This window comes from Bradyrhizobium sp. BRP23, from assembly GCF_020194135.1.
Lineage (GTDB): Bacteria > Pseudomonadota > Alphaproteobacteria > Rhizobiales > Xanthobacteraceae > Bradyrhizobium > Bradyrhizobium yuanmingense.
On record NZ_JADYVW010000009.1, the window covers coordinates 1 to 57671 of the forward strand.

The 57671-nt window shown below is 61.7% G+C and carries 49 protein-coding genes, 1 tRNA gene and 2 pseudogenes (1 of these 52 running past the window's edge); 35 read left to right on the plus strand and 17 right to left on the minus strand.

The window, feature by feature from the left end:
• Positions 1-208 precede the first annotated feature (208 nt).
• Positions 209-1519 (minus strand): ABC transporter substrate-binding protein, encoded by a 1311-nt coding sequence (locus I6F24_RS23670; RefSeq protein ID WP_057026370.1) that lies wholly within the window; start codon positions 1517-1519, stop codon positions 209-211.
• 145 nt (positions 1520-1664) lie between these two features.
• Complete coding sequence (locus I6F24_RS23675; RefSeq protein WP_036006753.1) at positions 1665-2897, minus strand: SMP-30/gluconolactonase/LRE family protein; 1233 nt, start codon at positions 2895-2897, stop codon at positions 1665-1667.
• A 181-nt stretch (positions 2898-3078) separates the two neighbouring features.
• Here I6F24_RS23675 and I6F24_RS23680 point away from each other — a divergent pair, with 181 nt between their 5' ends.
• The 5 genes from I6F24_RS23680 to I6F24_RS23700 all read left to right on the plus strand — a co-directional run bounded on the left by I6F24_RS23680 (position 3079) and on the right by I6F24_RS23700 (position 7451).
• Positions 3079-3342, plus strand: a complete 264-nt coding sequence (locus tag I6F24_RS23680; RefSeq protein WP_225114519.1) for a hypothetical protein — start codon at positions 3079-3081, stop codon at positions 3340-3342.
• 390 nt (positions 3343-3732) lie between these two features.
• Positions 3733-5295, plus strand: coding sequence for a 2-isopropylmalate synthase (locus I6F24_RS23685; RefSeq protein ID WP_036037552.1), 1563 nt, complete (start codon positions 3733-3735; stop codon positions 5293-5295).
• A 118-nt stretch (positions 5296-5413) separates the two neighbouring features.
• Positions 5414-6418: a TRAP transporter substrate-binding protein gene (locus I6F24_RS23690; RefSeq protein ID WP_036025066.1), complete on the plus strand. Its 1005-nt coding sequence runs from the start codon at positions 5414-5416 to the stop codon at positions 6416-6418.
• Between the two features lie 198 nt (positions 6419-6616).
• Positions 6617-7210: a Spy/CpxP family protein refolding chaperone gene (locus tag I6F24_RS23695; RefSeq protein WP_085972165.1), complete on the plus strand. Its 594-nt coding sequence runs from the start codon at positions 6617-6619 to the stop codon at positions 7208-7210.
• Positions 7211-7375: 165 nt separating this feature from the next.
• Positions 7376-7451 (plus strand) — tRNA-Lys (locus tag I6F24_RS23700).
• Positions 7452-8039: 588 nt separating this feature from the next.
• On the opposite strand, the gene I6F24_RS23705 is transcribed toward I6F24_RS23700, so the two are convergent.
• Entirely contained in the window at positions 8040-8915 is an 876-nt protein-coding gene (locus tag I6F24_RS23705; RefSeq protein WP_036008192.1) for a GNAT family N-acetyltransferase, read from the minus strand.
• Between the two features lie 321 nt (positions 8916-9236).
• Here I6F24_RS23705 and I6F24_RS23710 point away from each other — a divergent pair, with 321 nt between their 5' ends.
• The 3 genes from I6F24_RS23710 (at position 9237) to I6F24_RS23720 (ending at position 12194) form a co-directional block, all read left to right on the plus strand.
• Positions 9237-10160, plus strand: coding sequence for a glyoxylate/hydroxypyruvate reductase A (locus tag I6F24_RS23710; RefSeq protein WP_225114742.1), 924 nt, complete (start codon positions 9237-9239; stop codon positions 10158-10160).
• Between the two features lie 13 nt (positions 10161-10173).
• Positions 10174-10530, plus strand: a complete 357-nt coding sequence (locus I6F24_RS23715) for a cupin domain-containing protein (RefSeq protein ID WP_109142887.1) — start codon at positions 10174-10176, stop codon at positions 10528-10530.
• A gap of 206 nt (positions 10531-10736) precedes the next feature.
• On the plus strand, positions 10737-12194 hold the full coding sequence (locus tag I6F24_RS23720) for an NAD-dependent succinate-semialdehyde dehydrogenase (protein ID WP_225150322.1): 1458 nt from the start codon (positions 10737-10739) through the stop codon (positions 12192-12194).
• Positions 12195-12322: 128 nt separating this feature from the next.
• On the opposite strand, the gene I6F24_RS23725 is transcribed toward I6F24_RS23720, so the two are convergent.
• On the minus strand, positions 12323-13012 hold the full coding sequence (locus tag I6F24_RS23725) for a haloacid dehalogenase type II (protein ID WP_036025117.1): 690 nt from the start codon (positions 13010-13012) through the stop codon (positions 12323-12325).
• A 343-nt stretch (positions 13013-13355) separates the two neighbouring features.
• Between I6F24_RS23725 and I6F24_RS23730 the strand changes: the two genes are divergently transcribed.
• The gene (locus I6F24_RS23730; protein ID WP_036025159.1) at positions 13356-14732 is read left to right on the plus strand and encodes an aspartate aminotransferase family protein; all 1377 of its coding nucleotides are present in this window, start codon (positions 13356-13358) and stop codon (positions 14730-14732) included.
• A 16-nt stretch (positions 14733-14748) separates the two neighbouring features.
• Here I6F24_RS23730 and I6F24_RS23735 read toward each other — a convergent pair whose 3' ends face one another.
• Both I6F24_RS23735 and I6F24_RS23740 read right to left on the minus strand, forming a co-directional pair.
• Positions 14749-15225 carry an Lrp/AsnC family transcriptional regulator gene (locus tag I6F24_RS23735; RefSeq protein ID WP_027544593.1) on the minus strand — a complete coding sequence of 159 codons (477 nt, stop codon included), beginning with the start codon at positions 15223-15225 and terminating at the stop codon, positions 14749-14751.
• A 113-nt stretch (positions 15226-15338) separates the two neighbouring features.
• Positions 15339-16664 (minus strand): FAD-binding oxidoreductase, encoded by a 1326-nt coding sequence (locus tag I6F24_RS23740; protein WP_036025119.1) that lies wholly within the window; start codon positions 16662-16664, stop codon positions 15339-15341.
• 658 nt (positions 16665-17322) lie between these two features.
• Between I6F24_RS23740 and I6F24_RS23745 the strand changes: the two genes are divergently transcribed.
• From I6F24_RS23745 to I6F24_RS23785, 9 genes are all read left to right on the plus strand, one after another.
• Positions 17323-18999 carry an ABC transporter ATP-binding protein gene (locus tag I6F24_RS23745; RefSeq protein WP_036025124.1) on the plus strand — a complete coding sequence of 559 codons (1677 nt, stop codon included), beginning with the start codon at positions 17323-17325 and terminating at the stop codon, positions 18997-18999.
• Positions 19000-19010: 11 nt separating this feature from the next.
• Positions 19011-20678, plus strand: a complete 1668-nt coding sequence (locus I6F24_RS23750; protein ID WP_036025125.1) for a peptide ABC transporter substrate-binding protein — start codon at positions 19011-19013, stop codon at positions 20676-20678.
• A gap of 59 nt (positions 20679-20737) precedes the next feature.
• Positions 20738-21688, plus strand: coding sequence for an ABC transporter permease (locus tag I6F24_RS23755; protein WP_036025127.1), 951 nt, complete (start codon positions 20738-20740; stop codon positions 21686-21688).
• Between the two features lie 37 nt (positions 21689-21725).
• A complete protein-coding gene (locus I6F24_RS23760) occupies positions 21726-22604 on the plus strand; it encodes an ABC transporter permease (protein WP_036025129.1) in 879 nt (292 codons plus the stop codon).
• A gap of 54 nt (positions 22605-22658) precedes the next feature.
• Complete coding sequence (locus tag I6F24_RS23765) at positions 22659-23966, plus strand: FAD-binding oxidoreductase (protein WP_225150324.1); 1308 nt, start codon at positions 22659-22661, stop codon at positions 23964-23966.
• Between the two features lie 177 nt (positions 23967-24143).
• Complete coding sequence (locus I6F24_RS23770) at positions 24144-25010, plus strand: GNAT family N-acetyltransferase (protein WP_036025133.1); 867 nt, start codon at positions 24144-24146, stop codon at positions 25008-25010.
• Between the two features lie 26 nt (positions 25011-25036).
• On the plus strand, positions 25037-26206 hold the full coding sequence (locus I6F24_RS23775; protein WP_036025135.1) for an alanine racemase: 1170 nt from the start codon (positions 25037-25039) through the stop codon (positions 26204-26206).
• Positions 26207-26228: 22 nt separating this feature from the next.
• Positions 26229-27692 (plus strand): aldehyde dehydrogenase family protein, encoded by a 1464-nt coding sequence (locus I6F24_RS23780; RefSeq protein WP_036025137.1) that lies wholly within the window; start codon positions 26229-26231, stop codon positions 27690-27692.
• Between the two features lie 183 nt (positions 27693-27875).
• On the plus strand, positions 27876-29198 hold the full coding sequence (locus I6F24_RS23785) for an FAD-binding oxidoreductase (RefSeq protein ID WP_036008157.1): 1323 nt from the start codon (positions 27876-27878) through the stop codon (positions 29196-29198).
• A gap of 166 nt (positions 29199-29364) precedes the next feature.
• Here the strand turns inward: I6F24_RS23785 and I6F24_RS23790 are convergent, their stop codons facing one another.
• Entirely contained in the window at positions 29365-30804 is a 1440-nt protein-coding gene (locus tag I6F24_RS23790; protein ID WP_036025138.1) for an FAD-binding oxidoreductase, read from the minus strand.
• Positions 30805-31237: 433 nt separating this feature from the next.
• Here I6F24_RS23790 and I6F24_RS23795 point away from each other — a divergent pair.
• Together I6F24_RS23795 and I6F24_RS23800 are read left to right on the plus strand one after the other, a co-directional pair.
• A pseudogene (locus I6F24_RS23795) lies at positions 31238-31447 on the plus strand (branched-chain amino acid ABC transporter permease); the annotation flags it as partial.
• On the plus strand, positions 31444-32505 hold the full coding sequence (locus I6F24_RS23800; protein ID WP_225150326.1) for a branched-chain amino acid ABC transporter permease: 1062 nt from the start codon (positions 31444-31446) through the stop codon (positions 32503-32505). The pseudogene I6F24_RS23795 and the gene I6F24_RS23800, both read left to right, overlap by 4 nt.
• A 654-nt stretch (positions 32506-33159) precedes the next feature.
• Here I6F24_RS23800 and I6F24_RS23805 read toward each other — a convergent pair.
• On the minus strand, positions 33160-33396 hold the full coding sequence (locus I6F24_RS23805) for a hypothetical protein (protein WP_036025141.1): 237 nt from the start codon (positions 33394-33396) through the stop codon (positions 33160-33162).
• 983 nt (positions 33397-34379) lie between these two features.
• Complete coding sequence (locus I6F24_RS23810; RefSeq protein WP_074448231.1) at positions 34380-34721, minus strand: H-NS family nucleoid-associated regulatory protein; 342 nt, start codon at positions 34719-34721, stop codon at positions 34380-34382.
• A gap of 472 nt (positions 34722-35193) precedes the next feature.
• Here I6F24_RS23810 and I6F24_RS23815 point away from each other — a divergent pair, with 472 nt between their 5' ends.
• From I6F24_RS23815 to I6F24_RS23870, 12 genes are all read left to right on the plus strand, one after another.
• A complete protein-coding gene (locus tag I6F24_RS23815; protein WP_036025162.1) occupies positions 35194-35907 on the plus strand; it encodes a hypothetical protein in 714 nt (237 codons plus the stop codon).
• 1722 nt (positions 35908-37629) lie between these two features.
• Positions 37630-37839 (plus strand): hypothetical protein, encoded by a 210-nt coding sequence (locus I6F24_RS23820; RefSeq protein ID WP_036008144.1) that lies wholly within the window; start codon positions 37630-37632, stop codon positions 37837-37839.
• A 104-nt stretch (positions 37840-37943) separates the two neighbouring features.
• Complete coding sequence (locus I6F24_RS23825; protein WP_050996277.1) at positions 37944-38450, plus strand: prepilin peptidase; 507 nt, start codon at positions 37944-37946, stop codon at positions 38448-38450.
• A 1-nt stretch (position 38451) separates the two neighbouring features.
• A complete protein-coding gene (cpaB, locus tag I6F24_RS23830) occupies positions 38452-39420 on the plus strand; it encodes a Flp pilus assembly protein CpaB (RefSeq protein WP_036031705.1) in 969 nt (322 codons plus the stop codon).
• Positions 39420-40622 carry an AAA family ATPase gene (locus I6F24_RS23835; RefSeq protein ID WP_036031703.1) on the plus strand — a complete coding sequence of 401 codons (1203 nt, stop codon included), beginning with the start codon at positions 39420-39422 and terminating at the stop codon, positions 40620-40622. Before cpaB ends, I6F24_RS23835 begins: the two co-directional genes overlap by 1 nt.
• The gene (locus I6F24_RS23840) at positions 40619-42001 is read left to right on the plus strand and encodes a CpaF family protein (RefSeq protein WP_036008135.1); all 1383 of its coding nucleotides are present in this window, start codon (positions 40619-40621) and stop codon (positions 41999-42001) included. Before I6F24_RS23835 ends, I6F24_RS23840 begins: the two co-directional genes overlap by 4 nt.
• Positions 41998-42930 (plus strand): type II secretion system F family protein, encoded by a 933-nt coding sequence (locus I6F24_RS23845; protein ID WP_225150328.1) that lies wholly within the window; start codon positions 41998-42000, stop codon positions 42928-42930. Before I6F24_RS23840 ends, I6F24_RS23845 begins: the two co-directional genes overlap by 4 nt.
• Positions 42927-43835 (plus strand): type II secretion system F family protein, encoded by a 909-nt coding sequence (locus tag I6F24_RS23850; RefSeq protein ID WP_036008129.1) that lies wholly within the window; start codon positions 42927-42929, stop codon positions 43833-43835. The genes I6F24_RS23845 and I6F24_RS23850 overlap by 4 nt, the downstream gene beginning before the upstream one ends.
• 2 nt (positions 43836-43837) lie before the next feature.
• Positions 43838-44485, plus strand: coding sequence for a methyltransferase (locus I6F24_RS23855; RefSeq protein WP_057026672.1), 648 nt, complete (start codon positions 43838-43840; stop codon positions 44483-44485).
• Positions 44486-44515: 30 nt separating this feature from the next.
• On the plus strand, positions 44516-45010 hold the full coding sequence (locus I6F24_RS23860; protein WP_225114733.1) for a hypothetical protein: 495 nt from the start codon (positions 44516-44518) through the stop codon (positions 45008-45010).
• 8 nt (positions 45011-45018) lie between these two features.
• A complete protein-coding gene (locus I6F24_RS23865) occupies positions 45019-46392 on the plus strand; it encodes a pilus assembly protein TadG-related protein (RefSeq protein WP_036031695.1) in 1374 nt (457 codons plus the stop codon).
• Positions 46392-46808, plus strand: coding sequence for a TadE family protein (locus I6F24_RS23870; RefSeq protein WP_225150331.1), 417 nt, complete (start codon positions 46392-46394; stop codon positions 46806-46808). The genes I6F24_RS23865 and I6F24_RS23870 overlap by 1 nt, the downstream gene beginning before the upstream one ends.
• Here the strand turns inward: I6F24_RS23870 and I6F24_RS23875 are convergent.
• Positions 46771-47160, minus strand: coding sequence for a hypothetical protein (locus tag I6F24_RS23875; protein WP_146207697.1), 390 nt, complete (start codon positions 47158-47160; stop codon positions 46771-46773). The two genes, I6F24_RS23870 and I6F24_RS23875, sit on opposite strands and share 38 nt — an antisense overlap.
• A 99-nt stretch (positions 47161-47259) precedes the next feature.
• On the opposite strand from I6F24_RS23875, the gene I6F24_RS23880 reads away from it, so the two are divergent.
• From I6F24_RS23880 to I6F24_RS23890, 3 genes are all read left to right on the plus strand, one after another.
• Positions 47260-48915, plus strand: a complete 1656-nt coding sequence (locus tag I6F24_RS23880) for a type II and III secretion system protein family protein (protein ID WP_225150334.1) — start codon at positions 47260-47262, stop codon at positions 48913-48915.
• 14 nt (positions 48916-48929) lie between these two features.
• On the plus strand, positions 48930-49334 hold the full coding sequence (locus I6F24_RS23885) for a hypothetical protein (RefSeq protein ID WP_036008116.1): 405 nt from the start codon (positions 48930-48932) through the stop codon (positions 49332-49334).
• A gap of 82 nt (positions 49335-49416) precedes the next feature.
• On the plus strand, positions 49417-49953 hold the full coding sequence (locus tag I6F24_RS23890; protein ID WP_085969012.1) for a tetratricopeptide repeat protein: 537 nt from the start codon (positions 49417-49419) through the stop codon (positions 49951-49953).
• 37 nt (positions 49954-49990) lie between these two features.
• Here I6F24_RS23890 and I6F24_RS23895 read toward each other — a convergent pair whose 3' ends face one another.
• The 7 genes and pseudogenes from I6F24_RS23895 to I6F24_RS23925 form a co-directional block, all read right to left on the minus strand.
• On the minus strand, positions 49991-50761 hold the full coding sequence (locus I6F24_RS23895; RefSeq protein ID WP_225150336.1) for a hypothetical protein: 771 nt from the start codon (positions 50759-50761) through the stop codon (positions 49991-49993).
• A 697-nt stretch (positions 50762-51458) separates the two neighbouring features.
• Positions 51459-52472 (minus strand): TetR/AcrR family transcriptional regulator C-terminal domain-containing protein, encoded by a 1014-nt coding sequence (locus I6F24_RS23900; protein ID WP_083235141.1) that lies wholly within the window; start codon positions 52470-52472, stop codon positions 51459-51461.
• Positions 52469-53125: a TetR/AcrR family transcriptional regulator C-terminal domain-containing protein gene (locus I6F24_RS37640; protein WP_225150694.1), complete on the minus strand. Its 657-nt coding sequence runs from the start codon at positions 53123-53125 to the stop codon at positions 52469-52471. Before I6F24_RS37640 ends, I6F24_RS23900 begins: the two co-directional genes overlap by 4 nt.
• Positions 53126-53155: 30 nt before the next feature.
• Positions 53156-54733 (minus strand): annotated as a pseudogene (locus tag I6F24_RS23910) (DHA2 family efflux MFS transporter permease subunit); the annotation flags it as partial.
• Positions 54730-55758 carry an HlyD family secretion protein gene (locus I6F24_RS23915; RefSeq protein ID WP_225150338.1) on the minus strand — a complete coding sequence of 343 codons (1029 nt, stop codon included), beginning with the start codon at positions 55756-55758 and terminating at the stop codon, positions 54730-54732. The pseudogene I6F24_RS23910 and the gene I6F24_RS23915, both read right to left, overlap by 4 nt.
• Positions 55759-55863: 105 nt before the next feature.
• On the minus strand, positions 55864-56511 hold the full coding sequence (locus tag I6F24_RS23920; RefSeq protein ID WP_225150340.1) for an NAD(P)-binding oxidoreductase: 648 nt from the start codon (positions 56509-56511) through the stop codon (positions 55864-55866).
• Between the two features lie 317 nt (positions 56512-56828).
• Positions 56829-57671, minus strand: the 3' portion of a protein-coding gene (locus tag I6F24_RS23925) for an MBL fold metallo-hydrolase (RefSeq protein WP_225150342.1). The gene runs 87 nt beyond the window's last position; 843 of the gene's 930 nt are visible here — the last part of the coding sequence; the start codon falls outside the window, past its right edge; it ends in the stop codon at positions 56829-56831.

A 57671-nucleotide genomic window follows, 5' to 3' on the forward strand; every position in this document is an offset into this window, starting at 1 on the left:
GTGTTGTGAAAGCAACGTGTCTCCGCAGGCACGCTTCCCTTCTCCCCTTGCGGGAGAAGGTGGCGCGAAGCGCCGGATGAGGGGTTGTTTCCGCGCATCCCAATGAGAGTTGAACACGCGGAGGGAGACCCCTCACCCGTCTCGCCGCAACGCGGCGAGCCACCCTCTCCCGCAAGGGGAGAGGGTGTACACTGCCCGTGCCGCCCCCTCACGCCCCGTAGGTCGAGCCCTTCGGCAGCGGGAAGACCGGGTCCTGCGTGCGGATGTTGGTCGGCCACACGACGGAGATGTGCGCGCCGGCGTTCTGCATCACGACCGGCGTCGAACGTTCGTTCTGGCCGGAGAGCGGCGTGCCCGGCGGGAAGAATTTCACGCCATAGCCCTGGATCGTGCCGCCCGCGGGGATGTCGACGTCGAGCGCCGCTTTCCGGATCGCCTCGGGCTCGAAGCTGCCGTACTTCTCCTTGGCGACAGGCAGCACGTTGTTGAGCAGCACCCAGGTCTGGTTGAAGCCCATCGAGCAGTGCGGTGGCACGTCGGTGGCGCCGGTCTTGGCCTGGTAGCGACTGACCATGGTCTTGATCAGATCGCCCATGCCGGGCGCGAGCTTGGCGGGATCGAGCAGCTGTGCCGGCACCGGGTCGATGTTGCAGAAATTGTCGATGTCGGCGCCGAACGTGGCGCGCAACTTGTCGAGCTGGCTGTAGCCGGCACCGGCTCCGAACAGCATCTTGAAGCGCAGGCCGCTCTCGCGGGCCTGGCGCAGGAACAGGGTGATGTCAGGGTTATAGCCCGCGTGCGAGATCACGTCGGCCTTGGCCCGCTTGATCTTGGTCACCAGCACCGACAGGTCGGGCGCCGAGGCCGAATAGCCTTCGCGCAGCACCACCGGAATGCCGGCCTCTTTGGCATAGGCTTCGTCAGCGGAGGCAACGCCGACGCCATAAGGGCCGTCCTCGTGGATCAACGCGACCTTGACCTCCTTCGGATCCATGCCGAGCTTGGCTTTGGCGTGCTCGGTGAGGAAGCTTGCAAAGGCCTGGCCGTATTGATCCGAATGGATCTGCGCGCGAAATACGTGTTGCAGGTTCTTGTCCTTGAACACGGCGGTCGAGACCGCGGTCGTGATCCAGAGGATCTTTTTTTGCTGCTCGACCTTGGCCGCGAGCGGCACCGCATGCGAGCTGGCATAGACGCCGTTGAGGATGTCGATCTTCTCTTGGCTGATCAGGCGTTCGGCCTCGTTGATCGCAACGTCCGGCTTGCTCTGCGAATCCGCGGCGACCGGAGCAACCTTGTATTTGCCGCCGACACCGCCTTTCTCGTTGACGAGATCGATGGCGATCTGCGCGCCGATCGAGGAGGCGACCGAGCCGCCGGCGGCGAAGGGGCCGGTGAGGTCGTAGATCAGGCCGATGCGTATAGTCTCGGCTTGTGCCTGGGCGCGTGTCCAATCGAGGCTGAGTGCGGCGGCGGCAGCCGCCGATGTCTTCAGCAGCTGCCTGCGTGAAGTCGGCATCCTATCCTCCCTCAAAACCGTCGTTCGATCTTGTTGTTGTTCGCAAAGTATGGGGAGCGGGGCGGCGGAAAGTCAATATCGCCAAAGTCGAGGTTCTTCGGCGCCGGCGCTTCACGCCGGCGCGTTCGTTCGTGGGTGGTGCCGCTCAGCCCGGCCCGGCGCCTTGGGTCGCCGTATACACCGCGTAGAGCGATTGGCTTGCGGCCATGAACAGGCGGTTGCGCTTGGGGCCGCCGAAGCAGACGTTGCCGCACACTTCCGGCAGACGGATGCGGCCGAGCAGCTTGCCCTCCGGCGACCACACCGTGACGCCGCTGTAGCCGACGGCGCGTCCGGCATTGCTGGAGGCCCAGAGATTGCCGTTGACGTCGCAACGCAGGCCATCCGGTCCGCACTTCACGCCGTCGATCACGCAATCGGTGAACTTCTTCAGGTTCGACAGCTTGTTGTCGCTGCCGACGTCGAACACGAAGATCTCGCCCTTGCCGCCGGGGCCGGTGTCGCCCGGTCCCTTGCCGGTCGAGGCGATGTAGAGCTTCTTGTAGTCGGGCGAGAAGCAGAGCCCGTTCGGGTCGGGCACCTGGTCTTCGGTGACGACGAGGTCGATGCGGCCGGAGGGATCGATGCGATAGCAATTGGTCGGCAGCTCGCGCTTGCCCGGCACGAAGCCGGCCGGCTGCCCGATCCGCGGATTGAGCTTGCCGCCTGCATTGCTCGGGCCGCCCGCGACGTCGGGCTCGCCTTCGTAGAGCTGGCCGCCATACGGCGGATCGGTGAACCAATAGCTGCCGTCGGGATGCGCGGCGATGTCGTTCGGCGAGTTCAGCTTCTTGCCCTGGTAGGACTCGGCGAGCACGGTGGCGGTGCCGTCATGCTCGTAGCGCGTCACCCGCCGCGTCAGGTGTTCGCAGGAGAGCTGGCGGCCCTGGAAGTCGAACGAGTTGCCGTTGGAATTGTTGGAGGGCGAGCGGAATACGCTGACGCGGCCGTCGTCCTCGGTCCAGCGCATCTGCCGGTTGTTGGGAATGTCGCTCCACAAGAGATAGCGGCCCTGCGCACTCCACGCCGGGCCTTCGGCCCAGAGCAGCCCGGTGTAGAGACGCTTGATCGCGGTGTTGGGCTGCGCGAGATCGTTGAAGGACGGATCGACCGCGATGATGTCGGGGTCCCAGAAATAGGTTGTCGGCGCGCCGCCCGGGCCGAAATCGCGCGGCGGCGTCGTGATCGTCGTCGGCGGTGCGGCAGGCCCGGTCTGGGCCAGCGCGGGGCCCGCCAACGTGGCCGCGGCGCCGAGCGCCAGCCCCCCGACCAGCGTTCGTCGTGAAAGCGCAGCATCGTGCGCACGCTGCTCCTGCTCAGGAGCCTCCTGGCGTGTCATCGTGTCCTCCCGGTCATCTTCGGCTGGCCGGTTGATCCGGCCGAGCGAGGCGAAGGTTAGTCCGGTCTGCGTCCGGTTGCGAGGGGCAGACTTGAAACCGCGGCGTGATCGTGGGCCGCAATTTCGTCACCTTCGGGTGCGCTTGGATTGCAGGGCGCTCGTGGGGACAAAGCCGGAGCTCATTGTGCAGGTCGTCATCCTGGTCATCCTTCTCTCGTTTGCCTTTGCGGCTGGCTATTTCACGCGGGATTACGTCTCCCGAAAAAGACGCGCGGAGGCGCGCCGCTGGCGCGAGTACACGCAGCCGGACTGGCTCTCGGCCAATACGCCGGCGAACACCAACGAGATCGCGAAGGGCGTCACCGCTGCGCCCACCGGCGAGCTCGGCCAAATGCTGAACCGTTGGGAGAACAGGGCGCGCGCTCGCCGCACCGGCACGGCGTAGGCCTACCCCTTTTAGGTCACCTATGTTGACCCTCTTTTTGGCGTTGCAGTTGCGGCCATTTCTCGTCTAGAAACGGCCACATCGGGCCTCTCCCGGAAACCAACCGTCAATGGTTTTGACCGAGGATTTGAGGCTCTACAGGGTCCGGCAATGCTGATTCGCGGCCAAATCGAGGGGATTTCGGGGGAGGTGGCTCTGGCCGCCGCCGCGATCCCGGCTGCACTGCTGCCCACCCTCCTTATTGGCGGCCTTCTTCTTACTTGCCCCTGAGGGCCGGCTGGGCGCCATGCGCCTGGGCGCTCAGGGGTTCGTCGAGATCAACGGACACCTCAAGCGCCAAGGGACTGAAACGGCTCTGAACGGCGCAAACGCTCAAAAGGATATCTAGGAATGGCCACCGTGAACAAGTCCGAGAAGGACCGCGTCATCATTTTCGACACCACGCTGCGCGACGGCGAGCAGTGCCCCGGCGCCACCATGACCTTCGAGGAGAAGCTCGAGGTCGCCGAACTGCTGGATGATATGGGCGTCGACGTCATCGAGGCGGGCTTTCCGATCACCTCCGAAGGCGACTTCCAGGCGGTCAGCGAGATCGCCCGCCGCTCCAAGAACGCCGTCATCGCCGGCCTGTCGCGCGCCCATCCCGCCGACATCGACCGCTGTGCCGAAGCCGTGAAGTTCGCCAAGCGCGGCCGCGTCCACACCGTGATCGCGACCTCGCCGCTGCACATGCGGGTGAAGCTGAACAAGACCCCGGAGCAGGTGATCGAGACCTCGGTCGCGATGGTCGCGCGCGCCCGCAACCAGATCGACGACGTCGAATGGTCGGCCGAGGATGGCACCCGCAGCGAGATGGACTTTTTGTGCCGCATCGTCGAGGCCGTGATCAAGGCCGGCGCCACCACGGTGAACATCCCCGACACCGTCGGTTATACGGTGCCGGAGGAATATACCCACTTCATGAGGACGCTGATCGAGCGCGTGCCGAACTCGGACAAGGCGGTGTTCTCCGTGCACTGCCATAACGATCTCGGCATGGCGGTCGCCAACTCGCTGGCCGGCATCACCGGCGGCGCGCGCCAGGTCGAGTGCACCATCAACGGCATCGGCGAGCGCGCCGGCAACGCCGCTCTCGAAGAGATCGTGATGGCGATCAACGTACGCAACGACAAATTCCCCTACTGGAACAAGATCGACACGACGCAGCTGACCCGCGCCTCGAAGCTGGTCTCGGCGGCGACCTCGTTCCCGGTGCAATACAACAAGGCGATCGTCGGCCGGAATGCCTTCGCGCATGAGAGCGGCATTCACCAGGACGGCGTGCTGAAGGACGCTTCGACTTACGAGATCATGCGCCCCGAGATGGTGGGCCTGAAGCAGTCGTCGCTGGTGCTGGGCAAGCATTCCGGTCGCCACGCCTTCGTGCACAAGCTGGAGGAGATGGGCTACAAGCTCGGTCCGAACCAGTTGGAAGATGCGTTCACGCGGATGAAGGCGCTGGCCGACCGCAAGAAGGACATCTACGACGAGGACATCGAGGCGCTGGTCGACGAGGAGATGGCGGCCTCCCACGACCGCATCAAGCTGACCTCGCTGACGGTGATCGCCGGCACCCACGGTCCGCAGCGCGCGACCATGAAGCTCGACGTCGACGGTCAGATCAAGATCGAGGAAGCCGAGGGCAATGGCCCGGTCGACGCCGTCTTCAACTGCATCAAGCGCCTGGTGCCGCACGAGGCCAAGCTCGAGCTGTACCAGGTGCACGCAGTCACCGAGGGCACCGACGCGCAGGCGGAAGTGTCGGTGCGGCTGGCGCAGGACGGCCGCTCGATGACCGCACGTGCGGCGGATCCGGATACCCTGGTGGCTTCGGCCAAGGCCTATCTCGGCGCGCTCAACAAGATCGTCATGAAGCGCCAGCGCGACAATGTGACGACGGCGGCGGCGAGCTGAATGGCTGCCCTGCTAAGGGACAATAGCGGCTGTGTAAGCGAGCCGCTATTGATGCAGCCGGCATAAGATTGGCCACCCGGCGCCGCCGGGCGGCTCAAACAAACGACAGGGAGAGACCATGCGCACCTCGGCGATCGCCGCCTCCATCGCGGTTCTGGCACTTGGCTTGAGCGGGCCGGCATCGGCCCAATCACCGATCATCATCAAATTCAGCCACGTTGTCGCCACCGACACGCCGAAAGGCAAGGGCGCGGAGAAGTTCAAGGAGCTCGCCGAGAAGTATACCGGCGGCAAGGTCAAGGTCGAAGTCTATCCGAACTCGACGCTCTACAAGGACAAGGAAGAGCTCGAGGCGCTCCAGCTCGGCAGCGTGCAGATGCTGGCGCCGTCCAACTCCAAGTTTGGGCCGCTCGGCATCCGCGAGTTCGAGGTGTTCGACCTGCCTTACATCCTGCCCGACATCAAGACGCTGCGGAAGGTGACGGAAGGGCCGCTCGGCACCAAGCTGCTGAAGCTGCTGGATGCCAAGGGCATCACCGGCCTTGCCTATTGGGACAACGGCTTCAAGCAGATGAGCGCGAACAAGAAGCTGATCACGCCGGCCGACTATCAGGGCGTGAAATTCCGCATCCAATCCTCGCGCGTGATCCAGGCCCAGTTCAAGTCGCTCGGCTCGCTGCCGCAGGTGATGGCGTTCTCGGAAGTCTACCAGGCACTCCAGACCGGCGTGGTCGACGGCCAGGAGAACACCTGGTCGAACATCTACACCCAGAAGATGCACGAGGTTCAGAAGTACATCACTGAAACCAATCACGGCTACATCGGCTACGTGGTGATCGTGAACAAGAAATTCTGGGACGATCTGCCGGCCGACATCCGTGACCCATTGTCAAAGGCGATGAAAGAGGCGACCGAGTTCAGCAACGCGCAGTCGCAGAAGGAGAACGATGACGCGCTGGCCGAGATCAAGAAGAGCGGCAAGAGCGAGATCATCAAGCTGACGGCCGATCAGGACGAGGCGATGCGCAAGGCGATGGAGCCGGTTTACAAGGAGGCCGCGGGCCGCATCGGCCAGGGGCTGATCGACGAGTTCCTGAAGGAAGCCAAGAGCCCGACGAACTGACCTCGACGGGCGACCCCAACGAAGGGCTTCCGCGCAGCGCACGGAAGCCCTTTTTGTTGCGGATTATTTTTGTTCGCATCTGAACGGACATTCACGGCGATTACATCTCTGTAAGAGCGCGCTTCCTGTCCAAGTTGTAAGTTGCGCGTCAGCCCCCTCGCGCTCATCCTCACGGGTATCCTTCCAGAGGAGGTCAGGATGAAGAAATTCACCATCGCAGCCATCGCCGTGCTCAGCATCGCCGGCTCGGGCGCGGTCTACGCCCAATATCATCGCCCGTGGATGGAGCACGTCCGCCACATGCGCATGAACCCCGAGGACCGGGCCGCCTTCGTCGATGCGCGGATCGCCGCCGTCCATGCCGGGCTGAAGCTGAACGCAGACCAGGAGAAGCTGTGGCCGCCGGTCGAGGCGGCGGTGCGGGAGTTCGCCAAGCTGCGCATCGACCGCGCCAATGCGCGGATGAATGCCGGGCCGGGCGATGCCGACAGGGCCGAGGATCCGATCGCCCGCCTGCGCCAGCGCGCCGAGGACATGGGCGCCAGCTCCGCCGCCCTGAAGAAGATCGCCGATGCCGCCGATCCGCTCTACAAGACCCTCGATGAGGGCCAGAAACGGCGTCTCGCCGTGCTGACCCGGCACCGCGGCCCGTTCGGCGGCGGCGAGGACGGCCCGCGCCACCACTTCAAGGAGCGCATGGACCGCATGATGGAACGGGGCATGGACCACTTCCACCACGACCGCTTCGACCGTGACCGCGGTCCCGACCGGGACCGGGAGGGCCGGCTCTGAACGGACCGGTTCTCAGGCCGTAAACCTGGCGAAGCCGCTGGAATCCAGCGGCTTTTCGCATTTTCGGGGCTGCGGACGAGACCTTGGAAAACTTGCGTCCGATCGCTTGCCAGACCCGGAACGCTTTGCTAAACGACCGGCCTCGCAAGGCCTTGACCGCCTTTCGGGCGCATAGCTCAGTTGGTAGAGCAGCTGACTCTTAATCAGCGGGTCCCAGGTTCGAGCCCTGGTGCGCCCACCAAGCTTTTCAAAGACTTGGCCAGACCTCGCGCAGAACGGACGTTTCGGTTGGAAGCTTGGCTTGATCGACCCTCTCTGTGGGCGAGACTAAGTCACACACCCGTTTGGCTCTGTCCCTCACTGCACATTCGCAGCATGAGATACAGCGCGAGGGTCGCGCAGTACAGGCGGATTACATGAGCGTCGTAGATTAGGACACTCTGGCGAGGAACACGGACGTGCTCGAGCGGCTCTGCGTAATCGGCAAGAGCGCAGACGGTGCGATGAATAACTCGTTCGATCGAGAAGCTGCGGGACAGCCGATGAGCGCCAGCGTTCTGTCGATCTCTTCGAAAAGGATAGCCAGGGTCTTGGATGCCACAGCCCCTTGCGGCAAATCCGTAGAGGACGGATCGACCTAGCAGCACCGCTTTGGCGCATAACTAGGAGCGGGGCCGCGGCCTGCCTCGACCAGTCGTCCGGGAAGGCGAGCGCCACGCTTCGAGGAGCATCTGGATAGATCCGCTATTTTGGGCGGGACGTGTTCTCCCTCTCGCTCTGTCCCTCCCGTGAAGCACGAGCTGGACTGTTAGCAATTCGCTTCACAGCCTCAGCTCAATGCGTGACCGGCCAGCCCGTAAACCCACGGCTCGTTTCCCTTTCGGTTCAGGAATCGCCGTCCCTTGGACATGGTAGTGACTGTATCGTTCATTCCGAGGCGGCTCTGTTGAAGAAAATCCGCAAACAGACCCGTCTGCTCCCGCGTATCAACGCGGGCGAACTTTCCGGCGAGATCCTTGAGATGCACGGCCGTAAGATGGATCGCGTCACAATCATTGCTGGCGACGATAGGGCCGATCACATGACCGCGCCCGAATTCGCGCTTCATGGAATAACCGACGGTCTCACCGCCACGACGCAGGACGCAGATTGACGCACCTTCAGAAAGCAATGCAAGCAGCCTCTGACGACTGGTCCCGAACGCGCGTTCATCCAGTGCTGTGATCTCTTGGATATTCCCGGTGAGCGGGCTCAATTCGCCGTCGAGCGCCGGCACTGGCGGAGGTGGTGACACGGCCTCTCCCTGCCACTGATAGACGGTGGCTTCCTTCGTGAAGCCCAGGGAAAGATACAGATGATACGCGGCATCGGTCGAATTGAGGCTTAGAGTCCGGTCGCCACACCGCTCGAACACCTGCTCCATGAGCCAACGGCCGGTACCCTGCGCCTGGGTTCGGGGCGATGTGATCACCAGGCCAATGGTCGCGAACTCGCGGCCATATGGGAACCACATCGCGCTGCCGAAGACGCGTCCTATGCCATCAACGGCTACGATGCCGTGACCTGCGCGGCGCAAAAAATCCCAATCCTTGGGTCGATGCGGCCAGCCAACCCCGGTCGAGAGTGCGTGGAGCAGCGTCACATCAACGTCGTTGATGTCCTTCGCGGCCAGCTCAAAGGACTTCACACGTACCGTTCGTCCCATCTCGACTCGTCCGTTCCTTCGCGGGATGCCAATCTTTCGCACATCGCGCCTTTTCTTTTCTGCCAGGGTAGCGGGCTTATTTCGCCCACTATCGCACGGAAAGCCAGCAGGTTTCCCCTGTTTGGGCCCTCTTTTCGAAATCTTCGGCCTGTCTTGCAACGTAATTCGGCAGGGAAAGCTCCCGCTCGCAGCTATCCTCTCGGTGTTCGGCAAAAATCGTGGAGGCAGACCGGATCGCCGTGAATCCCCACGAATGTCTTGCAAGGCTAGTCGCTTTTCCCGACGTCGTCGACATACCGAGCGAGGCGGAGACGTGCATCGATGGCATTTCTTTTCAATTCTGATGCTGCCAGGGGCGCAGTCTTCCGGGAGGCTTTTGCGTGCGAGCTCCCTGACCTGGAATTTTACCATTGCAGTGAAGCTATCGATCCGGAAAAGATACGGTACCTGCTGACCTGGAACGTGCCAGACGATGTCTGGCGCTTCTGTAATCTGGAGCTGCTCTTTTCCATCGGCGCCGGCGTCGATCAGTTCAATCCGGAGACCATACCTGGCCACGTGAAGCTCGTGCGCATGGTCGAGGATGGCATCATACGCATGATGCAGGAATACGTCGTCCTTGGTGTGCTGACGCTGCATCGCGAGATGCTGGCCTACCAAGGGCAGCAGAGAAGGGGCGTTTGGCAAGCGCTTCCAACGTCCCAGGCGACCGATCGCCGTATTGGCTTCCTGGGGCTTGGCATGCTGGCGCAAGCTGCAATCGACCGCCTGAAGCCTTTCCAGTTTCCCATCGCCGCGTGGAGCCGCAGCGAAAAAACTGTCGAGGGAGTCGCCTGCTTTCATGGGGACGACCAGCTTGGTGACTTCCTGCGAGGAACGAATATCCTCGTCTGTCTTCTTCCCCTGACGGAGCAAACAAGCGGCATCCTGAACGCAAGGCTCTTCTCGCTTTTGCCAGCGGGAGCGAGGCTGCTCCATGTCGGCCGCGGCCCGCAGCTCGACCAGGGCGCACTCATCGAGGCGCTCGACAGCGGGCACCTTGCAGCCGCCATGCTTGACGTCACCGATCCCGAGCCGCTGCCGGACGGCCATCTACTCTGGTCCCATCCGAAGGTGATCATCACGCCGCATATCGCATCCGTGACCCAACCGCATACGGCGGCACAATCGGTCATAGAGAACATCCGGCGCCACCGCGCTGGACGAAATCCGATCGGCCTTGTCGATCGAACACTCGGCTACTAACAGGAAAAAAGCCATGTCTCTTCTGGTCACCATTGACACCAATCCGGACTTTGCACCGAAGAACGCCTTGCCTGCTCCGGAACGGCTCATCTCCGGCAATCCATCGTTCAAGACCTGGGCACAGGACGCCTCGAAAGGCGAGAAGGTGCTGACCGGTGTCTGGGAAGCGACACCCGGCGAGACTCATTCCATCAAGGGCTCCACGTTCGAGTTCTGTCACATTCTCTCGGGTCTCATCGAGATCGAGGAAAAGGGTGGTGAGACCAGGAGGTACCGCGCCGGCGACAGCTTTGTGATGAAACCCGGCTTCGTTGGCGTCTGGCGCACGATCGAGACCGTGCGAAAGATCTACGTCTGTCATTATGATTGAGACGATGCTGAGGGCTGCACTAGTGGCGCTCAGAATATTCGACCTCCGGGGCCGCGCCTGACCAGATTCAACGCGGCCAGACATTTCATTCTCAATGAAAAATGCGGCGTGCGGTTCTGTACTGCTCGCATGAGATGGCTTCGTCTCGCCACGCGCAAATCCAGGCAGTGATGGTGAGGTCGGGCCCGAAACCAAGGAACAAGCCCATGATTGCATTGAAGGACAAGGATCTGTTTCGCCAGCATGCGCTGATCGGCAGCAACTGGCGGGACGCGAGCACGAGAGCCACCGTTGATGTCATTGATCCTGCCAGCCAGAAAGTGCTTGGCACCATCCCGGATATGGGCCGAGACGAGACCAGGGCAGCAATTGACGCGGCGGCCGCCGCGTTCAAGCACTGGAAGACCCGGGCTCATGCAGAGCGTGCTGCGCTGCTGGAGCGCTGGTATGAGCTCATGCGGCACCATGAGCAGGATTTGGCTCTTCTGCTCACGCTGGAACAGGGCAAGCCGCTTGCTGAATCTCTCGGAGAGATCCGTTATGGGGCATCCTTCGTCAAATGGTTTGCCGAAGAGGCCCGCCGCATCAACGGATCGACAATCCCGGCGCCCAGCGTCGATCGCCGCATTCTGGTGCTGAAAGAACCGGTCGGCGTCTGCGGGATCATCACGCCCTGGAATTTCCCCAACGCGATGATAACCCGCAAAGTGGCACCAGCGCTTGCTGCGGGCTGCACAGTGGTCATCAAGCCGTCTGAGTTTACGCCTTTTTCAGCTCTCGCCATCGCTGTCCTGGCTGAGCGGGCCGGAATCCCGGCGGGCGTGATCAACATCGTGACGGGCATGCCGGCGGACATCGGCGCGGAGCTGATGGCCAATGAAACCGTCCGCAAGATCTCGTTCACCGGATCGACACGCGTCGGCGCTTTGCTGATGAGGGGCGCCGCCGACAACATCAAGCGGCTCAGCCTCGAGCTCGGCGGCAACGCGCCGTTCATCGTCTTTGACGATGCCGACGTCGACCGGGCGGTCGAGGGGGCGATTGCGTCAAAATTCCGCAATGGCGGGCAAACGTGCGTCTGCTGCAATCGCATCCTGGTGCAAGCTGGCATCTACGACGCCTTCGCCCAGAAGCTCGCCAGCCGGGTTGAAAAAATGAAGGTCGGTGCCGGGACGGAAGAGGGGGTCGCAATCGGGCCGATGATCAACAGCGCGGCGATCGAGAAGATCAAGCGGCACGTCACGGACGCCCTGGATAAGGGCGCAAAGATCATCTCGGAGAGTGAGGCGGTGCCGGAAGGTCGGCAATATGCCCGCCCTCTCGTGCTCGGCGGCGCAACAACTGAGATGCTCCTGGCTTCGGAAGAGACCTTCGGGCCGGTCGCACCGCTTTTCCGCTTTGAGACCGAGGACGAGGCGATTGCGATCGCCAACGGCACGCCTTTTGGCCTTGCCGCCTATTTCTACACGGAAAACCTCAAGCGCTCCTGGCGTGTTGCCGAGGCGCTCGAGTTCGGCATGGTCGGCTTGAACACCGGCCTGATCTCGACCGAGGTGGCGCCTTTCGGCGGTGTCAAACAGTCGGGCCTAGGACGCGAGGGATCTCAACTCGGGATAGAAGAATATCTCGAGACCAAGGCGCTCCACGTCGGCGGTCTGGACTGAGCGGCCCAATATCTGAAGCAAGAAAGGGGGGCGGTCGAACCGCCCCCTTTTTTGCTTCACGGCGCACCGATCTCGATTGAAGCTTTTGAAGAACTGAAGCGCAACGAGAGAACCTGAGGGAACTGCGCTCACGCGCTCTTGCGCAGGGGCTCCAGGCCGACTGCTGCGGCAAGCCCTCCGATGTCAGCCACCTCGGTGTATTCATAGAAGGGGTTCGCGGGCTCGTGACCGCGGTTCACCCAGACCTTGCTCTTGATGCCCAGATCGTAGGCGGTCATCAGATCGTAGCGGAACGAGGAGGAGACGTGAGTGATATCTTCCGGGCCGCAGCCCAGCTTGTCGAACATGTATTCGAAGCCTTTCATGTGCGGCTTGTAGGCGCCAGTCTCCTCGGCCGTGATGACCGTGTGGAAGGGAGCGCCGAGCTTGTCCACGTTGGACATGATGAGGTTCTTCATGGAGTTCGACAAGATGACCAGCGGAATCTCCCTGGCAACCTTGGCCAGACCCGCCGGGACGTCCGGATGTGGACCCCACGTGTGGATCTCTTCATTGATGCGCTGGGCATCCTCCGGCCGAAATACGATACCGTTGCGCTTGCAAGCGCGCTCTACTGAATTGTGCACGACCTCGAAGTACGGCTTCCACGCGCCAAGAACTTCGTCCAGGCGATAGGCAGCGAAATCCTTGATGAAGCTTGCCATCGTCGTGGCAGAAAGTTGAGAGCCGTAGACCCTCCTTGCCGCGCCGGCCATGTCGAAATTGGTCAGCGTGCCGTAACAGTCGAAGGTGATGTATTTCGGTCTAAACGTTGCCATCGCTCGATCCTTTTCGGTCCTCACGCACCGCGGTCCGGTACGACAGGGATCATAGCGAGCAGAGGACCGGATAAAGCACCGCTGTCGCGGCGACGGAGAGCAGATTGTGTCGTATCGGATCGGCGCCGTGGCAGAGAGTTGTGTGAAAAGGCGCCTCCGAGTTGAGCGCCAATGCCAGGCACAGGCCGATGCCGGCACAAGATGCCGCGTCGATCGTCAATCAAAGTCAAAACGCCTTGCGTCCATGTCATGCCTGGGAGCAACTGCTGTTCCGGGCGTCTTACGTTGAGCTCCGAAGACATTGGGAGTGCCGCACAAGCGTGCGGTTGATCTGGAGGACAACATGTTGAGCAACTCGCTGGTTGAGCTCGATCGCGCGCATCTGATTCATCCGGTCTCATCCTATCGCAGCCACGAGGCGACTGGCGTCCGCGTGCTGAAGTCAGGGAAAGGCGCGACGCTGACCGATGTCTCGGGCCGTCAATTGCTGGACGGCTTCGCCGGCCTGTGGTGTGTCAATGCCGGCTATGGGCAGGACAGCATCGTCGAAGCGGCTTTGAGGCAGCTCCGCGAGCTGCCCTATGCGACGGGTTATTTCGGATTGGGCTCCGACCCGGCCATCCGGCTGGCCGCCAGACTCGCTGAATTGGCGCCTGGCGATCTGAACCATGTCTATTTCACCTTGGGCGGCTCCGACGCCGTCGACAGCACGATCCGGTTCATCCGCTACTATTATCATGCCAAGGGTAGGCCGCAGAAGGACCAGTTCATTTCCGTCGAATCTGGTTACCATGGATCGTCGACGGCAGGATCTGGCCTGACGGCGCTGCCGGCTTTTCATGCGGGATTTGGAGTGCCATACAGCTGGCAGCACAAAATTCCCTCGCACTACGCCTATCGGAACCCCGTCGGTTCGCATCCCCAGGCGATCATTGCGGCGTCGGTCGCGGCTCTGCGCGCCAAGATCGCCGAGCTCGGCGCCGAACGCGTCGCGGCCTTCTATGTCGAGCCGATACAGGGGTCCGGAGGCGTCCTCGTTCCGCCGCCGTCCTGGATGAAAGCGATGCACGCTGTTTGCAAGGAGCACGACATTCTGTTCGTTGCCGATGAGGTCATCACCGGCTTTGGCCGTGTCGGTCCGTTGTTCGCCTGTGAAGAGGACGACGTCGTGCCGGATCTCATGACAACGGCAAAAGGGCTTACCTCGGGCTATGTGCCGATGGGGGCCGTTCTGATGTCCGACCGCGTCTACAACACGATCGCTGATGGCGCCGGCAAGGCTGCCATCGGCCACGGCTACACCTATTCGGCACATCCCGTCAGCGCAGCTGTCGGGCTTGCGTGCCTTGATCTTTACGAAAACGGCTTGCTGGAAAACGGCCGGAAGGCGGGATGCCGTCTCATGGAAGGCCTTCGCGCGCTGGCGGATCATCCGCTCGTCGGCGATGTCCGCGGTCGCGGCATGCTGGCTGCGATTGAGCTCGTCACTGACAAGGAGCGCAAGACGCCGCTGCCGGCGGAAGCCGATCCAGCGCGCCGTATTTTCGACCGCGCATGGGACAACGGTCTCGTCATCCGCGCCTTTGCCCAGGGCGTGCTCGGCTATGCGCCGCCGCTCTGCTGCACGGATGCGGACATCGACGGCATCATCGAGCGGACAAGGACTACGCTGGACCAGACGCTGGAAGATAGGGACGTGCGCGCAGCGATGAGAGGATAATCGCTGCGCCTGTTTGTCAACCGTTGAATATGCTTTCCAGCGGCAGATGGGATTTCACGATCGGGGACTTCAGCACGACAAAACTGAAATACTTGTCGATGCCGATATCCATCTCGACCAGCCGTTCCATGACGGCCTGGTATTCGCTGATACCCGCCGTGATGAACTTGACGAGATAGTCGTACCCACCCGAAACGAGGTGGCATTCGACGACGGAATCGATCTTTTCAATGGTCGTGAGAAAGCGCGCGAAATCGATCTGCCGGTGATTCTTCAGGGTGATTTCAGCGAAGACGGTTAGAGTTTGTCCGAGCTTGGCAACATCGATCTGGGCGGAGTAGCCAGTGATGAAGCCCTCCGTCTGGAGCCTCTTGACGCGCATCAGGCACGGACTCGGGGAAAGGTTGATCAGCTCTGCGAGCTCGACGTTGGAGATCCGCCCGTTCTTCTGCAGTTCGCATAAAATCCTGATGTCGATCTTATCGAGCTTCATAGCAGTGCCATCAGATGGGGCCGACAACGGCGTGAGGGCTTTGAGACTTCAGCGTCATATGCATTGTCATAGCATCAACCAGCGTCTTTTCCCACCGAGGCGGAAGCTGCAATTCAGAACTCGCTGACCTTGCCCCAGGCGCTCTTTTTCAGCCGCGCCGGCCTGTAGGGGCGCGGGTCGACGATCGGCGGATCACCCGTGATGATGTCGGCGATCATATGACCCGCGCCTGGGCCAATTCCAAAACCGTGGCCGCTGAATCCCGCCGCAAGGACGAACCCTGGAATGGACTCAACTTCACCGATTGCTGGAATGCCGTCCGGCGTGCTGTCGATGTAGCCGGCCCAGACGTTTGAGATTTCGACGCGCTCAAGTTCCGGCACGAGCTTGCAAGCTCGTCGATGTGTCGCCCGAATCTGCCTCATGTCAGGGCGAGGATCGAGCGTCCGGTTCAGCTCCATCGGGGTCACCTCATCGAGCCCCCATTTCGCCAGGGATTCATGGCCGTGCCGCAGGCCCTCGAAAGCCCCAGGGCTGAGACTTCGCCAGCGGCGGGCGAACATGGGCAGGAATTCGCGGCCGAACCTGAATTGCTGCGGCGTCGGATCGACTCGCGCGCGCCCGCTGATTGCGAGCGTGTATCCGCCATTGCCGCGCCGCGTGAGCGAGACGAGCCCGGTGTAAAGGGCATCAGGAAGGCCGGCGGCGCCAGGGGCCACGGCGAGAATAGACTGGCGAACGGATGCCTGCGGGAAGCGAATTCCCAGCTGGTTGCAGAACGAGGACGCCCATGCACCTCCTGCCATGACCGCCGTCTTCGTCCGGATCGTGCCCGCTTCCGTCACCACTCCGCTGACGCGGCCGGCAGTGAGCTCTATGCCACGAGCCGCGCAAAGCTGGTGCACGCTGCCACCCGCCGCCATGATGCCGCGCGCGGCGACGGGCACGGCCTTTGAAGTATCTGCCGTGCCGTCTGTCGGCGAGAAGACGCCGCCCTTCCACTTGCGACCGGTCGCCCTGCCTCTCTCGCTCGCTTCTTCCGCACTCAGCATGTGCGTCGTGACCCCGACGGTCCTGGCAAAGTCTCGCCACTTTGCCCAGCCGGCCAGCTCATTGTCGTCGTTCGACAGATACAAAAGCCCACAGCGGCGAAAACCCGTATCTTCACCGGTCTCTCCGGCAACCCTTTCCCAGAGATCCAGGCTCTTGGTCGCAAGCGGTAACTCGCGCGCATCGCGGTTCTGTTGGCGGCACCATCCCCAGTTGCGGCTGGACTGCTCGGCGGCGACGCGGCCCTTTTCAAGCAAAGCAACCTTGAGGCCGCGGCGGGCGAGATAGTAGCTTGTGAACACGCCCACGACGCCGCCGCCGATCACAACGACGTCTGCCTCACGAGGTAGGGATGGATTGGATTCGATATGCAGGAGCGGCGCGCTCATCGGATTGGGGATCTCCGGTGGTTGCCGTAGCGTAACCGAGGAATTGCCGCAGCCCTCACGGACTTTCGCCGTGAGACCGAATATCCTGCGGTTTGCTGCCTTTGACACAGGCTATTATTGCGAAAATACTTTGCTTGCATCGCAGCTTGCAGGCGGCCAGCCAGACGCACGCGCTCGCGCAATCCATTGCGCTCCCTCCTGGCTGGGCGCCACGGCGGGTCTCGCGGCGCAGACTGAAATGCCAAATCGGACTTCGTTTTCAGAAGTTCCTGCTGCTTCGATGCCGGCTTTCGGCGACTCTGCGGTGATCGACATCGTCAAGATCGGCAGAACCAACCGATCGATGGTCGAAGTCCAAAGAGGCAACTTGCATGAGCCTTGTCCAGGAGCAGGCCTTCGCGGAAGCGATCAAGCCATGACGTGGATGCCAACTGAGCTTCGCTTCGATCGAGCTGGCCAATTAGGTCGGTGCTGCGCTCTAAGCAACAGCTCTTGCTTCTTGCGCGAAGAGGCCTGAATCATGTCGCAGCCTCCAACGAAGGAATGGCAAGTTGAGCGGCGAATTATCGACCTGTCCAAGGAGCGTGGAGGCGCAAGGAGCCGAAGGCGCCGGCCGCAGCAAGATGACGGCACCGGCTTGAAAAAGGAGGATGCTTTCATGGCCTCTGGCATCCAGGTGGCAAGCCCCGTCGATGTCGCGCTGTCGGTGCGCGAGCTGACCGTGAGTCTGCCGGAAGGAATGGAGCGAGCCTACGCCGTCGAGAATATCTCCTTCGATCTGAAACGCGGGCAGATTCTCTGTATCATCGGGGAATCCGGATCGGGCAAGTCGGTCACCGCGAATGCGATCATGGGGCTTCTACCGAAAGCGATCCGGGTCTCTTCGGGTGCGATCCACCTGGATGGGGAGAACATGGTGGGCCTCTCGCCCGACAAGCTCCGCAGCCTGCGCGGCCGCATCGTTTCAATGATCTTTCAAGACCCTCTCTCGGCGCTCAACCCGCTGATGACCGTGGGCGCGCAGATCGAAGAGGTGATGGCTGCGCACGACGTCGGAACGCCGGCCTCCCGTCGCAGCAGGGCGATTGATCTGTTGATTGAAGTGGGTCTGCCCGATCCGCAGCTTATGTATCATCAATATCCATTCCGGCTTTCGGGTGGACAGCGGCAGCGCGTGATGATCGCCATGGCTCTGGCTCTCGAGCCCGCGATCCTGATTGCAGACGAGCCGACCACCGCCCTGGACGTGACGACCCAGGCGCAGATCCTCAAATTGATCCGCGACATTCAGCGCCGCAAGGGGATGAGCGTCATGTTCATCACCCACGATTTTGGCGTCGTGGCTGAGATCGCCGATTACGTTGTGGTGATGGAGAAAGGCCATTGCGTGGAGCAGGGCAGTGCCGAGCAGGTGCTGAAGTCGCCAAGCCACCTCTATACGCGCCGACTGATCGCAGCCGTCCCGCACCTGACCGGCAAAAACCGTGTGCCCTTGGAAGCTGGTGACCCAGTTGCCATTCTCAAGGTTGAATGCCTCGCAAAAACCTATCGCAGCGGCAGCGCGCTTTTGCGCACGCAACGCATCGTCCCTGCGGTCAATGGGGTCAGTTTCGACCTCACGTCGGGCCGCACGCTCGGCGTCGTCGGGGAGAGCGGTTCGGGCAAGTCGTCGCTCGGTCGGCTGCTGATCAAGCTCATGGAGTGCGACAGCGGCTCGATTCTGTTCGAAGGGCGTGACATTGCCGGGCTTTCCGAGGCCGAGTTTCGATCGCTGCGGCCCAGGATCCAGATGATCTTCCAGGATCCCTTTGCCTCGCTGAATCCGCGATCGACGGTCGGGCATATTCTCACGGTCGGTCCCGTTGCGCATGGGGTGCCATACAGCGAGGCTGCCGAGCGGGCGCGGGAGCTTCTGTCCCATGTCGGCCTCGATTCAGGAGCCTTCGACCGCTATCCGCACGAGTTCTCCGGCGGGCAGCGCCAGCGCATCGGCATCGCGCGGGCGCTGATGTTCAAGCCGAAGCTGCTGGTCGCCGACGAAGCGGTCTCTGCGCTCGACGTATCGATCCAGGCCCAGATCTTGAGGCTGCTGGATCAGATTCAACGCGAGACGGGCGTCTCGATGATCTTCATCACCCATGATCTGCGCGTCGCAAGCCAGATCTGCGATGAAATTGCCGTCATGCATCGAGGACAGATCGTTGAACGGGGGCCGCCGTCCCAGATCTTCCTCAACCCGAAATCCAGCTACACGCGAGAACTGGTGGCAGCGATCCCCGGCGAGCAGCCCGGGAGCATGCCTCAAGATGAAAGCCACGTCGGACACAACAGCTAAGGAGAGACGTTATGACCGAGCGTTCTGCGACATCGAACTACTCGCGGCGCGATGCCCTGCGCATGGTGGCAATTGGCGGAGCCGCCGGCATCTTCGCGCCCAATCTCTTGGGCAAGCCGGCCCTCGCGCGCACCTCTCCGGCAAAGCCAACCGGCCGCGTGATCGTCGGACTTGGGCAGGAGCCGACCGTCTTCAATCCGCTGATGGCCCACATTGAAGTCGACGATGGTGTGCATTTCTCGGTCTTCGACGCACTCTTCCGCATCGATCCTCAAGGCGTCATTCAGCCCAATCTTGCATTGGAAGTGCCAAGCCAGAAGAACGGCGGCATTTCGGAAGACGGTCTCAAATGGCGCATTCGTTTGCGTGACGATGTCCGTTGGCACGACGGCAAGCCTTTCAGCGCCGAGGACGTGAAGTTCACGCTCGAGCTGATCACGAACCCCAACTTCCGGAGTTGGCGCACGTCCGGCCATTCTCTCGTGCGGGACATCACGGTGGTCTCGCCCACGGAGATCTCGTGGCGAATGGAAGAGGCCTTTGCGCCGTATTTGTCGTTCCTGACCGAAACCTTCATCGTGCCCAAGCACATCCTGGAAAAAGAGGCCAATCCGAACAATGCCGCCTTCAACCAGGCGCCGGTCGGCACCGGCGCGTTCAAGTGGGGCAAGCGGGTCGCCGGTGACCATCTCGAACTCGTGGCCAACACCGAATACTTCGGTGAAGGCCCTCATATCGAGCGGCTGGTCTTCAAGTACATTCCCGATCTCACCGTCCTCTACACCCAGTTCAAGAGCGGCGACATCGATCTCGTCGGTCAGCCCTACATCACTCCCGATCATTATGGTGAAGCCAAGAAGCTGCCGAACCGCGTGGTGACGCTGGTCCCAAGGGCCTCGTTCGAGTCCTTCTACCTGAACCTCGAGCGCCCGCAGTTCAAGGAGCATGCGGTCCGGGAGGCGCTTTATGCGGCGATCGACAAGGAGGCGATCATCCAGGGACTCTACTACGGCGTGCCGACGCCGACGGAGACGTTCATGCCGCGGCAGTCCTTCTACTTCAATGCCGGCCTGCCGCTGCACCAGTTCAATCTGAATCGCGCGCGCAAGATTCTCGACGAGGCGGGCTGGGCTCCGGGAGCAGGCGGCATTCGGACCAAGAACGGTGTTCGCCTGTCGTTCACCAATTCGACCACCTCCGGAGATCCGCTCCGCGAGCAGGTGCAGCAATTCCTGCAGCAGACGTTTGCTCAGCTGGGCGTGGAGATGAAGATATCGAACCTGCCCGCCGCCGTGATGTGGGGCGAGTTCTGGATGCAATCGCAATTCGATTCCGTGATCGTCGGTAGCTCGTACCTGATCGGTGCCGATCCGGACGTCACCAATCGCCTTCACTCGCGTTCGATCGGAGCCAAGGGTGGTCGCGGCTCGAACAATGCGCAGTATGCGAATCCGGAGGTCGACGCTCTGCTCGACAAGGGCGCGCGGACCTTCGATCCTGAAGCCCGGCGCGCGATCTACTCTCGCGTCCAGGAACTTGTTCGTCGCGACCTGCCGTTCCTTCCGTTGTACCAGAGCAATGCGGTCGAAGGACTCAAGAAGGGCATCAACGGCTTCGTGCCGAACGGCAATACGCGCACGGAATCCTGGAATGCGCTGGCCTGGTACTGGGCGAGCTGATGTCCTGGCCGCCCTGCAAGGAGCGGCCGGTGGTCCTGTCACGCTAATGGAGGGCTCGCATGTCCGGCTTCCTGCTCAACCGTCTCTCGCAGAGCATCGTGCTGCTGGTGATCGTCTCGATCATCGGCTTCACGGTTCTCAACCTCATGCCTGGCGGCCCTCTCGCGCAATTCGGGCTCGATCCCGGCATGACCCAGAAGGACGTCGAGCGCCTCGCAGCCCAGCTTGGGCTGAACCGGCCCCTGTGGCTTCAGTATCTCGACTGGGCCTCGCGGCTGATCCGGGGCGACTGGGGACACTCCTTCCGCGATGGCTCGGCGGTGCTGTCGGTGATTGGCCGACATCTGTTGGCGACGCTGCTGCTGATGGGCACGTCCACCGTATTGGCCATCGCGGCCGGCACCTGGATCGGCATTCGCGGTGCTACCCACCGCTATTCCCTGTTCGACTATTGCGCGACGGTGGGTGCCATGGTGGCACTGTCGGTCCCGACCTTCTGGTTCGGCCTCATCGGCATCTACATCTTTACGCTGAAGCTCGGTTGGGTACCTGCGGGGAACATGTACACGATCGGCGACGGCTCGGTGCTGGATTATCTGCACCATCTGATCCTTCCGAGCCTGGTGCTGTCGCTGGTTCATGTCGCGATCTGGAGCCGCTACATGCGCACGGCGACGCTCGATGCGCTAAGTCAGGATTTCGTTAAGACCGCCCGCGCCAAGGGCGTGAGCGAACGACGCATCCTGCTCAAGCACGTCGTCGGCAATGCGCTGTTGCCGATGATCACCCTGGCCGGGATGCAATTGCCCAGCGTTCTGACCGGCGCACTCGTGACCGAGACTGTCTTCACCTGGCCGGGAATGGGGCGGCTGTTTCTCGACAGCCTCGGCTACAGTGACTATCCGATGGTGATGGGACTGTTGATATTCTCGGCCATCCTGGTCGTGTTGGGCAACCTGATCGCAGACATCGTCATCGCTACCGTCGACCCGCGCATTCGTCTGGGCTGAGCCCGCCGGCTCGCCCTGTTACCAGGAGGCAGCAGATATGACCACCATTGTCGTGCACGCAGCTCCTACTCGGTGGTGGCACAGCCGTGCGGTGGCGCGCTTCATGCGCCATCATCTGGCGCTTGTCGGCATCGCGATGATCACCCTGCTTGTGCTGGCGTGCGCTATCGGCCCCTATGCCTTGCCCTACGACTCCCTCCAGATCGATCTGCGTGCCCGCTTTGCGCCGCCTCTCAGCGGGCACCACTATTTCGGCACCGATCCCCTCGGACGTGACTTGGCTGCACGGCTATTGGAGGCCGGGCGTGTGTCGCTGCTGGTGGGATTCTCCGCGATGCTGCTGTCGACGCTGATCGGCACCCTGGTCGGTGTGACGGCGGGTTATCGCGGCGGTTGGGTCGGGGCAGCGCTGATGCGCGTGGTGGACGGCTTCCTTTCCTATCCCTCGATCTTCCTCGTCTTGGCGCTGGCCGCCATGCTGCGGCCGAGCCCGGTGATGATCACCGTGATCATTGCCGTCACGAGCTGGATGGAGACCGCCAGAATCGTCGAGGCCGAGGTCCGCTCGCTGCGCGAGCGCGAGTTTGTCCAGGCTGCGCGCATGGTGGGACTGAGCCGCAGGCACATCATGTTCCGCGAGGTCCTGCCCAATGCCATGGGTCCAATCATCGTCGCCGCAAGCCTCGCCGTCGCCCGTGCGATCCTTCTGGAAGCCTATATCAGCTTTCTCGGCTACGGCATCCAGCCGCCGCTGCCGAGCTGGGGCAACATGCTCAATGGCGCCCAGCAATATCTGGCGAGCGCTCCATGGCTCGCGATCATTCCCGGCGCCGCGATTACGATTGCGGTGACGAGCTTCAACTTCATCGGCGATGGCTTGCGAGATGCCCTCGACGTTCGAAACGATCACATCTGATCAGCCGAGCCAAGCCTCGGCTGGACACCACAAGACATAAGAGACACGAATGCCATGCATGCGCCCAGAGTAGACGAGAAGGCGACGCCATACTGGTGGGAAGCCGCCCCGCTCAAGCCGCTGCCTCGGCAACCACTGCCCAAGAGGCTCGACGTGCTGATCGTTGGTGCGGGCTATGCGGGACTTTCGGCTGGTCTGACGCTCGCGCGCGAGGGGCGTTCGGTTGCAGCCTTTGACGCAATGGATCCGGGCGAGGGAGCTTCCACGCGCAACGGCGGAATTACCAGTGGGTCCATTCGGCCGGACTACGCAACGCTCACGAAGCGTTTCGGCGAAGAGAAGGCGCTGGCGATCGAGGCGGAAGGCAAGGCCGCACGCGAGTTCCTGTACGATTTCATCAAGACGGAAGGCCTTGCCTGCGACTTCCAGCCGGTGGGGCAGTTTAAGGGCGCCTTCGGCTATGAGCAATACGAAGCCATGGCTCGTACTGCAGAAAGGCTCGCGAAGAGACTCGGGATAGAAGCTTATGCGGTTCCTTACGCCGAGCAGCGCAAGTACATCGGCACGGATGTCTATCGCGGCGGTACGGTTCGGATGGATATCGGCGGACTGCACCCAGCCAAATTCCACGCCGAATTGCTGCGGGTTGCGCTCACTTCCGGATTGGCAGTGCACGCCCGGACGCCAGTAACTTCAATCGAAAGAGATGGCGCATTCCGCGTCGTCACTGCGGCCGGTCCAGTGCAGGCGCGTCAGGTGCTGGTTTGTACCAACGGCTACACCGATGGTGCCGTGCCCTTCCTGCGCCGCAGGCTGGTCCCGGTGCGCAGCCGGATCATTGCAACGGAGGAGCTCGCGCCCGACGTCATGGCGCGGCTGATGCCGAAAGGGATGATGATCACCGAGAATCGGGAGGTCGGCTTCTATTACCGGCCTTCGCCCGACGGCAGACGCATTCTGCTCGGTGGCCGCGACAGCTCTCGCGTCGGCGATCCAATCGCTCCGAAGCTGCTTCTGCGCAAGGGCTTGGTCAATCTGTTTCCGGAACTGGAGAGCGTTCGCCTCTCGCACAGCTGGTTCGGCAACGTCGCCATGAACCGCGACATGATTCCTCGCATCTTCGAGCAGGACGGCATCGTCTATGCCACCGGCTTCTGCGGTTCAGGCGTGGTCTGGGCGCCATGGGTCGGCATGCATGCGGCGCACAAGCTGATGGGACATGACGCGCAGGCGTGCACTGCCTTTGACTTCCGCCCTCCCGCCTTCATCCCGTTCTATCGCGGCAATCGCTGGTTCATGCCCGCGTTCATTCAGGGCTATCGCATGCGGGACCGCATCGCTCTGTGGCGCGCCAGCCGCTGACAGCAGATCGGTCGTTCAATCGCATCATCATTGAAATGCTGTGCCGAACTTGGCTCCAGTCCGATACGTAATGCTGTGAGGCGCAAGATAGGCTGCGGACCATGCGAGGATCACCCGGATAGCCCTCGTCTTGGCACTGGCGATCTGGCCGGCAAACCGAAAGAGACTTGCCCCATCATGACGACCGCAGCGGCCGAAGATCGCGTCCATGAAGATGTGGTCCTGCTTCCATTCGCCAGATCGCATCTGGAGGGCGCGCTAAGACTCTCGCAAGAGATGTCCTGGCCCTACCGGATCGAGGATTGGGATGTCGCGCTGCAGTTGGGCCGTGGCTTCGTCCTAGAGCGCGCCGGAGCGGTGATCGGAACGGCGGCGTGGTGGCCATATGGCGACACGCATGCTTCCGCCGGGATGATCATCGTCGCGAAGGCTGTTCAGGGCCGCGGCTACGGGGCGCGACTCATGGACGCGTTGCTGACGTCCGCGCGCCCACGAACGGTCGCGCTGAATTCGACAGCCGAAGGCATCGCCCTTTACCGACGCCGGGGCTTCGTGCCGATCGGGGTCATCCACCAGCATCAGGGAATTCCAAGCGAAACCGGCAGGTCGCCGCGCTCGGACCTCGTCAGGGCAATGGCTGCATCGGATTTCGATGCAGTCGTGCGGCTCGATCGCGAGGCCACCGGTTGGGAAAGGCAACGGATGCTGGATCGGCTCGTCCAAAACGCCGATGGCTATGTCCTGCACCGTGACGGCATAGCCCGCGGTTACGCCATCTCCCGGCTTTTCGGTCGCGGGCATGTCATTGGCCCTGTTGCGGCCGAAAGCCCGACCGATGCACGTGCGCTGATCGAGGCAGCGCTCGCACGCCTTGGTGGGCGTTTCGTCCGCATCGATACGTCTGCGGCATCGCAACTCGGGCCGTGGCTCGAAAGCATTGGCCTGCAGCATGTCAGCGACGCCACCACCATGACCCTGGGGATGCCGGCGCAATCGACCGGTCCGGCGCGCAGCTTCGCAATTGCCAACCAGTCGTTCGGCTAGGAGACATCGACGTGCTAGGCCAGGCGATGCGCGGGACAGATATCCAGAGTGGCAAGGCCGCCGCGACGCTGGCCGCATTGGCAACTCCCGCCCTCCTGCTCGACAGGGACCGGCTGGATCGCAATCTTGCCCGTCTATCCTCGCGCATGGCCGCGCGCGGTGTGGTGCTGCGGCCCCACATGAAAACCGGAAAATCCATTGACGTCGCCCGGCGCGTCTATCGGTCCGTGCCCGGGCCAATTACTGTCTCCACCCTGGCGGAGGCGGAGTATTTCGCACAGCACGGTTTCCGGGACATGACCTATGCGGTAGGTCTGGCGCCGCACACCTCCGACAGAGCGATGCGCTTGCAGAAAGCAGGCATCGACATCAAGGTGCTGTTGGACTCGCCTGAGCAGGCTGCCATGCTTGGCGCGGCCGGGCGCGCAGCCGGTGTGACACCGTCCGCCCTTGTCGAGATCGACTGCGACGGTCATCGCGGTGGGCTGACCGCGACCGATCCGAAACTCGTGGTCGTTGCGGCCGCCATGGCCGAGGCCGGCGTCAAGATCGCCGGCGTTCTCACCCATGCCGGCGAATCCTACGGCCTCAGTACGCCTGCGGCCCTTGTCGCGGCTGCGGAGAGCGAGCGCGCCGTGGCCGTCGCCGCCGCGATGACATTGCGCGCGGCCGGCCATGAATGTCGTGTCGTCAGTGTCGGTTCGACGCCGACCGCGCATTTCGCCGACGACCTGACCGGCGTCACGGAAATGCGGGCCGGCGTCTACATGTTCTTCGATCTGGTCATGCACGGCGTCGGTGTCTGTACGACCGACGACATCGCAATCTCGGTGCTCGCCACTGTGATCGGGAAGAAGCCCGAGAAGGGCTGGATTTTGGTCGATGCGGGCTGGATGGCCCTGTCGCGCGACCGCGGCACCGCGGCACAGCCGGCCGACCAGGGATACGGTCTGGTCTGCGACGTGGCGGGCAAAGTCTTTCCCGACCTGATTGTTTCCCAAGCGAGCCAGGAGCACGGGATCCTCGCCGTCAGACCCGGGTCGGCGCACGCTTTGCCCGATCTTCCGATCGGCGCGAAGGTCCGCATCCTGCCCAATCACGCCTGTGCGACGGCGTCGCAACACGAATTGTACAACGTCGTTTCCGCGGACAGCGAGGCGATCGAAGCGCGATGGCCCCGGATGCGCGGCTGGTAGGCCGTCGAAAGGATCGCTTCCAATGACCTCGCCCCTTCGACACCTGACGGAAGCCGGCTTGCTCGGAAAATTCTACATCGACGGAGAATGGCGGAAGCCGATCGGATCAGTCGCGGCCGCAGCATCCGTCGTCAATCCGGCGACGGAGCAGTCGATCGCCGAGGTTACGCTTGGCGACGACGATGATGTGGACTGCGCCATAGCAGCTGCCAGACGAGCCTTCGCCGGCTGGTCCACGACACCGCCTGCTGAAAGAGCGGCGCTGCTTGATCGGGTTCATGGTTTGCTTCTCCAGCGGCTGGAGTTGTTCGCGCAGGTCCTCACGTTCGAGATGGGAGCTGCCATCACCTATGCGCGCCGAGCCCAGGTGCCGCTGGCCGCCGAGCACATCCGTGTCGCACGCGACAACCTTGCGAACTATCCGTTCGTCACCCCACGCGGCAGCACCGCGATCATGCGAGAGGCGATTGGGGTCTGCGGTCTCATTACCCCCTGGAACTGGCCTCTCTACCAGATCACAGCCAAGGTCGGCCCGGCGCTCGCGGCTGGTTGCACGGTGGTGTTGAAGCCGAGCGAATTGTCGCCGCTGAGTGCTTTGCTTTTCGCTGAGGTGATGGACGATGCCGCTTGTCCGCCCGGCGTCTTCAACCTCGTCAATGGAACAGGCCCGATCGTCGGCGCTCGTCTGGCGTCGCATCCGCAGGTGGACATGATCTCGATCACCGGCTCGACCCGGGCTGGCGTTCTCGTCGCGCAAGCGGCTGCACCCACCGTCAAGCGCGTTGCCCAGGAGCTCGGCGGCAAGTCACCGAATATCATCTTGCCTGATGCCGATTTTGGCCGTGCCGTTCCGCTGGGCGTCGCGGCCGCCTTCCGCAACCTCGGCCAATCCTGCAGCGCGCCGACGCGCATGCTGGTGCCTCGCTCACACATGAAAGAGGTCGAGGCCTTGGCGGCAGAGGCCGCTTCAGAGCTGGTGGTCGGCGATCCCCTTGCGGAAAGCACGACCCATGGCCCGGTTGCGAACCGGCCGCAGTTCGAGCGCGTGCAGACCATGATCGGTGTCGGCCTGGAAGAAGGCGCCAAGCTCGTCATCGGCGGGCGAGGTCGGCCCGGCGATCTTCGGACTGGCTTCTATGCGCGGCCGACCATCTTCTCGAACGTCCGTCCCGACATGAGGATCGCGCAGGAGGAAATCTTCGGTCCGGTGCTGTCGATCATTCCCTACGACACCGTGGACGAGGCGATCGCGATCGCCAATGACACCGTCTACGGGCTCGCCGCCCACGTGCAGGGCACCGATATGGAGACAGTGCGAACCGTCGCGGGGCGGATCCAGTCGGGTCAAGTCCATCTCAACTATCCTGACTGGGACCCCAATGCTCCCTTTGGCGGCTACAAGCGCTCCGGCAACGGTCGCGAATACGGCATCGAGGGCATGGAGGAGTATCTTGAGACCAAGGCCGTTCTCGGATTTTACCGATGAATGCTTCTGCGCTGAACTGGGACTCGGTCCCGCTAGAGCAGCTCGTATCACTCAAGTGGTTAAAAACCCGAACATCTTGCGAAGTCCTTGATGATTTCAGCACATTCTATCGACCGCACGATGCGATGAAGGGCTGATCGGAACTTTGCTTCCGCATTCTTGGCAGCCGAGGTTCGTTGGAACATGTCGCCCCACGTCGAGCGCATTCACAGCGATGAGCGTCTTCCGGCCGAGGCCGACGTCGTCATCGTCGGCGGCGGCATCCTCGGCTCTACGGCCGCCTATTACCTGGCGAAGCGCGGCCTCTCCGTGGCGCTGCTCGAGAAGGGCCACGTCGCCTGTGAACAATCGAGCCGAAACTGGGGTTGGTGCCGCCAGCAGAACCGCGACCGGCGCGAACTGCCGCTCTCGGTGCTCTCCATGCGGCTGTGGGACGAACTCACGCGCGATGTCAATCGGGACCTTGGATTTCGTCGCTGCGGTCTCGTCTATGCGACCCATGACGAGGCTGTGCTCGCGGGTTGGGAAAAGTGGCGCGAGGTCGCCAGGGAGTACGACGTCGACACCCGCGTGCTGAGTCGGGCGGAGGTGGCCGAGCGCGTCCCCGAAGCGCGCGACAAATGGGTCGGCGGCACCTATTCGGAGCGGGATGGCAAGGCCGAACCTGCGCTCGCCGCGCCGGCTATCGCCGAAGCGGCCAGAACTCTGGGCGCCACGATCCACCAGGGATGCGCTGCGCGGAAGCTCGACCTGGCCAATGGCAAGATCGCGGGCGTGCACACGGAGAAGGGCTACATCAGAACCAGCGCGGTGCTGTGCGCCGCCGGCGCCTGGTCCTCGCGCTTCCTTCGGCCGCTCGGGATCAGTTTCCCCCAGGCGAGCATCCGGCAGACCGCGCTGCGTTCTACCCCGACAATCAACATCGGCGAGGCGGTCTCCACACCGTACTGCACGATCACGCGCCGACTGGATGGCAGCTATACGCTTGCGATCAGCGGCAAGGCGAACCTCGAAATCACGCCCCAGGCGATCCGATACAGCCGGGAGTTCATGCCGCAGTTCTTGCGTCGCCTGAAGAACGTCAGGCTCGGCGTCGGCCAATCGTTCGTTTCGGGGCCGGATTCAATGGCGGCGCTGCTGACCAACGACGATCGGATATTCGAGCAGAATCGCGTGCTGGATCCTCCGCCCTTGAAATGGCTGGTGAGCCAAGTGGTGGCGAGTGTCCGGAAAACCTTCCCCCAACTCGGCGAAATACAGATCGATAGCGCCTGGGGCGGCTTCGTCGATTGCACGCCGGACGCGGTGCCCGTGGTGTCGCAGGTGGACGGGGTGAAGGGCCTCGTCCTCGCGGCCGGCTGCTCGGGTCACGGCTTCGGTTTGGGCCCGGGGCTCGGCTATCTGGCCGCAGAGCTTGTCGTCAACGACACGCCTTGCGTCGATCCCGCACCGTTCCGGCTGTCGCGTCTGACCGACGGCTCGAGGCTGGACATAGCCGCCATCTGAAGATCGAGCCGGAAATCAGGCCCTGCAGTCCCCAAGGAGCGTTTCCTCCCCAACTTGAGCCACTCCTTCGGAGTGGCTCTTTCTTTATGCACGAGAGGATTTGGCTGATCGGGGTGCATCGGCCGAAGCCCCGCCGTTCGGAAGCATCGGCACGCCGGCTGATGGTTCAACTGGCAGACTTCCCTCCCATTGGGCAAACGATCGCGCCGGCGTTCATGATGTCCGCCGGATCAAAGGCGGTCTTGATCCGGCGCATGGCCGCGATACGCCCAGGATCGCTGTACCGGTCTAGAAGGTGCTTCTTGAAGCGACCGACGCCATGCTCCGCGCTGAACGTGCCGCCGAGCGCGGCGGCCGTGTTGTAGAGTTGCAACGAAAGGCTGCTTTCGATCCGCTTGGTGAATTCCAGCCGGTCGACATCGCGAGGAACGAGCACGTTGTAGTGCAGATTGCCGTCGCCGACATGGCCGTAGACGGACAGTTCAAGGTCGGCGTCATACGATCGTACCTGCGAGCCGGCCAGGTCCAGAAAGCGCTGAATGGAGGAAAGCGGTACCGAGATGTCGTGCTTCACCGATCCGTTCCGGCGCTTCTCGCCTTCGGGGATGGTCTCCCGGAGCCGCCACATCGCGGTTCGCTGCGATCCGCTCTGCGCCAGCAATGCGTCATCGACGCAGCCGGTCTCGATCGCCTCGGCCAGAACGGCTTCCATCAGTTCGTCGAGATCGAGATGGCGTGAGGCAGAGGCGAACTCGACGAGAACGGCGCCTCCGGGGCCCGCGCCGAGGGAGGGCGGGTCAGTTATTGCTTCGGTCGCGAGCGTAATCGATCGGGATGTCATGAATTCGAACGTGGTCAGAAGATCCGCCGATTCGCGGCGGATCAGCGTGAGAAGCTCGGCGATTGGAGCGTCCTTCGCGAGCTTCAGCCAGGCAGTCGCGCGGCGGGTCGGCAAGGGCGCGAGACGCAACACTGCGCCCGTGACGATGCCGAGAGTCCCCTCGCTTCCGACGAAGCACTGCTTGACGTCGTAGCCGGTATTGTTCTTCCGCAACTTGCGCATGTCGGAGACCACCGTGCCGTCCGCCAGCACCGCCTCGATTCCGAGCAGCAGATCGCGCGTCATCCCGTACCTCACGACCGACAGCCCGCCGGCGTTCGTGCCGATATTGCCGCCGATCCGGCAACTGGCTTCCGCGCCGAGGCTGAGCGGCAACAGAAGGCCCGCAGCCGCCGCGGCGTCCTGGACGTTCTTCAGGATGGCGCCGGCATCCACAGAGATGCTCATGGAGACGGGATCGATTTCGCGGATCCTGTCCATCCGCTCGAGGCTCACGATAACCTGGCGTCCGGACGCGTCCGGCGTAGCGCCGCCGCAATAGCTGGTGTTGCCGCCTTGCGGAACGATTCCGATCCCGTAGTGCGCCGCCAGCCGTACGATATCGGCGACTTGCTGTGTCGTCGCCGGCTTCAGCACGGCAAACGTCGAACCCGTGAAAAGCTGACGTTGATCCATTGTGTAGGTGGCGATCCGCTCCGGGTCCTCAACGACGCCCCCGCTGTCGAGGAGGTCACGAAAAGGTCGGACGTGTACTGACTGGGACATGTCTCAGCTCCCGATTGGCGCTGAACCATCTTTGCGCGCTTGTACGGGATTGCCTGCCGTTCGGTGCTGCTTTCGAAGAAGCCAATGCTGAAATGCCGCGGTTGTCGGCAGTGCCAGGAAGGTGCTGCTTTTTTAGGTAGCCGACCTAGGTAGCCGACCCTTCCTATTGACTGCTGCCCGCAAGCTAGGGGTGACCGTGGTGTCCGCTCCCAAATACTCCTTTCGCGCGCCTTGCCCGAGACTGTTGCTCCGGCGAGAGCTGGTCTCATTTGGAAACGACTGCCAACCTATTTAAATTGCTAGAGGGGATTCCCCGACAATCTCTTGTCGCGTGTCCCCAAACCGTCAGGTGCCCTCCGCGTAGATATTTCGCTGTAAGTCATTGATCTCTAATGGTGGAATTTTGGCCCAGTTGGAAAAATTCTCTTGAAGACCGGCGCGGCTGCTCTACGCATTCGAGGCGGTGATCATCGGCGGGCTCGGCAGCCTGTGGGGGACGCTGGCGGGCGGCATCGTGCTCGGGCTGGCGCAGGCGATCGGAGGGCGGATCAATCCGGAATGGCAGATCCTGGCCGGCCATCTCGCTTTCCTCGCCGTGCTGATGGTGCGGCCGCGCGGGCTGTTCCCGGCGAGGCGGACATGAGCGCCGAAAGCATCCATATTCCGGCAAGCCGCGAGCCGCGCCCGGTGGACGCGCCGGTGTGGCAGGTTCGGGTCGGCACACGGCTGTCGCGCGTCGCGGCCGTGGCCGGCATCGCGCTGATCGTGGCGCTGGCCGCGCTGCCAGCGATCGCCTCGCGCAACCTGATCCAGGATCTGATCTTCGTCTTCACCATGCTGACCTTGGCACAGCTCTGGAACGTGCTGGCCGGGTGGGGCGGGCTGGTATCGGTCGGGCAGCAGGCGTTTGTCGGGCTCGGCGCCTATGCGCTGTTTGCCGGCATCGTGATGGCCGGGCTCGATCCGGTTGCGGCGATCCCGCTGGCCGGACTGTTCGCGGCGCTGGTCGCGGCGGTGCTCGGGCCGCTGCTGTTCCGGTTGGAGGGGCCATATTTCGCGATCGGCAGCTGGGTCGCTGCCGAAGCGCTGCGGCTGATCTGCGCCCAGTTCAAGTCGCTCGGCGGCGGCACCGGGATGTCGATCTCGCCGAGCGAGCTGTCGCAGATGGTCGGGCTGAAGGCGGTGCAGGCGCTGCTTGGCCTGCGCCCGGCGGCCGCGCGTGACGTGCTGGTCTACTGGCTGGCACTGCTGCTCGTCGTGCTGGTCACGCTCGGCATCTACGCCTTCATGCGCTCGCACCACGGCCTTGCGCTGGCTGCAAGCCGTGACAACGCAGCGGCGGCGCGCAGCGTCGGCGTCCGCACCGCGCGGACTCGCCACGTGCTGTGGATCGCGGTCGCCTTCGCCACCGGCATGATCGGGGCCGTGGTTTATTTGCAGAAGGCGCGTATTTCGCCTGATGCGGCCTTCAGCGTCACCGACTGGACCGCCTATGTCATCTTCATCGTCGTGATCGGCGGGGTACGCACCATCGAAGGTCCGATGGTCGGCGTGCTCCTGCTGTGGGGGCTCGTCACCTATCTCGCCCAGTTTGGCAGTCTCTATCTGCTCGTGCTCGGCACGCTCGCCATCCTGATCATGCTGTTCATGCCCAACGGCGTGTGGGGCGCGGCAGCGCAGCCGTTCCCGACCCAGCGCTAGCTCAGCCGCAGCCAGTCCGGTCCAATGCCATTATGACCAGCCTTGTGCCGGGTCGCTTCGTCCATTCAGAAGCGCCGCCAGTCCATCTTTGGCAAGGAGGCGCTCTGGCGTCCATGCGCCTTTGCAGTTGGATGTTTCACTGTAAGCCATTGATCTCCAATGATCGGATATTGGTTCAGTTGGAAAAATTCTCTTGAGAAATCAAGGCCAGCGGCGTGTCTCTTAATCAGCGGGTCCCAGGTTCGAGCCCTGGTGCGCCCACCACCTTTAAGCCCGCAAGGGCTTTTTTGAATTCTTCGATAGAGCAAAGCGCGTCTGGTGCGACGTTTTTGTTGGAGTGGACACGGCCGGTTTGCTAGCTGGTGTTTCCCTAGTTTCTATATCTTCACCCATTCGATACAGCGCGCAGATCCGATGGGACAAGTCGGTCACATGCTTGTCGTAGAATAGGAAATCGGAGCGGGCAAAACGGACGGTGTGTTCTGTCCGGCGCAGCAAGATACCGCTTGCTGCAGAACCAGAACCAGAATGTTCCGGATCTGGGCCCGCGAAGCGCAATGCGCAGTTCGATGCGGCGGCGCAGCGATCGCTGGCGGAGTCATGCGCAAAGATCCTTTATGCACGCACGAACTAGCCGGCTTAACCTCTTTCGCGTCAGCCGCGCTTTCGCTGAGAGGGTAACGTAAATTCCACGACCTCGTGCTTGTCGCACGGATCAGGTGGCTGATTTTTCTTCACGATCAGCTCGAGCTCGAGAGCCTCGAAGGCGAGCTCATCCGCCAAGCGCTTGAACAGCTCGCGCTTCTCTATGTCCGTCGCCCGCTGACTCATCAGCGTAAATTCTCTCGCGTCAGCGCGGACCTTTTCCAAACGTCGTCGGAGGTCCTTCATGTGTGCCGGCGTAGCTTTTAATATTATCCTCGGCCCGAACAATCAGTTTGCTTGTTCGGATTCACCGGGGGTCAACTGCCGAAACTCGATACTGGTTCGATGCGGACGGCCAAATTCGTCGCTCATCGTGCTGCGATATTTGGCCATGCTCCATGACCCGGCCCCTGTTCAGGGACTGCGGGCTGAGGTCGGCCGTCCTGGCTGATGAGCGATCTCTGTCCGGCTCTCGCCCGATGATGCACAGAACGGGCATACCTGAAGGGGCATGAATGTTCGAAAGCGCACAGACGCGAGTGTTGCGCCCGACTAGGCTGCGAGCGATCCTGGGCGTTTGCGAAGCGCTCAGGGCCCGATGGCATCGGCGGATGCCAAATGTGCCGGCTGCAGCGAAGCGGTTCCGTCCGCGAACGCAGTGTTGCCGGCTGCGTGCCGGGCATGAGGCAGGAATAAGCTCGGCAGATTAGATCAACGATGGTCGTTCTCGTGCGTAGTGTCCTTCTCATAGTGGGAATATGGCTGCTGGTGAACGTTCTGTTCGTTGTAGCTGTCCTGCCCTCGCGCAGACCGGCACCTACTCGGCACGCAGCAATTCCATCTCCGGCGACGATCAACACGACGGCCGGTCGCTCGGATGGTCGCGAACCACCACTCCTGCAGCGCGGGATGACTCCAGTTGCAATCAGAGTTCTTTTCGTCGTCCTCCTCCTTCCAGCCCTTCGAGCGTGGAATGCGGTTAGGCGGCACTTCAGAGAGCATCACGACTAGAGTCGGGCCATCGTGCGCTTGAGTTCTCGTCGATGTCTTCACTGCGCCGCGGGCCCCCCGAGCGATTCAGCGAGACCGTCAGCCGGATCGCAAGTGCGGTCGCTACGGCCAATGGCTCCAACCATAGTCATGACCCGCGTTAAAACGATAATGTGAAAATCTCAGATCGGGAAACAGCCGGCGCCAGCATTCCCAACCCAAAATGCCGCAATCGGCGCTCAATTTGTCTGGCGCTTTTGAGCTGAAGCCTGATCGATCAGGAAATCGTCCAAGTCTCGGCCGCTTCGAAGCTGCGGCCGCAGCCATCGCGGCTGCCTGCCACGACCCGACCATGTCTCCGCTGGGTTCTTCGGATTGCGATATTTGGGACGGACGGGCGGATATGGACGACGCCGCTTGTAATTGAGCCGTGTGACCTCGCTGGCCAGTCTAATGCTGCGCAGCCTTTCCTCCAAACGTGCTTTTTGCACCAACATTTTCTGAGTGAGTTTGGCGGCGACCTCTTGGTGAAGGGTCCAGAGCTCGTCAACGGAGAGCGAATTAAAATGCGCGGTGTTCATGGCTCCAATCCGAATCTTGGGCAGAAGGCCCGGGCACACAAGTCGGGAATCAGGGAGCAGGCAAGCCGCCAGTTAAATATTGATCGCACAATCCACATTTAAATCCGCTAGGTGGTAGGGAGAAAGGCGCGACGATGGCAATATCGCGATGGAGTATTCAATTCGTAGCGGGGGTGTCCACGTATCGCGACATCCACGAACTCATCTCTCGGCAAGTTTTGCTTTGGTGTTCGGGAACGGGCGCAACTATCGCAATCGACCGGGCGGCTACGCCGCGGATCGAGGCCCGGCGCAACTCAGATGACCGATGAATCCATCGGCCTATCCTTGTTGCAGGCATCCCTGGAGTACTGGACCGGCATATAAATTAGGTGGCCAAGAATACCATTAATTCATCGCGTTGCCCGATTTAAGCCGCATGGGGGCCGTTGTCGCCGCTAAGGCTCAAGCGGGGCGCACCCGGGAGTTTCCGATGTCCGGACATTTGCGATTGTACTTCGCCAGTTTGCTCCTTGTCGGAGGTTTTTCGGCGACGCCTGCGTCTTCCAATCCTCTAACCGACTTCTTCAATACTGCTACGTCCCAACCCACGGTAACCACCCCTCCGCCGCAAGCCGAATGCGCGCCGCGTCCCGGTACCTCGACCAGTGGCGGACAGCATTGGGTCTACCGAACGGACGGTCGTCGCAGATGCTGGTTCCTGGCCGAGGGCATCGCGACGGTGAAGAAACCCATTCGGGCTCCCGCGGCCAAAGACCGTAGCGCCAGTTTCGACGAGAACCGGACCACGCAGACCACGCGGAGCGTGATCGTTGATGCGCGCGCGGAGTTGCTGCGCTCTGCACCGCCCGAGCAATCCCAGACGCCTGCAATGCAGGTAGCAGATGCCACTTCCGATCTCGGCACGGGTGCTACCCTGATGTCGGCGGCTCCCGTCGGAGATATTCCCCGCAACCAGCTCAAGCGCGAACACTCCGTGCCGGATCAAGTCAACGTTGGGCAGTTTCTCGCCGCCGCGCCTGCCGACCCACCTCAAGATATGCCGCTGGGCCCGCGCACTGCAGAGGGGCACGACGAAGCGCGCAGCTGGACGGGCTGGCTCGGTGGGCTGCTGATGACGCTTGGTGGCCTCTCGCTCTTAAGCTCGAGCCACACGCTTCGGCACGCAGTGAGACTACGCCACTGAGGTGGCGACATACGAGGTACTGCCGCCGCGCGACCGACGGATTGAACGAGCAGGTATCGCCGAACTGACACACGTACAATGGTTCCGTTGCATCGCACTTAGTTTGGCGCTGCCTTAACCGGACATTCGGGTACGATGATCGTCACCTTTTTGGATCGGACGGCATCATGCGGTATAAGGTTTTCGTGGTGGACGGCAGCCGGCAAGTGATCTGCACTGCAAAGCTCGACTGTATTGACGAGCAGGCGGCGAGACGCCGAGCCGAGCAAATGCATGACGAGCACGACGTTGAGCTTTGGGAAGGCGATCGGCTCGTTGCGGTGTTCCGAAGTGCAACGTCGAATGAAAGTCGGAGCTAACGCCCGACCCTGAATGGGCGGCCGGTCTCGCCGCCGAGTTCGTTCAAGTGTTGTGAGGCACCCCGGCCTGGCTGGTTGGCGACGCGTCGTAGCGACGTCATCGCCGAGGCTCGCTAGGCGCAGATGAAAGCCGCCCAGTCCTCTTTCAAGGTAGAGGTGGACGCGAGGAACGCGGGCAATCCGTGCATCGACCGCGCGAGTGAGCCGGGTTATCCTTCGGATCCGGCGGGTCTCTAAACGGCTCTAGCTATGCCGCTCGCTTTGGTACGCCGCCTTCTGCCGATTGGTTTTGTTTCTAGATGTCGGAGCTTACTTCGAAGTTTCTCCACCTCTCTGAGCTCCTCCAGAAGCGCCTGGTGCCGTTCGCTCAGAACAGCACTAGAAGAAATTTGACGCGTACTCGACATCACATGCCTCAGAAAAGGACTTAACTAGGAAGTCGACGAAAACGGAAGACAAAGAACGCCCGACTGAAGCTCAATGAGCTAAGGCCGCGGCGGCCAGATGTTCCCAGTACTCTGCCTCTGCAAGCAATTTCCAGCTTCGCGCAGGTTGGAGTACAGCAGTCTGACGGCAAAGCAAGGCCATTGCGCGAAAGCGGCGGGCAGCTTCCATTCCAACCTCCCAGGTTTTCTTTTCCCCAACATATTTTTTAATTTTGTGATGGAGTCATCATGATTATATACAATAATAAAATAAATCGGTTGTTTTGCTTTTCCCGCACCCAGGGCAGATGCGCCGGCTACCGAGCCCGTAACAATGATGACGGGTCCTGGCTGCGCGCTACGCTCTAGAGCGTACCACCATCCCGCGATGGTCCGCCTCGCAAGGTGGGGTCCAGGAGCCTCTATGATTGCGGCACACCGGTGCAACTGACGGGAATCATGCGGCTGCAAGGCAGCGATCAGTGCGATCGGAATCTTCGAACGGATCACCTCACCCGTCGTGACAGATGTGCTGCGTCGCGCCTTCGCAGGTCGCGAAATTTGCTCCATGTGCGCGGGCCAGGGGCGCAGCATCCGGTCGATTATATCGCCCTCACATGATTACCTATTAATCTTATTATAGCGCTGCTCATCCGTAATAATCCGGTGATTGCTTACCGACTCCAGCCAGCGCTCTGCCCAGGATCCGATTGTTGGTTGGCCTATCGTATTTGATTTACGGCGCTTTTGTCGATTCTGAGATTGTTGTGACGGCTCGCTTCGCAGTGCGTCGATTTAAAATCGGAATTATATATTAAATGTTGACGCTAATAAGTATTTAATGAATAGTTTGTCGCTGGCGGGGCCGGAGATAAATCCGCAGCCGCTGAAGTTGCCAAGGTGTCTGAAAAATCCATCTTGAAAGAAGGGATTCCTCTATGTTGCATCATTTCATCGAGACCAAGGAAGCGTTGAAGCGTCTGCGGACGGACCAGGACGGCGTGGTGTCATTCGAGTACATCATCGTCGCGGTTTGCATCATCGGCGCAGTGTCAGCTGTGTTCGGCGTTGGGGCCGGCGGTGCGATCGGAACCGCGCTGACAGGCGGGATCACCGCGATCACCACCGCTTTTACTGCGGCAGTCTGATACGGCCGTCCGGCCAGAGGGGGGCATCGGAATGTGTCCCCCTCCGAATGTTATTTCTCTCCATTCTTATTGTTGCTGTGCCTTCCCACCACCCTGAGGCATGCATGAGCTGGGTTTCTTCCATCGTCTCGATACTGGAAATCTCGTTGTTGCTGTATGTCGCAACGCTCGACGTCGCGACCCGCACGATCCGAAATGACGTCTGTCTCTTGCTGGCGCTGCTCGGGATCGCCCGTCAGCTTGCCAGCCCAATGCAACTTGCCGAATCCCTCATCGCCGCGACGCTCCTGTTCCTGCTGCTGCTCGCGCTCTACCAGCGTGGCGGGATTGGCGGGGGCGACGTCAAGTTACTGGTAGCTTTGGCCATTGGCCTGCCGCCGACGGGCTTGATTGAGTTGCTGGCGGTAACCGCGCTGGCCGGGGGCGTTCTTGCCCTGGTGCATCTGGTGATGCGCGTCCTGCCATATCCGAAATTGGCGCCGGTCGGTTCGTCGCTCGCACGGCGCGTCTACGCGATCGAGCGCTGGCGCCACGTGCGACACGCGCCCCTGCCTTACGGGGTGGCCATAGCGTGCGGTGGCATCTGGACCATCTCGAGCAGAGGATTTTGACATGTCATCCACGTTGCGCCTCTCGATCATCCTGGTGCTCTTGCTCGCAACCACCGCATTCGGGCTGATCGCCTACAACATGAACCTGCCGAAACAGGTTCCGGTAACGGTTACGGCGCAAGGGCCGGCGCCTCCTTCGACTGTCGGGTATTTTGTCGCGGCACGTCCGCTGTCGAAAGGTACATTGGCCCGCGAAGAAGATTTCGCCGTGCGCTCGGCGTCGCCTGAACGCCTTCCCGCAGGGGCGATCCTGGAAACACCGGACTCGAAGGCCGGACTTCCCGGCTCTCTGGTCCGCAAGTTCGTCGACGCTGGCAGTCCCATCACCTTGCAGGACGTATTGCGACCTCGGGATCGTGGCTTCCTGGCCAGCGTCCTGGCACCGGATAGCCGCGCGATCAGCATCAAGGTGGACGAGGAGTCTGGCGTGTCGGGGCTGATCAGGCCGGGTGATCATGTTGATGTCTTGTTGACCCAGGTGTTCGAGAAGGCAGATCCCGCGCGCCGGGCCCTGAGCGAGACCGTTCTAGGAAACGTTCGAGTCATCGCGATTGACCAGGAAATCATGCAGGGTGGCCGAACCGTAAGCTCGGTAGCCGGCTCGGTGGCCGGCAAGCAAGCGCAGACTGTATCGTTGGAGCTTGCCCCGGACCAGGTCAAGAAGATCACGGTCGCAAGGCAGCTCGGAACGCTTTCCCTGGCGGTGCGGGCCGCAGTCGAGCAGTGGGATACGGCGGACACTGGCGCCATGTCCAGCTGCGATGTGTCGCCGGAAATCGCCCGCCAAAATGCGATTGCCGGCCGGACAGCAGCGGTCGTTGTTCATTCCGGTGGTCAGATAAAACAATACTCCGTCAGGAAACAGGAATCTGCCGACGGCGACGTTCCGATCAACTGCGACGGGTCGGAAGTGTCCCGCCGCGGAGCGACGATGGTGGTTCAGGCAGGCAAGTTGCTGGAGAAACGTTGATGAGCGTTAACATAGCGGCCCTCAGCACTCCTGAAGAAGCGACGTCTGTTGTCGCCCGCAATCGAATCGTCTGCTTCGTCAATGACGAATTGAGTGCCGCGGCTCTGCGCAAGGGCCTTGAAGGCAGCAATATTTCGATCAAGCGGGGCACGATCCGCAATGCCATACGGATGCTCGAAACGGACACCGAACTATTCGCCCTGGTGACGGACATCAGTGGTATCGATGATCCATTTGCCGAACTGGAGCGGCTGGCCGGCGTCTGTCCGCCCGATGTCCGGGTGGCTCTGATCGGTGAAAGCAGGGAGATCACCTTCTATCGCGCGCTTATGGAACTCGGCCTGACCGAGTACCTGCCGAGACCGATCACGCGGGACATGGTGCTGGACCAGCTGCGCCCAAAGCTGCTGGGCGATCGTGCGCCGGCGCCGACCGACCGAGGCGGGCATGTGATCTCGATCTGCGGCGCGCAGGGCGGTGCCGGCGCAACGAGCATCGCCATCAATCTTGCGCTGCAACTGGCGGAGACCACCAAGGCCAAGGTCGCGCTGCTCGATCTTCATCTTCAAGGCGGCGAAACAGCGGTGATGCTGGGTGTTCAGCCCGGACCAGGCCTGCGCATCGCCCTGGAGAACCCGATGCGGGCGGACACGTTGTTCCTCGAGCGCGCCGCAATCGCAGTCAACGAGCGGGTTAGCCTGATTTCCGCCGATGAGGAGCTGGACGCTCAGCTCGACATCACCGAAGCGGGCGTGAGGCACGTCCTTGGCCTGCTCCGCCAACGATTCAACTACATCGTTGTCGATGTCCCGGTCCCGTTTCCGTCATCCATCCATCCGGTGATTTCTCTTTCCCGGCACGTGCTGGTGCTGCTGGAGGCGGAGGTGACCGGACTTCGCAATGCCCACGCACTGCGGGCCGCCGTCACCAACATTGCCGGCAGGGATCGGGTCTTCACCTTGCTGAACCGTGCCAATCGCCCGGGGGGCCTTCCCAGGGCCGCGGTGGTCAAGGCGTTGGGGACAGAGCCTGACATGGTCGTACCCGATCTCGGGAAGGGCATGACCCAGGCGGTCAATCTCGGAATTCCCGCGCTGAAGCACGTATCTGCACTGCGACGCCATCTCGCGCCGATCGTACGGGAGATCACGGGGCTTGGCGCCGAGCAGAAGGGACGGCTGAGGAGGCTGCTGGGGCTATGAGAAAGTTTGGTAGGCGCGACGAGGAAACGCCGGTTCGCTTGCCTGCATCGACGCCGAGCTTGGCTGCAACGACGCCAAGCGTGCCTGCATCAACCTCAAGGCGCGACGAGGCTTCGATTGACCGGCCGGTGATGCCAGCTTCGCTGCGCGAACGCGTCATTGAGCAGATTGAGCCATCGGTGGCCGCAACTGTTTCGCGTGACGTCCTTCGGCGCCAGATCGAGGAAATCATCCATGGCATCGCCAATGAGGAACGGCTCGAACTGTCGGGTCGCGAGCAGCTTCAACTGGCGGACGAGATTGCCGACGACATGACCGGCTATGGGCCGCTGCGTCCGCTTCTGCTCGATCAATCGATCAACGACATCATGATCAACGGGCCGAGCAACGTTTATGTCGAACGAGCCGGCAAGCTGGAGCGGATCGCGGTGCGCTTCCGCGACAATGATCACATCGCATCGGTGGCCCAGAAAATTGCCGCGCAAGTTGGACGGCGCATCGACGAATCCAGTCCGATGGTGGATTGCCGCTTGTCCGACGGCAGCCGCGTCAACATCATCTTCCCGCCGCTGGCGATCCACAGCCCCTGCATCTCGATTAGAAAGTTTCCGAGCCGCCGCCTGGATATCGCCGCACTGATCGAAAACGGCTCGATGACCGCAGCCGTCGGACAGTTGCTGGAGATTGCCGCCCGGTGTCGGCTCAATGTCCTGGTCTCCGGCGGCACCGGGTCCGGCAAGACGACGCTGCTCAACGCCATGAGCCAGTTCATCGATCACAGCGAACGCGTCGTCACCATCGAGGATGCGGCGGAGTTGCAGCTCCAGCAGCCGCACGTGATCAGCCTGGAGACCCGGCCTCCCAGCCTTGAAGGCACGGGGCAGGTGACACAGCGCGATCTGTTGTGGAATGCGCTGCGCATGCGTCCTGACCGGATCGTCGTGGGCGAGGTGCGCGGGGCCGAAGCGTTTGACATGCTGCAGGCGATGAACACCGGCCATGATGGTTCGATCTCCACGGTCCATGCCAATAGTGCTCGCGACGCCCTGACCCGCATCGAGAACATGGTGCAGATGGGGCAGGTGAATCTGCCGTCGCGAGCCATTCGAACTCAGATCGTCGCTGCACTGGATCTCATCGTGCAAGTCGAACGCATGCGCGATGGGCAACGTCGCATTATCCAGATCAGCGAGGTGATGGGGCTGGAATCGGATGTGATCACCACCAATGACATCGCAACATTCGAATACCAGGAGGAGGACGACAATGGGCGGATCTCGGGCACTTACCGGGCCACCCTTGCAGTCCCGAAATTCAAGAGCCGTCTCGTCTATTTCGGGCTCGATCGCGCCTGGGCCGAGGCAGTGAGGCAGATATGATACCTGAGGCCGTGATCGTCGCTGTTCTGGTGCTCGCGATGTGCGCAGCCGTCGGCTCGTTATGGCTCGACGGCCGGGAGCGACGCATGGACCGCCGGCTGGCGGTCGCTCTACCGGCCTCCCATCCGGCCAGCCTGCCATCCATTCGCCGGGCGGAGACCGGCTCCCGGTATCTGCTTCTCCACCGTTTGGCCAATTACAGGCCCGAGATGATTCACGCCTGGCATCCGGCGTATGTGCTGCTTGCTGCCGCTATCGCCGTAGCAGCGATCTTCTACGCTAATCGCCTGCTGGGATTTTCCGTTTTCTACGTGTCTGTCGCGGCTGCGATTGCCGCCGTGGTAGTCGTGCGAGGTCTGTTTGGCTGGCAGCAACGTCGGTTCGCCAGTCAACTTTTCCGGCAGCTGCCTGACGCCATTCAGCTGGTGACGAGTACGGTTCGATCGGGTCTGCCTGTGCACGAAGCATTTCGCACCATCGCGCGCGAAATGCCGCAACCGACGTCTGGACAATTTGCAATCGTATGCAGCGAAATGAATCTGGGAAGACCTCCGGAGGAAGCCGTCGAAGGCGTCTATCGGCGAACGCAAGTGGCAGAGTATGCGATGTTTGCGGTGACACTTGCGGTTCAATTGAAGTCCGGCGGCAGCTTGGCCGAGACCTTGCAGACGCTGGGCGACACGGTGAGTCAGCGTGTTGCGCTCGCTGCTCGCGCCAAGGCGCTGGCGGGAGAAGTGATCTTTTCCTCGCGAGCACTCACGATCTCGCCCCTGATTGCCGGAGCATTGCTATACGCGGCCAATCCGCAGAACGTCGATCTGCTGTTCACTGACCCGACCGGAAACAAGCTTCTGGCTTACGCGGTAGTCTCGGTGCTCATCGGGCATCTGGTGATAAGTTGGATGGTCAGGCGGGAAACAGAACTATGACTTTTGGTCTCGGGCTGGCGGCCCTCGCAGTCGTAGCTGGAACGGCGGCCTTCATGTTGATCATCCGCGAACTACACGTCCGTGCATTGGACACGCGGGTCTCAAACGCCGTGATGGGTATCCCTTACCGTTCAGCCCCCTTCAAAGACCTGACCGGTTGGTTCTCGTGGCTGGGCATGCGCTATCGGCGCTTCTACGCCGAGGAGAATCTGGAGGAGCTACGAACGGTCCTCCACTCATCTGGATTCAATCATCATAGAACCTTGCCGATCTGGATCGGCATCAAGATCGTCAGCATGTTCGCGCTGCCGGTCATTGCGCTGCTTCTGGCGCAACTTTCGGGAAGGAGACCTGCCGACGTGCTGGTCTTCACGCTGATGGGTGTGGTGATCGGAATCTTGGGTCCGCGATTGGCTCTGTCGGTGATGAAGCGGCGCTTTGATGCTGCCATTCGGCTGGGCACGCCGGATATGATCGATTTGCTGATCGTGTGCAGCGAGGCGGGAATGGGCCTGGAAAGCGGGCTGGGGCGTGTCGCCGAAGAAATGAAGTCGACCAATCCTGCCATGGCCTGGGTGCTGCACCGACTCCTTGATGATCTCCGGATACTGCCAAGCCGCGTCGAAGCATTCGAGAATTTGGCGGTCACTTCGGATGGTCTTCGCCGGTTCGGCACGATGATCAGCCAGAGCTTGCAGTACGGAACGCCGTTGGGCCAGGCGCTGCGCAGTATCGCGCTCGACCTGCGGCGGGAACGCATCACCAAGCTGGAAGAAAGGGCGCACAAGTTGGGCGCCAAGCTGACCATTCCGATGGTGCTGTTCCTGCTCCCAGCCATGTTCGTCATCATGGGGGGAAGTCCCGTTCTTCACCTCGTGCGTTCGTTCGCCAGCTTCGGAAAGTAGCCATGAGCACAATTGCCCTCTCCAAGAGCGGATCTTACGACCGGATCATGCGGCTGCTTGGCAGCTTGTGGTTCTTGTTGCTGGCTCTTTGCGTCGCCGTCAGGATTGGGGCGTCGCTGCACGATCCGTGGCCCTCGCTCTTGTCGAGCTTTTGCCTCGGCATCTTCTACATGCTCCTGGCGCTGTTGATCATGACGCGCTCACCGGCAAAGGCGCATGCCGATGGCCTGCTTCCAAGAATAGCTGCCTTCGTCGGCAGCTATCTGCCGTGGTCGATCAGCTTCCTCGGCAAAACCGACGACACGCTGCCCAACCTGGCATCGACGGCTTGCGTGCTGGTCGGCACGATCATGATGCTCGTCACCATCCGACATCTGGGTCGGTCGTTCAGCCTGGTGCCGCAGGCGCGCTCGGTGGTCCAGACCGGACCCTATCGATGGATCAAGCACCCGCTCTATGTCGCCGAAGAAATCGTGGTGCTGGGCGTCGTGCTGCAATACCTGACACCGGTCACGGTGATGGTCCTGGTTCTGCATATAGGCATTCAGGTCTGCCGAATCCTTTACGAAGAAGACCTGCTTCGGCGCAATTGCCCCGAGTATTCGAGTTACGAAGCATCACGTTGGCGAGTGATTCCTTACGTTTGGTGAGCGGCTATGCGTGGCCGGATTGTGGTGGACATGGTTCAGATCGCTGCGGCTCGGGTGACGCGATCGCACGTGGCAAGTCCCCGTGGAGGCAGGCGCGCGTATCGTAAAGGGTCCTTCGTCGCCGATCAGCGCGGCGCCGTCGCGTTTGAGACAGTCATCGTTTACATTTTCATGGTGTCGTTCCTGCTGATGCCGCTTGCCGACGTCGCTGCCGCGGGCTTCCGGTTTATCTCTGCGTGGTCGGCCTTGCGCTCATTCGGACAATACATTCAATACAAGAGTCCGCCCGACCCGGCGAACCCGGGGACCTGGGTGTCGACGCTGCAGACAACGGTCGCCGGGCATACCATCGGCAACATCCAGGTCATGTGCGGAAGCACAGCCTGCAACTCCGGCAACCTTGGTTTGACTCCCAAGTACTTTACGTTTTCGACGACCGTCACTTTGGCCCCGATTGTGTTGACGTCGGTGCTGTGCCCCAGCAGTTGCACGTACACGCTGCCTTACTCCGAACGTTTCCAGTAGGTGTTCTCATGCGCAGTCTGCTCCGTTCCAGACGAGGCTCGGCCGCATTCGCAACAGTCATCGTGCTGATTCCGCTCATCGGCGTGGTCGCACTCGGGGCCGAGGCGGGATCGTGGTACGTCACCAGGCAGCACGCGCAGAATGCCGCCGATGCAGCGGCCTACTCGGGCGCCCTGCGACTTGCATGCGACAATGCTGGTGTGCTCTGCGATACATCAGTGGATTATCAAGCAAAGGAATTCGCGGCACAGAACGGGTTCTGCAACACCGGCGATACGGCCTATCCGGGCACCAACTGTGCGCCAAGCCTTCCAACGGGAATCTCGCGGGCGGTGCAGATCGACATCGGCAGCTATAGTGCGGGTGCGTTCACAACGCCGCCCGCAGGAGGCGGCGGTAACGCCGTTCGCGCCCTCGTCAGTCAGCAACAGCCGGCCTACTTGTCGGCAGTGCTGGGTTTGACGACCGTCAACATCCCCGCCCAAGCCATCGCTCTGGTCGAACTGCCGAGCAAGGTGTGCGCCTTGGCGCTCGGACCTGATCCGAACGGCGGCGGAGGGGCGCTTAAGATTGCCGGTAACGTCAGCAACAACGGCACGGGTTGCCCGATAATGTCGGATGCCAGTGTTCAGTTTGCCAGCACTGCCTCTTTCACCGGTTCGGGATGGGCCGTCTTGGGTGTAACCGGCTGTAGTCCAGCCAGCACCTGCGCCAATCCCGGCGTCACGTACAACTATTTCATGCCGTATGCCAACAATCCACTTAGCAAATTGGACAGCCAATCGTTCAATAGCTTGACCTCGAGCGGGAAGCCAAACGATTTGGCATGCAGTGGTACGTTGACGCCTAATACCCCGCCGAGCAGCACTAACCTGTACCGCAACCTAACGTGCACGACCGGGAACGCGGTAGATTTTAGTCCGGGCACGTACTTTTTCTACAATGGCACGATAAGATTCAATGGCGGAACCATCACTTGCAGTGCCTGCACACCCTGGCCACCGGCTGGCACAGGTTTAGGCGTCACTCTTGTATTACTCGGGGATTCCAGCATTTCCATCTCTGGCGGCGCTGTAGTTAATCTGTCCGCGCCTTACACCAACACTTTCTCTTCTGATCTGAACGGCGTTCTGATTGATGATCAAGCACCGAGCAAGAGCAGTAATCAGGTCACCATCAACGGTGGTTCGGTTAAGCTGGGTGGTGCGATGTATTTCCCGCACGTCGACGTGACCTGGAACGGAGCGACGCAAAGTACCAATACGACCTGTTCACAAGTGATCGCCAAAACTCTCACCATGGGCGGTGGCGGCTTCCTGAGCACGGATGGATGTAATCCGGTCACCGTCCCTTACACCCAAGTTGTCCGCTTGGTGCAGTGATGAGAAAGCTCGATCAGCGGGGCATCGCATCGTTCGAGTTCATCCTCGCCTTTGTGTCCCTTTTCATGTTGATCTTCGCCATCTTCGATCTCGGACGCTATGCGATCACGATGCAGTCCTTGCGGACGCTCGCGAGCGCGGGGGCCCGAGCGGTCATGATCAACTGCTACACGCCTGCCTTGCTTCAAAGCCCGCCTCAGTCGCCGTCAAGCTGCGCGGGCGATCCCATGTCCACAACCGCAAAGCAGACTGCCGCGCCGTTCCTGTATCGCGGCGGTCTCACGCCGACGCTGAGCGTGGCATCCAGCGGCACCAATTTGACAGTGACCGCTTCTCAAGCCGGCTTCACCATGCTGATGCCGATATGGGGTACGACGCTCAATGCACCGAGCGCGTCAACGCAAATTCCCTTCTAGGCAAAATATGGCAACGTGCCTTACCCATCTTGGCCGACATCGCCTCGGGTCGGCGCTCGAGCTGGACAAACCCCTCGGAATCGAACTGCGCCAAAGCAATCTGAGCCTGGCCAAGTGCCGTTTGGAGACGACGAGCCGACGCCGTTCGATCGTGAGCCACGACGGAATCGCGCAAACGTGGTCGTGCTGCAGCAGTTCTGAACGGAGCTGCAGAGAGAAATGATGCGCGCCCGCAACATTGGAAAGTTTTCTTTGCCACTTGAGGCTGTGCGGTAAGCGTCTCTTCTTGCACGCAGGCAGCATCAAGGACGATGATCTTGGAAACGCGAAGTAACGAATTGTAGTCGGACATCTTGTAAGCTCTGCGGCGTGGTGCGCAGAGGGGAACTATTGGGGATATCGAGCACGTAGATTTGCGGGGGAGCCGCGGATCGCAGTTGGGGGGACTCGAATGGGTGGCGGTCGCATTTCGGGTAAGATAAGGAGGCTTCTCGCCTTCAGCGTGATGGGTCTTGGCGCGGCGCTCGCCTCCTTTGCGTCCGCTGACCCCGCGACAGCGGCAGACCGGCGGGGCTCCTCCGGCGGCGGCGTCTTCGTCAGCGAAATGAACGACGTCCAGCGGGTCAAGGTGGTGGTCAACAAGTCACGCACCTTCAAGGTCGATACGGCTTTCGCAACTATCGTGGCCGGCTCGCCCGACATTGTGGACGTGAAGTCGCTCAGCGATCACCTGATCTACGTCCAGGGCAAGCAGACCGGCACCACCAACGTCATCCTGCTCGACTCCTCGATGAAGCAGATCGGCATCCTCGACGTCGAGGTCGTGATCGATACCGGCAATCTCCAGCAGAATATCCGCAGCAGCACTGGCGGGCACGGGATCCGCGTCTCGGCTTCCGAGGGCCAGGTGGTGCTCAGCGGAACGGCCGCCGATGCGGTTACGGCCGAGCGGGCCATGGCGATCGCCACCAGCACAGTCGCGAAGGGGGGCACTGTCGTCAACGCGATGAGTGTCGCGGCGCCGCAGCAGGTGATGCTGGAGGTGCGTTTTCTCGAGGTCACCCGGGATGCCGGCCGCGACCTCGGTGTGAACCTGTACGCAGCGAATGCCAACGGGACCAACGTCGCGAATACGGGACGTGGCAATTTGAGCACTACGGCGGGCCGGCGACCGATTGGTGGTATCAACACCGCCAATAGCCCCCTGGGCGTTGGCGGCGGCGCTGTCGGTGCCCCCCCAACCGGCAGCCTGCCGTTACTCGGAACAGCTGGTACGCTTCTTGGCACAGCGGGCGGCATAGCTCCGATCCCGTTCGGAAGCTTGTTGACCAGCATCGTCCGAACCAGCAATGGCGGTTCGGTGGACTTGTTGATCTCTGCGCTGGAAACCAAAGGATTGGCTCGCAGGTTGGCCGAGCCGAACTTGACCACGCTTTCCGGAGATGCAGCGCGCTTCCTGGCCGGTGGTGAGTTTCCAGTGCCGATTCCGAACACGACCGCAGCCGGCTTTCCGACCATCACCATCGACTACAAGAAGTTCGGTGTCGAACTGGCCTTTGTCCCCACCGTGCTCTCGCGGGGGGTCATCAACCTTCGGGTGGAGCCGTCGGTCAGCGAGCTTGATTTCGCCAATGCAGTGACGATTCAGGGGACGACAGTTCCGGCGTTGACCCGCCGCGATGCACGGACCACGGTGGAGCTGCGGGACGGCCAGAGCTTTGCGATCGCCGGCTTGCTGCAAACCCGCAACCGTCAGGACGTTTCGCAATTGCCCTGGATCGGTTCGGTGCCCGTGCTTGGAGCCTTGTTCAGCAGCAAGTCGTACCAGCAGGAGGAAACCGATCTCGTCATCATCGTGACGCCGCGCCTGGTCGCACCGGCCGCGCCCGGTCAGCAATTGGCGTCACCGCTCGACTCCCGCCTTCCGGCCAACGACGTCGATTTCTTTCTCAATGGCCAGATGGAAGTGCGCAAGCGTTACAATGACTACGTCAACTCCGGAGGCGACGTTAAAGGACCCTATGGTCACATCATCGCTCCCGAGCTCACTGCGACCATTCCGGCACCCGCTGTTGCGAACCAGCCCGTCGTAAAAACGCTCAACTGAGAAGGAAGCGGGAGATGACCATCAGGTATCTGGCTCTGTTCGCACCGCTGCTGCTCGGGGGATGTTACGGGGTGGCCGGTCATGACGAGGTGGACCGCTATTTCCAGCGCTCAGACACCATCACGATGAGTGCCGGCAATGCCAAGGAGGTCAACGCGGTCACCCACACAATCCATCCATGGCCGCGAAACGTCGGTGATCGCAGGATCACGTACGACGCCCGGCGCGTGGGCGCCGCCGTGACTCGCTATGGCAACACGAAACAGCCGGTGGATCAGCTTCCCGACATCGGCGATGCGACGAAACAAATGGGCGTGCGGACTGCCCCAACCCAGAACGTCAACATAGAAGGATTGGGGGCTGGATCGACTGCTGGAGTATCAGTGCCGGTTGGTGGAGTAGGCGTAGGCGGCAGGTAACGATTTTTAGTGCGTGGTTTTGGCGATGTTGTTTGCGAACGGCGCAGTGAAGTTGCTGCGACGTGCGGGGGACCAAGGGGTTATGCGACGTATCATCTTCATGCTGACCTGTTGCTGGTTGGGGATCGGCCTTGCGGGGTGTGATCATACGCTGAGGCAGGCTGCCGTCGTCGCTCCCGTCGAGCCGCCTGGGGGGGACCCCGTGCAGGAGCCGACGGACGTCAAATATTATCCCTCGGACGAGCCGGTACGGCTGGGCTTGGAGCATTTCAACCGCGGCAGCTACGGGTTAGCCAATCGCTATTTCAGGGATGCGGTCGAGAAATCGCCGAAGGACGTGACGGCCTGGGTTGGACTCGCGGCGAGCTATGATCGGATACGTCGCTTTGATCTCGCCGATCAGGCCTATGCCCAAGCGATCCGGCTGGGCGGCGAAACCGTGCAGGTCCTGAACGACCAGGGATATTCGTACATGCTGCGCGGCAATCTGAGTGCGGCGCGCCGAAAGTTCGAGAAGGCCTATTCGCTCGATCCAGGCAACCCGGTTATCGCCAATAACCTCGAGCTTCTCAATGGCAGCCGGCGGTTCATTGAAAGACCACCGAACAACCAGCCTTAAGAGGGCGATCGACTACTGCGATCGCGGCCAGTTCTCGTCAATTGGGCCCAATTACAGCATCAGCGTGACGGCTGCCGCTGCGGACGATGACAACAACGCCATTGCGAACGGTAAATCTCGCGCCGAGCAGCTTCCGCACCTTGTCCGTGATCGGAGAGGAAAAGGGAACGGTTTCTCCCACGACGGGATCGCCGACCTTTGTCGTCTCAGTCGCGGGGCCAGCAACTGGTGCAGGCTTGATATAGTCTCGGACAAGCTGAATCTCTTCACGTGACAGGATGAGCGGAGCCTGGTCGCCTTGGATCTCCGACGGCGGTTTGGGTATTCCACGGCTTGCCTTTTCGCGCATCTCGTTCGTGCTTGCGATCTGATCGAGCCTGGCTACGCGTAGCTTGAGTGCGATGATATCACGTTGCAGTGTTGCGATCTCCAATTTGCGCGCGTTGACCTGCATGAAGACAATGATCGCGCAAACGCAACTCACGACGAAGCCGACGCTCAGCAGTGCGATCAACCAGCGCTCGAAGTTTCCCGTCGACCCCCCGGTCGTTCGGGGGAGTTGATCGCGCTGGAGATGGCGCCGCCAGATGCGACGTGCTCGGTCGATCCAATTGGTAGGGCCCGTTACGCCGGCCCCCGCCCGGCCCGACCCAAAATGCGCGGGTGACGAGGCGGCTTTGTCTCGGGCCGGTTCAACGGACGACGACGTGTCGACTTGCTCAAGCCCAAGATTGTCGGCGACGCGATCCGCCGTCGTCAGATGCGCGGCAGGGTGGAACGGATCCATCTGCTTATCGAGCCGGCCCATCTCCGCTCTCCATGCAGCTATCTATCAACTTCGCCAGTTCCGCCGACGCGGCAGAATGAGGGTACCCGAGGATTCGATCAATCGGAACGGAAAAGGCTCCAATCCGCCGCGTGAGCCGCTCCAACGGTAGCTTGCAAGACACACGGCGCCAACCAGATGCCAGGGTCTACCCCGCGGATGCTCCGACCGCGCGGATGTTAGCCGGTGAAATGCAGCACTTTGATCGTGCGACGAACGCCCACTTTCAGTCGGATAAGCCCGGTCGTGCGACCAGCAAGTCATTGATCGTTCTCAACCCAAGGCTGACTCTTAATCAGCGGGTCCCAGGTTCGAGCCCCGGTGCGCCCACCAAGTTCTTCAAGGACTTGCCTTCGCGAACCGTTTGAGACGACCGATTAAAACGGTTTTTCAATCGGTGATTTTGGCGACCAATCGGCGGGGCCACTCTCGGCATTGTGATCTACTTTACCCGCCGAGGCGGAGGCGAAGCCGACTCGAAGGCCGCCCGACAGAACCGCTTTCAACGTTCTGTCTGGATTAGAGCCGGCCGACATAGCCGGCATCTTCCCACTTCGTTTCTTGTCGTCGGCGACGCATGGGGGCAGCTGCGCCGCGCTGCGAGTATGTAGAGAGACCGGCGCATCCTGGCCACGGCAACCCCACCTCACAGCAGGATTGTCGCTGCGAGTGGCACCAGTCATGCCGTCAATGCCGCTCGCGCAACGATTCCTGTCCTCTCGTCAGGCTCGGCGCCGTCGAGAAAGACTTTCACCGCGGTGCGAGCGCGCAAATCGATGTCGGAAAGCGTTGGTACGTCGCCGAGCTGAAGCACGGCCTCCAGATGGACGTTTCCATGGAGCATCCCAAGAAACTGGCGGGCGCCGGCTTCGCAATGTGCTAGATCGATTTCTCCGGCCTGCTTCGCTTTTGCCAGAATTTTCGTAAGGACCGCGATGGCTGGCGTAGGTCCATGTTGCGCGTAGGCCCGTGTCGCATCGGGGTAGCGGTCCGCTTCAAGTATGGCTGTATAACAGACCTCCAGCAACGACGGCGTCATCATCGTTTCGAGGAGATTGCGCCCAATGATGATGAGTAGTTCCCTGAGTGGCAAGGAAAGCTGGTCGGCACTGACGCTCAGCGCGTTGGACGAGTAATGGCTGACGACTTTGGTGAACTGGTCGACGAGAAGTTGCTGCACGTTCTCGCGCCGCGTTGACCTTTCGCGCAGTAGCTGCCGGTAGAGACCGTGCGGTGTCCATGTCCAGCTCGGTCGGCCGAGCAAGAACGCCGAGAGAACCGCGCAGTTCGACCAACCGCGAAGCTGGCTCGCCTTGCCCGGGACCGCTTCGCGGACCCGCAGGATATCGCCCGTCGCACCCCACCGAAGAAATCTGACGGCATCGGCCGGTGGCAGGATCGTCACCATCATGCGCGTCCACCACGGCTCAACGAGCAGCCAACTCCCCGTGCTCGTGGGCCGCATGGCAAAGACATGCTTATGCCTGTGATGGACGAAGCGATGCCACCATTGCCGGCGAAGGCCGGGCACGAAACAGACGATCCAGTCGGCGGGGTCGACTGTCACCAGGGACCCATTATCGTCGATGCTGTTCGCCAGGTCCGCCGGGACGTCGCCGACGACCTTCAGTCTTGAAGGGCTCTCGCTCGGGCCAGACCATCTTGACCGGCCAATATCATTGGCTGCGCTCATCGCTTTCTGCTCCTCGTGCTCCCACATCCATGAATGAAGCTTTCGATACTGGCTCTGACGCGGTCGGCGGCTGGGGCTTCGAGGCTCATTGCCGGATTCAGCATCAGCGCCTGGTAGAGCGGTTCTCTCAATAGTCCCAGCAGTTGCTCGGCGTATAGCTGAGCGTCCGATATCGACAGGATCCCCCGCTCATCTGCTGCGGACAGAAACTCCCGTAGCTTGAGTGTGACAATCGCTTGTCCCGCCTCGTGCACCCGCTTCTTCAGCGCAGGATTGCGTGCACCCTCGTTCATCATCATCCGAACGAACCCGACCAGGGTGGTCGAGTACTCCTCCCAGGCAACGCGGCCGAACGCGATGAGTGTCTCGCGTGCATCATCTACGGTGCCGGGGTGCGCTCTCCTCACCAATGGCTGCGATATGAGGGAGGCTTTGTGTTCGGCGATCGCGACAATGAGATCGTCGACGCTCTCGAATGCCGATAGAATGTCTTCCCTCGAGTATCCGCTTCGATCCAAGATATTGTCGAGGTGAGCGGGCGCGCCGCTCGGATTGGCGAGAGCCTCGCTGACCGCCAGCACGATCTCGGCGCGAGGGTCTGGCCTCGACACGGCATTGGCTTGGCGGGAGGGTTTCGACGCGGGGTATGTCATGTACGGCTCCTCGGTTCGGGCTAACTGCGCCGCGCGCTTCTTCGCGTGCAGGGCAAACGCGATCTTGATGGTGACCAGAACCGGCGCAGCGATGACGAAAAGAAGAGCGATGGCAGCGAACGCGGTGTCGAAAGCGATCACCGTGGATTGACCGGTGAGGGCTCGACCCAACAGACCCATCGCAGTCCGGCCGGCGGCCACGCTGTCCATTCCTCGTGCTGCGAGCATGGCACTCGTCGTTCCCAGCCGCTCGCTGACCGCGGGAAGGCCTGCGGTGACACTGGCGCCAAGCACCGTGGCATTGGTGGTGACATTGTGGTCGATCATGGTCTGGAGCCCGGCTACCCCCATGAGGCCACCGAGCTGGCGCCCGGCGTTGAAAAGACCGATGCCGGACGCTCGATTGTGGTTGTTGAGGTCGCTGAAAGCGATAAGGGTGATCGACAGGAAGAGGAAGCCAAGTCCAAAGCCGCGAAGCAGGATGGCGGCCATCATGTCGTCGGCGCCACTTTCGCTGGTCGAGCCGGACAGCATCCACATCGCGGCCATGATCATCAGGATTCCGAACGGCACCGTGGCGATAGGGGGAGCGCCCCTGACCTGCATGAGAAAGGCAGCAATGAGGAGCGCGCCGACGAAAAGCGCGCCGCTCGGCAATAGGAGCTGGCCGGCCTCACTTGGCGTGAACGCGAGTACGGACACGGCAAACGACGGGATCAGGAACGCGCTGCCGAACAAGGCGGCACCGGCGACGAAACTGACGATGAAGGCGAAGGAAAAATCGCTCGACCGGAACAGGGTGAAATCGAACAGGCCTTGGCTTTTGGCCATCGCCTGTTGGCTGAGAAACGCCAGCAAGGCGGCTGCGCCGATCACGGTCAGCCACGCGATGCGAGGCTCTTCGAACCAGCGGCATCGGCTGCCTTGGTTGAGAACATAGGTGAAGCAGAAGAATGTGACTGAGATCAGCAAGAAGCCGACCCAGTCGAACGGAAGGCGCGAAGCCGCAACGGGCCTGGGGCCGTCTGCGATCAGCAGAAGTCCGATAGCGGCGAGGGCTACCGGAACAACGCCGAAGAAGATCCATGCCCACGACTGGCTGTCGATCAACCATCCCTGGAGCGCCGGAGCGATGGTCGCAGGAGCCACCACAGACCCCATCGCAAACAGAGCCTGAAGGATCGGCTGGCAGGATCGCGGATAGGCGAGAAAAATGATCGACTGTCCCGCGACAAGCAAGGTGCCGCCGGAGAAGCCCTGTATGATGCGGAGTGCGACCAGCAGATCTAACCGATACGTGATGGCGGCGATGCCGCAGGTAGTGCCCATGACCAGCGTCGAACCGATGATCAGGCGGCGCGGACTGGTGCGTGTCATGAGCCAGGAGGCGGCCATGAACCCGACTAGCTTCGTTGCGGTGTATCCGATGTCCAGCCAGGCGAACTCGTCGGGAGTCGCATGGGTGTCGCCAATGATGTCGTTGCGTCCGAGCGAGAGGACGGTGCTTGCGATCGCCTCCGTCAGAGTGGCGAGCACGATGCCTGCGACAAGAATGCTTCCTGCCGCGCGCCTGTCGTAGCCTGGCGTGGCGTCGGCGATCGCGGTCATGTGCCGCTTCCTCGATCTATTTCGACACGCGCCGACAGGCCAGGCACGACGCGGCCGGGCAATGGATTTCTGTCGAAGCGGATTTTCACAGGCACCCGTTGAACGACACGAATGAAGTTCCCCGTCGCATTGTCAGTGGGGAGCAGGGTGAACGCAGAACCGCTGCCGGGCGCAAAGCTGTCCACCACACCTTCAATTGTCTGGTTCGGATAGCCGTCCACCTTGATGCGGGCGCGCTGACCGGGCCGGATATGTTCTATCTGGCTTTCCTTGAAGTTCGCCACCACCCACACGTCCTTGACCGGAACGATATCGAGCAAGGAGGTGCCCGGCGTGACAAGCCGGCCGACGCGAACCTGGCGGTTGCCGACGACGCCGTCGACCGGCGCATGCACCACGGTGTGGTCGAGATCGATCTGGGCGAGATCGCGTGCGGCGTGCGCTTGCGCCACTGCAGCAAGTGCAGCTTCGCGCTGGCTGGCAAGGACGGCGATGCGTGCCCGCTGGGCCTCCACCGTTGCCGCCGCCGCCGACACCCCCGCCTCGGTTCTCGATAGCGCCGCATCGCTTTCATCGACCTGCGCCTGGCTGACCGCGTTGGTGCGGATCAGTTCGCGGCGGCGATCGGAGGCCTTTCGCGCCAGATTCAGCTCGGCCACGCTCGCAAGTCTTTGAGCTTCGGCCTGCCGTATCAGGGCATGCTGGAGTTGGATCTCCGCATCGACATTGGTGAGGCGGGCTTGGGCGGCTTCGACATTGGCCTCGGCTTGCGCCAGGCGTGCGCGGTAGTCGCGATCGTCGATCCGGAACAGGACGTCGCCTGCACGAACGGTCTGGTTATCCTGAACCTCCACGGCCGTGACGTAGCCTGCAGCCTTCGGCGCGAGCGAGGTCATTTCGCCGCGAATATAGGCGTTATCGGTGAATGTCTCGTTCGAATGGGCATACGCCCAGCCACCAGCCACAAGCACGGCAGCGCCGAGGCACAGCACCAAGCCGACCGCCTTCTTGTTAACATGCACCACGATACCCTCCTGCAACGGTTGTTGTCGCTGACAGCTCTGCCAATTCACTCACGGTCCGGCCGCCATCGGCGGAGATCGCGGTTTCCCCGCAATTCGTCGCCAAACCTAGTTGCGCACCGTTATGGCCTTCTTGTATGTCGCGGGGTCATCGAGGATCTTGACCAAATACTCGGCCACGTCCGCGCGGGTGGCTGTTGAGGTGATGTTCCAGCGCAGATCGGTCCCGGCCCTCAGGTTTCCGCGAGCACGCTTGAATGTCAGCGTCGCCGGTCGAACGATCGTCCAATCGCAGTCACTCTCCCGGACAGCTGCCTCCTGCGCCTCCTTGTCTGCCATCACCTCCTTGAGTGCGAGCTTGACCATGAAGCCTGCGCCAAAACTCCCGGTGTGGTAGCTCTCACCGACACTCACCGAGCTCTCAACGATGAGTCGACTCTGGCCTGGAGGCATGGCGGCCAGAATGTTCTTGGTTCCCACCGAGCAAACCGGGACACCGGGCTGGCGTCGACCCAGATCCTCCTTCGCCTGAGGTACCATCCCCAACGTGCAGATCACCGCATCCGCACCTTGGACCGCAGAGGCCACCGAGGCTGCATCCATTGCATCGCCCTCGACGATCCTGAGATTCGGATGCGTCAAGGGCATGCGCTTCGGGTCACGGACAAAGGCAGTGACGACGTGACCCGCGGACAAGGCGGACTCAACGACGAGCCGTCCTGTCGACCCCGTTGAACCAAAGACAACGACGTTCATCACACTCTCCCATCGCGCGGCTTCGAGGCGCGATCGCCGTGCGGAGGGTCCGTGAAGCCAGCAGCATCTTTGCGCGGACACTCAGGTTGCGCCGGGGTCATCAACGGGAGCGGGCACTCACTGTGGCGGGTGGCTTCCTTGATATGCATGTGCACGCAGAAGGCGCTGCCGTTGAGCTGCGAAGCACGCACGGTCTCGCGTTTCATCGAGGTCGAGCTCCAAAAGGATTTTGAGTGAGCGGGCCGCGCTCCGGCGCTGGTAGCGCGGCCCGTATCGAATGAAGCGCTTACGATGCGCCTCTCGATCGAACTGTGCGATCAGTAGTCCCAGAAGACCGGGACCCAACGAAAGGCGTCGCCGTCGACTGCCACATGTCCGACGGACGGGAACGGCAGGTGAGTGGCCACCAGCAGTCCACCGGTCTCAGCCAGTTCCCGCAACAGACTGATACGAACGCGGGCCGACTCCTCGGGATCGTGTTCGAAGCCGTTGTACCAGTCGGGGTGCTCGAACCCGACCGCGAACACGAGGTCGCCGGCGAACGTCAGCCGGTCGCCGCCGGACGCCACGCGGACGACGCTGTGCCCGGGGGTGTGGCCGCCGGTGCGAGTGACGATCACTCCCGGTGCCACCTCGTACTGCTCCTCGAACGGCCGTAGCTGGCTGCGGTACTCTTTCACGAACCGCTTGGCGGTCGATCGAAGCGCGTCCGGGAAACCCGGCGGCATGGCGACGTGGGAGAAATCGGGCGCCTCCCAGAACTTGACCTCGGCGGCTGCCACGTGGATCCGCAGGTCCGGACGTAGCTGTTCCTTGACCCCTTCGACGAGCAGCCCACCGATGTGGTCCATGTGCATGTGGGTCAGCACCACGTCGGTCACGGACGCAAGATCGATGCCGGCGGCCTCCAGTCGCTTGATCAATTGCCCGGCGCGCGGCAAGTGCAAGTCCGGGTCGAGCCCAAGCCCAGCATCGACGAGTATGGTCCGGTCGCCGCTACGCACCACGACCACATTCAGCGCCCAATCGTAGGCGTCGGGCGGCAGGAACATGTCTTTCAGCCAGGTCGCCCGGACGGCCGGGTCGATGTTGTGTGCCAACATTGCGGTTGGGAGCGGTAGCACGCCGTCGCTGACGACCAGCACGTCAATGTCGCCGAC

What these genes read in the sequence shown, in the direction of transcription:
- cpaB (WP_036031705.1), top strand. Translation starts at nt 38,452, where the DNA reads ATGTCATCCACGTTGCGCCTCTCGATCATCCTGGTGCTCTTGCTCGCA.
- I6F24_RS23695 (WP_085972165.1), top strand. Translation starts at nt 6,617, where the DNA reads ATGAAGAAATTCACCATCGCAGCCATCGCCGTGCTCAGCATCGCCGGC.
- I6F24_RS23785 (WP_036008157.1), top strand. Translation starts at nt 27,876, where the DNA reads ATGTCGCCCCACGTCGAGCGCATTCACAGCGATGAGCGTCTTCCGGCC.
- I6F24_RS23705 (WP_036008192.1), bottom strand. Translation starts at nt 8,915, where the DNA reads ATGGGACGAACGGTACGTGTGAAGTCCTTTGAGCTGGCCGCGAAGGAC.
- I6F24_RS23720 (WP_225150322.1), top strand. Translation starts at nt 10,737, where the DNA reads ATGATTGCATTGAAGGACAAGGATCTGTTTCGCCAGCATGCGCTGATC.
- I6F24_RS23670 (WP_057026370.1), bottom strand. Translation starts at nt 1,519, where the DNA reads ATGCCGACTTCACGCAGGCAGCTGCTGAAGACATCGGCGGCTGCCGCC.
- I6F24_RS23735 (WP_027544593.1), bottom strand. Translation starts at nt 15,225, where the DNA reads ATGAAGCTCGATAAGATCGACATCAGGATTTTATGCGAACTGCAGAAG.
- I6F24_RS23685 (WP_036037552.1), top strand. Translation starts at nt 3,733, where the DNA reads ATGGCCACCGTGAACAAGTCCGAGAAGGACCGCGTCATCATTTTCGAC.
- I6F24_RS23800 (WP_225150326.1), top strand. Translation starts at nt 31,444, where the DNA reads ATGAGCGCCGAAAGCATCCATATTCCGGCAAGCCGCGAGCCGCGCCCG.
- I6F24_RS23895 (WP_225150336.1), bottom strand. Translation starts at nt 50,761, where the DNA reads ATGGGCCGGCTCGATAAGCAGATGGATCCGTTCCACCCTGCCGCGCAT.
- I6F24_RS23765 (WP_225150324.1), top strand. Translation starts at nt 22,659, where the DNA reads ATGCATGCGCCCAGAGTAGACGAGAAGGCGACGCCATACTGGTGGGAA.
- I6F24_RS23845 (WP_225150328.1), top strand. Translation starts at nt 41,998, where the DNA reads ATGATACCTGAGGCCGTGATCGTCGCTGTTCTGGTGCTCGCGATGTGC.
- I6F24_RS23885 (WP_036008116.1), top strand. Translation starts at nt 48,930, where the DNA reads ATGACCATCAGGTATCTGGCTCTGTTCGCACCGCTGCTGCTCGGGGGA.
- I6F24_RS23750 (WP_036025125.1), top strand. Translation starts at nt 19,011, where the DNA reads ATGACCGAGCGTTCTGCGACATCGAACTACTCGCGGCGCGATGCCCTG.
- I6F24_RS23890 (WP_085969012.1), top strand. Translation starts at nt 49,417, where the DNA reads ATGCGACGTATCATCTTCATGCTGACCTGTTGCTGGTTGGGGATCGGC.
- I6F24_RS23805 (WP_036025141.1), bottom strand. Translation starts at nt 33,396, where the DNA reads ATGAAGGACCTCCGACGACGTTTGGAAAAGGTCCGCGCTGACGCGAGA.
- I6F24_RS23870 (WP_225150331.1), top strand. Translation starts at nt 46,392, where the DNA reads ATGAGAAAGCTCGATCAGCGGGGCATCGCATCGTTCGAGTTCATCCTC.
- I6F24_RS23740 (WP_036025119.1), bottom strand. Translation starts at nt 16,664, where the DNA reads ATGAGCGCGCCGCTCCTGCATATCGAATCCAATCCATCCCTACCTCGT.
- I6F24_RS23900 (WP_083235141.1), bottom strand. Translation starts at nt 52,472, where the DNA reads ATGAGCGCAGCCAATGATATTGGCCGGTCAAGATGGTCTGGCCCGAGC.
- I6F24_RS23860 (WP_225114733.1), top strand. Translation starts at nt 44,516, where the DNA reads ATGGTTCAGATCGCTGCGGCTCGGGTGACGCGATCGCACGTGGCAAGT.
- I6F24_RS23850 (WP_036008129.1), top strand. Translation starts at nt 42,927, where the DNA reads ATGACTTTTGGTCTCGGGCTGGCGGCCCTCGCAGTCGTAGCTGGAACG.
- I6F24_RS23835 (WP_036031703.1), top strand. Translation starts at nt 39,420, where the DNA reads ATGAGCGTTAACATAGCGGCCCTCAGCACTCCTGAAGAAGCGACGTCT.
- I6F24_RS23865 (WP_036031695.1), top strand. Translation starts at nt 45,019, where the DNA reads ATGCGCAGTCTGCTCCGTTCCAGACGAGGCTCGGCCGCATTCGCAACA.
- I6F24_RS23770 (WP_036025133.1), top strand. Translation starts at nt 24,144, where the DNA reads ATGACGACCGCAGCGGCCGAAGATCGCGTCCATGAAGATGTGGTCCTG.
- I6F24_RS23875 (WP_146207697.1), bottom strand. Translation starts at nt 47,160, where the DNA reads ATGTCCGACTACAATTCGTTACTTCGCGTTTCCAAGATCATCGTCCTT.
- I6F24_RS23710 (WP_225114742.1), top strand. Translation starts at nt 9,237, where the DNA reads ATGGCATTTCTTTTCAATTCTGATGCTGCCAGGGGCGCAGTCTTCCGG.
- I6F24_RS23880 (WP_225150334.1), top strand. Translation starts at nt 47,260, where the DNA reads ATGGGTGGCGGTCGCATTTCGGGTAAGATAAGGAGGCTTCTCGCCTTC.
- I6F24_RS23775 (WP_036025135.1), top strand. Translation starts at nt 25,037, where the DNA reads ATGCGCGGGACAGATATCCAGAGTGGCAAGGCCGCCGCGACGCTGGCC.
- I6F24_RS37640 (WP_225150694.1), bottom strand. Translation starts at nt 53,125, where the DNA reads ATGACATACCCCGCGTCGAAACCCTCCCGCCAAGCCAATGCCGTGTCG.
- I6F24_RS23920 (WP_225150340.1), bottom strand. Translation starts at nt 56,511, where the DNA reads ATGAACGTCGTTGTCTTTGGTTCAACGGGGTCGACAGGACGGCTCGTC.
- I6F24_RS23760 (WP_036025129.1), top strand. Translation starts at nt 21,726, where the DNA reads ATGACCACCATTGTCGTGCACGCAGCTCCTACTCGGTGGTGGCACAGC.
- I6F24_RS23745 (WP_036025124.1), top strand. Translation starts at nt 17,323, where the DNA reads ATGGCCTCTGGCATCCAGGTGGCAAGCCCCGTCGATGTCGCGCTGTCG.
- I6F24_RS23820 (WP_036008144.1), top strand. Translation starts at nt 37,630, where the DNA reads ATGTTGCATCATTTCATCGAGACCAAGGAAGCGTTGAAGCGTCTGCGG.
- I6F24_RS23715 (WP_109142887.1), top strand. Translation starts at nt 10,174, where the DNA reads ATGTCTCTTCTGGTCACCATTGACACCAATCCGGACTTTGCACCGAAG.
- I6F24_RS23755 (WP_036025127.1), top strand. Translation starts at nt 20,738, where the DNA reads ATGTCCGGCTTCCTGCTCAACCGTCTCTCGCAGAGCATCGTGCTGCTG.
- I6F24_RS23855 (WP_057026672.1), top strand. Translation starts at nt 43,838, where the DNA reads ATGAGCACAATTGCCCTCTCCAAGAGCGGATCTTACGACCGGATCATG.
- I6F24_RS23840 (WP_036008135.1), top strand. Translation starts at nt 40,619, where the DNA reads ATGAGAAAGTTTGGTAGGCGCGACGAGGAAACGCCGGTTCGCTTGCCT.
- I6F24_RS23730 (WP_036025159.1), top strand. Translation starts at nt 13,356, where the DNA reads ATGTTGAGCAACTCGCTGGTTGAGCTCGATCGCGCGCATCTGATTCAT.
- I6F24_RS23815 (WP_036025162.1), top strand. Translation starts at nt 35,194, where the DNA reads ATGTCCGGACATTTGCGATTGTACTTCGCCAGTTTGCTCCTTGTCGGA.
- I6F24_RS23790 (WP_036025138.1), bottom strand. Translation starts at nt 30,804, where the DNA reads ATGTCCCAGTCAGTACACGTCCGACCTTTTCGTGACCTCCTCGACAGC.
- I6F24_RS23690 (WP_036025066.1), top strand. Translation starts at nt 5,414, where the DNA reads ATGCGCACCTCGGCGATCGCCGCCTCCATCGCGGTTCTGGCACTTGGC.
- I6F24_RS23810 (WP_074448231.1), bottom strand. Translation starts at nt 34,721, where the DNA reads ATGAACACCGCGCATTTTAATTCGCTCTCCGTTGACGAGCTCTGGACC.
- I6F24_RS23780 (WP_036025137.1), top strand. Translation starts at nt 26,229, where the DNA reads ATGACCTCGCCCCTTCGACACCTGACGGAAGCCGGCTTGCTCGGAAAA.
- I6F24_RS23825 (WP_050996277.1), top strand. Translation starts at nt 37,944, where the DNA reads ATGAGCTGGGTTTCTTCCATCGTCTCGATACTGGAAATCTCGTTGTTG.
- I6F24_RS23725 (WP_036025117.1), bottom strand. Translation starts at nt 13,012, where the DNA reads ATGGCAACGTTTAGACCGAAATACATCACCTTCGACTGTTACGGCACG.
- I6F24_RS23675 (WP_036006753.1), bottom strand. Translation starts at nt 2,897, where the DNA reads ATGACACGCCAGGAGGCTCCTGAGCAGGAGCAGCGTGCGCACGATGCT.